The 55377-nt window shown below is 65.6% G+C and carries 53 protein-coding genes (1 of these 53 cut by a window edge); 27 read left to right on the top strand and 26 right to left on the bottom strand.

Annotation, left to right across the window (positions count from 1 at the left end; translation table 11 throughout):
- Window positions 1-185: 185 nt before the first annotated feature.
- Entirely contained in the window at window positions 186-689 is a 504-nt protein-coding gene (locus JN280_RS32650) for a methyltransferase family protein (RefSeq protein ID WP_202308384.1), read from the bottom strand.
- A gap of 207 nt (window positions 690-896) precedes the next feature.
- Between JN280_RS32650 and JN280_RS32645 the strand changes: the two genes are divergently transcribed.
- Window positions 897-1145 carry a hypothetical protein gene (locus tag JN280_RS32645; protein ID WP_202308382.1) on the top strand — a complete coding sequence of 83 codons (249 nt, stop codon included), beginning with the start codon at window positions 897-899 and terminating at the stop codon, window positions 1143-1145.
- Between the two features lie 67 nt (window positions 1146-1212).
- Here JN280_RS32645 and JN280_RS32640 read toward each other — a convergent pair whose 3' ends face one another.
- Together JN280_RS32640 and xseA are read right to left on the bottom strand one after the other, a co-directional pair.
- Window positions 1213-1353, bottom strand: coding sequence for a DUF1127 domain-containing protein (locus JN280_RS32640; RefSeq protein WP_202308380.1), 141 nt, complete (start codon window positions 1351-1353; stop codon window positions 1213-1215).
- 148 nt (window positions 1354-1501) lie between these two features.
- Entirely contained in the window at window positions 1502-3070 is a 1569-nt protein-coding gene (gene xseA, locus JN280_RS32635) for an exodeoxyribonuclease VII large subunit (RefSeq protein ID WP_202308377.1), read from the bottom strand.
- Window positions 3071-3189: 119 nt separating this feature from the next.
- Between xseA and JN280_RS32630 the strand changes: the two genes are divergently transcribed.
- The gene (locus JN280_RS32630; protein ID WP_202308375.1) at window positions 3190-4140 is read left to right on the top strand and encodes a DMT family transporter; all 951 of its coding nucleotides are present in this window, start codon (window positions 3190-3192) and stop codon (window positions 4138-4140) included.
- 27 nt (window positions 4141-4167) lie between these two features.
- Window positions 4168-5208, top strand: a complete 1041-nt coding sequence (locus JN280_RS32625) for a zinc-dependent alcohol dehydrogenase family protein (RefSeq protein ID WP_202308373.1) — start codon at window positions 4168-4170, stop codon at window positions 5206-5208.
- Window positions 5209-5271: 63 nt separating this feature from the next.
- On the opposite strand, the gene JN280_RS32620 is transcribed toward JN280_RS32625, so the two are convergent.
- The gene (locus JN280_RS32620) at window positions 5272-6228 is read right to left on the bottom strand and encodes a LysR substrate-binding domain-containing protein (protein WP_202308371.1); all 957 of its coding nucleotides are present in this window, start codon (window positions 6226-6228) and stop codon (window positions 5272-5274) included.
- Between the two features lie 182 nt (window positions 6229-6410).
- On the opposite strand from JN280_RS32620, the gene JN280_RS32615 reads away from it, so the two are divergent.
- The gene (locus JN280_RS32615; protein ID WP_202308369.1) at window positions 6411-6692 is read left to right on the top strand and encodes a DUF1127 domain-containing protein; all 282 of its coding nucleotides are present in this window, start codon (window positions 6411-6413) and stop codon (window positions 6690-6692) included.
- 856 nt (window positions 6693-7548) lie between these two features.
- Here the strand turns inward: JN280_RS32615 and JN280_RS32610 are convergent.
- The 4 genes from JN280_RS32610 to JN280_RS32595 all read right to left on the bottom strand — a co-directional run bounded on the left by JN280_RS32610 (window position 7549) and on the right by JN280_RS32595 (window position 11537).
- The gene (locus tag JN280_RS32610) at window positions 7549-8460 is read right to left on the bottom strand and encodes a DUF937 domain-containing protein (RefSeq protein WP_202308367.1); all 912 of its coding nucleotides are present in this window, start codon (window positions 8458-8460) and stop codon (window positions 7549-7551) included.
- Between the two features lie 114 nt (window positions 8461-8574).
- The gene (locus JN280_RS32605) at window positions 8575-9948 is read right to left on the bottom strand and encodes a glutamate--cysteine ligase (protein ID WP_202308365.1); all 1374 of its coding nucleotides are present in this window, start codon (window positions 9946-9948) and stop codon (window positions 8575-8577) included.
- Window positions 9949-10039: 91 nt separating this feature from the next.
- Window positions 10040-10783 carry a 16S rRNA (uracil(1498)-N(3))-methyltransferase gene (locus JN280_RS32600; RefSeq protein WP_202308363.1) on the bottom strand — a complete coding sequence of 248 codons (744 nt, stop codon included), beginning with the start codon at window positions 10781-10783 and terminating at the stop codon, window positions 10040-10042.
- Between the two features lie 106 nt (window positions 10784-10889).
- Window positions 10890-11537, bottom strand: a complete 648-nt coding sequence (locus tag JN280_RS32595) for a hypothetical protein (protein ID WP_202308361.1) — start codon at window positions 11535-11537, stop codon at window positions 10890-10892.
- Window positions 11538-11621: 84 nt separating this feature from the next.
- Between JN280_RS32595 and JN280_RS32590 the strand changes: the two genes are divergently transcribed.
- The gene (locus tag JN280_RS32590; RefSeq protein WP_202308359.1) at window positions 11622-12326 is read left to right on the top strand and encodes a type 1 glutamine amidotransferase; all 705 of its coding nucleotides are present in this window, start codon (window positions 11622-11624) and stop codon (window positions 12324-12326) included.
- Between the two features lie 225 nt (window positions 12327-12551).
- Window positions 12552-12695, top strand: a complete 144-nt coding sequence (locus JN280_RS32585) for a hypothetical protein (protein WP_202308357.1) — start codon at window positions 12552-12554, stop codon at window positions 12693-12695.
- Window positions 12696-12751: 56 nt separating this feature from the next.
- On the opposite strand, the gene JN280_RS32580 is transcribed toward JN280_RS32585, so the two are convergent.
- The 4 genes from JN280_RS32580 to JN280_RS32565 form a co-directional block, all read right to left on the bottom strand.
- Complete coding sequence (locus JN280_RS32580) at window positions 12752-13489, bottom strand: metallophosphoesterase (protein WP_244742412.1); 738 nt, start codon at window positions 13487-13489, stop codon at window positions 12752-12754.
- Window positions 13490-13624: 135 nt separating this feature from the next.
- Complete coding sequence (locus JN280_RS32575; protein ID WP_202308355.1) at window positions 13625-14758, bottom strand: alpha-hydroxy acid oxidase; 1134 nt, start codon at window positions 14756-14758, stop codon at window positions 13625-13627.
- A gap of 38 nt (window positions 14759-14796) precedes the next feature.
- Window positions 14797-15630, bottom strand: a complete 834-nt coding sequence (locus JN280_RS32570) for a (Fe-S)-binding protein (RefSeq protein ID WP_244742409.1) — start codon at window positions 15628-15630, stop codon at window positions 14797-14799.
- 31 nt (window positions 15631-15661) lie between these two features.
- Window positions 15662-16435, bottom strand: a complete 774-nt coding sequence (locus JN280_RS32565) for an FCD domain-containing protein (RefSeq protein WP_202308353.1) — start codon at window positions 16433-16435, stop codon at window positions 15662-15664.
- 267 nt (window positions 16436-16702) lie between these two features.
- Here JN280_RS32565 and JN280_RS32560 point away from each other — a divergent pair, with 267 nt between their 5' ends.
- From JN280_RS32560 to glcF, 5 genes are all read left to right on the top strand, one after another.
- Window positions 16703-18199: an FAD-linked oxidase C-terminal domain-containing protein gene (locus JN280_RS32560; RefSeq protein WP_202308351.1), complete on the top strand. Its 1497-nt coding sequence runs from the start codon at window positions 16703-16705 to the stop codon at window positions 18197-18199.
- A 97-nt stretch (window positions 18200-18296) separates the two neighbouring features.
- Complete coding sequence (locus JN280_RS32555) at window positions 18297-18728, top strand: endonuclease domain-containing protein (RefSeq protein ID WP_202308349.1); 432 nt, start codon at window positions 18297-18299, stop codon at window positions 18726-18728.
- A gap of 199 nt (window positions 18729-18927) precedes the next feature.
- Window positions 18928-20157 (top strand): FAD-binding protein, encoded by a 1230-nt coding sequence (locus JN280_RS32550; RefSeq protein WP_202308347.1) that lies wholly within the window; start codon window positions 18928-18930, stop codon window positions 20155-20157.
- A gap of 16 nt (window positions 20158-20173) precedes the next feature.
- Window positions 20174-20545, top strand: a complete 372-nt coding sequence (locus tag JN280_RS32545; protein WP_202308345.1) for a DUF4870 family protein — start codon at window positions 20174-20176, stop codon at window positions 20543-20545.
- A gap of 3 nt (window positions 20546-20548) precedes the next feature.
- Window positions 20549-21874 (top strand): glycolate oxidase subunit GlcF, encoded by a 1326-nt coding sequence (gene glcF, locus JN280_RS32540; RefSeq protein ID WP_202308343.1) that lies wholly within the window; start codon window positions 20549-20551, stop codon window positions 21872-21874.
- A 262-nt stretch (window positions 21875-22136) separates the two neighbouring features.
- On the opposite strand, the gene JN280_RS32535 is transcribed toward glcF, so the two are convergent.
- From JN280_RS32535 to JN280_RS32525, 3 genes are all read right to left on the bottom strand, one after another.
- Window positions 22137-22517 (bottom strand): helix-turn-helix domain-containing protein, encoded by a 381-nt coding sequence (locus tag JN280_RS32535; RefSeq protein WP_202308341.1) that lies wholly within the window; start codon window positions 22515-22517, stop codon window positions 22137-22139.
- A complete protein-coding gene (locus tag JN280_RS32530) occupies window positions 22507-22830 on the bottom strand; it encodes a type II toxin-antitoxin system HigB family toxin (RefSeq protein ID WP_202308339.1) in 324 nt (107 codons plus the stop codon). The genes JN280_RS32535 and JN280_RS32530 overlap by 11 nt, the downstream gene beginning before the upstream one ends.
- A gap of 291 nt (window positions 22831-23121) precedes the next feature.
- Window positions 23122-23892, bottom strand: coding sequence for a L,D-transpeptidase (locus JN280_RS32525; RefSeq protein WP_202308337.1), 771 nt, complete (start codon window positions 23890-23892; stop codon window positions 23122-23124).
- 196 nt (window positions 23893-24088) lie between these two features.
- Between JN280_RS32525 and JN280_RS32520 the strand changes: the two genes are divergently transcribed.
- The 3 genes from JN280_RS32520 (at window position 24089) to JN280_RS32510 (ending at window position 26888) form a co-directional block, all read left to right on the top strand.
- Entirely contained in the window at window positions 24089-24736 is a 648-nt protein-coding gene (locus tag JN280_RS32520; protein WP_202308335.1) for a DNA-3-methyladenine glycosylase I, read from the top strand.
- 128 nt (window positions 24737-24864) lie between these two features.
- Window positions 24865-26256 (top strand): class II fumarate hydratase, encoded by a 1392-nt coding sequence (gene fumC, locus JN280_RS32515; RefSeq protein ID WP_202308333.1) that lies wholly within the window; start codon window positions 24865-24867, stop codon window positions 26254-26256.
- 185 nt (window positions 26257-26441) lie between these two features.
- Window positions 26442-26888 carry a DoxX family protein gene (locus JN280_RS32510; protein ID WP_274609108.1) on the top strand — a complete coding sequence of 149 codons (447 nt, stop codon included), beginning with the start codon at window positions 26442-26444 and terminating at the stop codon, window positions 26886-26888.
- A gap of 125 nt (window positions 26889-27013) precedes the next feature.
- Here JN280_RS32510 and hisG read toward each other — a convergent pair whose 3' ends face one another.
- The 4 genes from hisG to JN280_RS32490 all read right to left on the bottom strand — a co-directional run bounded on the left by hisG (window position 27014) and on the right by JN280_RS32490 (window position 31485).
- A complete protein-coding gene (hisG, locus tag JN280_RS32505; protein ID WP_202308329.1) occupies window positions 27014-27718 on the bottom strand; it encodes an ATP phosphoribosyltransferase in 705 nt (234 codons plus the stop codon).
- The gene (locus tag JN280_RS32500) at window positions 27715-28836 is read right to left on the bottom strand and encodes an ATP phosphoribosyltransferase regulatory subunit (RefSeq protein ID WP_202308327.1); all 1122 of its coding nucleotides are present in this window, start codon (window positions 28834-28836) and stop codon (window positions 27715-27717) included. Before JN280_RS32500 ends, hisG begins: the two co-directional genes overlap by 4 nt.
- A gap of 208 nt (window positions 28837-29044) precedes the next feature.
- Window positions 29045-30541, bottom strand: a complete 1497-nt coding sequence (hisS, locus tag JN280_RS32495) for a histidine--tRNA ligase (protein WP_202308326.1) — start codon at window positions 30539-30541, stop codon at window positions 29045-29047.
- Between the two features lie 167 nt (window positions 30542-30708).
- Window positions 30709-31485 (bottom strand): NIPSNAP family protein, encoded by a 777-nt coding sequence (locus JN280_RS32490; protein ID WP_202308325.1) that lies wholly within the window; start codon window positions 31483-31485, stop codon window positions 30709-30711.
- Between the two features lie 95 nt (window positions 31486-31580).
- Between JN280_RS32490 and JN280_RS32485 the strand changes: the two genes are divergently transcribed.
- Window positions 31581-32171, top strand: a complete 591-nt coding sequence (locus JN280_RS32485; RefSeq protein WP_244742406.1) for a TetR/AcrR family transcriptional regulator — start codon at window positions 31581-31583, stop codon at window positions 32169-32171.
- Window positions 32172-32193: 22 nt separating this feature from the next.
- On the opposite strand, the gene JN280_RS32480 is transcribed toward JN280_RS32485, so the two are convergent.
- The 4 genes from JN280_RS32480 to groES form a co-directional block, all read right to left on the bottom strand.
- Complete coding sequence (locus JN280_RS32480) at window positions 32194-32715, bottom strand: class I SAM-dependent methyltransferase (RefSeq protein WP_202308324.1); 522 nt, start codon at window positions 32713-32715, stop codon at window positions 32194-32196.
- A 295-nt stretch (window positions 32716-33010) separates the two neighbouring features.
- Window positions 33011-33991 carry an SGNH/GDSL hydrolase family protein gene (locus JN280_RS32475; protein WP_202308323.1) on the bottom strand — a complete coding sequence of 327 codons (981 nt, stop codon included), beginning with the start codon at window positions 33989-33991 and terminating at the stop codon, window positions 33011-33013.
- A 295-nt stretch (window positions 33992-34286) separates the two neighbouring features.
- Window positions 34287-35930: a chaperonin GroEL gene (gene groL / locus JN280_RS32470; RefSeq protein ID WP_202308322.1), complete on the bottom strand. Its 1644-nt coding sequence runs from the start codon at window positions 35928-35930 to the stop codon at window positions 34287-34289.
- A 62-nt stretch (window positions 35931-35992) separates the two neighbouring features.
- Window positions 35993-36289, bottom strand: coding sequence for a co-chaperone GroES (groES, locus tag JN280_RS32465; protein WP_106772100.1), 297 nt, complete (start codon window positions 36287-36289; stop codon window positions 35993-35995).
- A 252-nt stretch (window positions 36290-36541) separates the two neighbouring features.
- Here groES and JN280_RS32460 point away from each other — a divergent pair, with 252 nt between their 5' ends.
- From JN280_RS32460 to JN280_RS32450, 3 genes are read left to right on the top strand one after another with little or no spacing between them, the layout of a single operon-like run.
- Window positions 36542-37033, top strand: a complete 492-nt coding sequence (locus JN280_RS32460; protein WP_202308321.1) for a MarR family winged helix-turn-helix transcriptional regulator — start codon at window positions 36542-36544, stop codon at window positions 37031-37033.
- On the top strand, window positions 37030-38181 hold the full coding sequence (locus JN280_RS32455) for an HlyD family secretion protein (RefSeq protein ID WP_202308320.1): 1152 nt from the start codon (window positions 37030-37032) through the stop codon (window positions 38179-38181). Before JN280_RS32460 ends, JN280_RS32455 begins: the two co-directional genes overlap by 4 nt.
- A 46-nt stretch (window positions 38182-38227) precedes the next feature.
- Window positions 38228-39766, top strand: coding sequence for a DHA2 family efflux MFS transporter permease subunit (locus JN280_RS32450; RefSeq protein ID WP_202308319.1), 1539 nt, complete (start codon window positions 38228-38230; stop codon window positions 39764-39766).
- Between the two features lie 101 nt (window positions 39767-39867).
- On the opposite strand, the gene JN280_RS32445 is transcribed toward JN280_RS32450, so the two are convergent.
- A complete protein-coding gene (locus JN280_RS32445) occupies window positions 39868-40500 on the bottom strand; it encodes a LysE family translocator (RefSeq protein WP_202308317.1) in 633 nt (210 codons plus the stop codon).
- Between the two features lie 146 nt (window positions 40501-40646).
- Window positions 40647-42602 carry a TadE/TadG family type IV pilus assembly protein gene (locus JN280_RS32440; RefSeq protein WP_202308315.1) on the bottom strand — a complete coding sequence of 652 codons (1956 nt, stop codon included), beginning with the start codon at window positions 42600-42602 and terminating at the stop codon, window positions 40647-40649.
- A gap of 340 nt (window positions 42603-42942) precedes the next feature.
- On the opposite strand from JN280_RS32440, the gene JN280_RS32435 reads away from it, so the two are divergent.
- From JN280_RS32435 to JN280_RS32415, 5 genes are all read left to right on the top strand, one after another.
- Window positions 42943-43803 carry a TIGR01459 family HAD-type hydrolase gene (locus JN280_RS32435; protein WP_202308313.1) on the top strand — a complete coding sequence of 287 codons (861 nt, stop codon included), beginning with the start codon at window positions 42943-42945 and terminating at the stop codon, window positions 43801-43803.
- 14 nt (window positions 43804-43817) lie between these two features.
- Entirely contained in the window at window positions 43818-44801 is a 984-nt protein-coding gene (locus tag JN280_RS32430; protein WP_202308311.1) for a bifunctional riboflavin kinase/FAD synthetase, read from the top strand.
- Window positions 44802-44865: 64 nt separating this feature from the next.
- Window positions 44866-45774: a MipA/OmpV family protein gene (locus JN280_RS32425; RefSeq protein ID WP_244742402.1), complete on the top strand. Its 909-nt coding sequence runs from the start codon at window positions 44866-44868 to the stop codon at window positions 45772-45774.
- A 330-nt stretch (window positions 45775-46104) separates the two neighbouring features.
- The gene (gene ileS / locus JN280_RS32420) at window positions 46105-49065 is read left to right on the top strand and encodes an isoleucine--tRNA ligase (protein ID WP_202308309.1); all 2961 of its coding nucleotides are present in this window, start codon (window positions 46105-46107) and stop codon (window positions 49063-49065) included.
- A gap of 217 nt (window positions 49066-49282) precedes the next feature.
- Window positions 49283-50002 carry a hypothetical protein gene (locus JN280_RS32415; protein WP_244742399.1) on the top strand — a complete coding sequence of 240 codons (720 nt, stop codon included), beginning with the start codon at window positions 49283-49285 and terminating at the stop codon, window positions 50000-50002.
- A gap of 66 nt (window positions 50003-50068) precedes the next feature.
- Here JN280_RS32415 and JN280_RS32410 read toward each other — a convergent pair whose 3' ends face one another.
- Window positions 50069-50521 (bottom strand): nucleoside deaminase, encoded by a 453-nt coding sequence (locus JN280_RS32410; protein ID WP_202308307.1) that lies wholly within the window; start codon window positions 50519-50521, stop codon window positions 50069-50071.
- Window positions 50522-50597: 76 nt separating this feature from the next.
- Here JN280_RS32410 and JN280_RS32405 point away from each other — a divergent pair, with 76 nt between their 5' ends.
- The 4 genes from JN280_RS32405 to JN280_RS32390 form a co-directional block, all read left to right on the top strand.
- The gene (locus JN280_RS32405; protein WP_202308306.1) at window positions 50598-52604 is read left to right on the top strand and encodes a pseudouridine synthase; all 2007 of its coding nucleotides are present in this window, start codon (window positions 50598-50600) and stop codon (window positions 52602-52604) included.
- Entirely contained in the window at window positions 52585-53139 is a 555-nt protein-coding gene (gene rsmD, locus JN280_RS32400; protein ID WP_202308305.1) for a 16S rRNA (guanine(966)-N(2))-methyltransferase RsmD, read from the top strand. Before JN280_RS32405 ends, rsmD begins: the two co-directional genes overlap by 20 nt.
- Window positions 53140-53277: 138 nt before the next feature.
- Window positions 53278-54663, top strand: a complete 1386-nt coding sequence (locus tag JN280_RS32395) for a M16 family metallopeptidase (RefSeq protein WP_202308304.1) — start codon at window positions 53278-53280, stop codon at window positions 54661-54663.
- A gap of 26 nt (window positions 54664-54689) precedes the next feature.
- A protein-coding gene (locus JN280_RS32390) for a M16 family metallopeptidase (protein WP_244742396.1) crosses the window boundary here: on the top strand, window positions 54690-55377 show its 5' portion. The gene runs 650 nt beyond the window's last position; the window shows 688 of its 1338 coding nt (coding positions 1-688); its start codon is at window positions 54690-54692; its stop codon lies beyond the right edge, outside the window.

The following is a 55377-nucleotide window of genomic DNA, read 5'->3' as shown; positions in this document are numbered from 1 at the left end:
GGTTCTGTCGCAACCTTTCGGCAACGAGGCTTCCAAAAACCGCTTGGCGTCTCAAAATAGATCTCATCGCCGTCAGGCTCTGGCTGAATGGAGGGTCGTGGCGCTGCGGCTCGCCTGAAATACCCACAGGCCATCCGCGTGCCATCAATTCAAACAATGTGACAACAACCCGCCGCGAATTTCCGTCACCGCGGCGACCACGGACGCAGCCTCGGCATCCAGCGCGGCACATTGGTCCGGAACACGTCATAATCGGTGCCGAAGCTGCGGCTGAGCGTCGGTGCCTCGTAGAAGACCACGAAGAGGTGGCAGGCCAGCCAGAAGACGAAGCCATAGGCGAGAAGTCTCACATCCGCGAACAGCAGCGCCTGGCCGAGAATGACGGCAAGCACCGCCACATACATCGGGTTGCGGACATGGCGATAAAAGCCGGTCACCACCAGATGCCGCGTCGGTGCGACCGGCGCCGGCGTGCCCAGTCCCTGGAGCGCAAAGCGCGCGAAGGAATCGATCAGCACCGGCAGGCCGGCAAGTACGAGGGCAATGCCCGCGAGACGGATCGGCGCCATGCCGGGGAAGGCCGGTCGGAATTGCCAGCCGTTCAACAGCCACGGAATGATGCCGCCCACCATCAGCGGCACCCCGACGAAGAAGACCGCCGAGCCGATGACGGCCGTCTGCCTGCGCATGGATGAACCTCCTTCAAATGGGCTGCCACGTCCTTCCCGCCTCCTCCGTAAGGTGGGCAGGCTATATCCATGTTCCTGCTTGTCTTCCTCCGTGATTAGAGGATCGCCCCAAAATGTGATAGGAAACCCTCTTCATCATGACATGGCAATGGGGCTCTGTCGGTCGAAAGACCTTGTGTGCTCCCGCCCATATAATGGGAGGTTGGCATGGCTATTTCTCCAGGCATTGTGAAATGCGGGGTCTTTCGCCCCCACGAACTGGCATTCCTTCAGGAGGTCTTCGACGGATGCCTGCCGAAATCACTCGGCGGCGAAGCCGACGCGGTCGCGCGCCGGCTGATCAGTGCGTATCAGAGTGGGATGCGCGACAGGGATCTGCTGCGGTTGACAGCGATCGGCAACCGGTCCGGCGCATCGCGCCCGCAGGCGACCGAGGTTGGCGCGGACGCCGCGTGAGTGTTGGCCCCAACAAAAAACCCGCCGGTTTCGCGGCGGGTTCTTCGTCGGCGTTTGAAATGATCGATCAGCGGCCCTGACGCGCCACCCGGTCGATCTCGGCGCGGTTGATGCCGAGATCGGCGAGTTCACGGTTCGACAAGCGGTTCAGTTCGTTGATCGTCTCGCGCACGCGGCGCCAGTTCTGATAGTTGCGAATAAGGTTCATCTGACCCTCCATTTCGTGAATTTCCTGTTGCCGGTGAGATAGTGAGGGTCGCGGCGCGGTTGAAGCGACGACATTGCATGGCGGCAATGCGCGTGGTGCAATGCAGCATTCATTCTTCTTTAAGGCTGTGTCCGGGCGCCCCCGCTGTTCAGAACAGCGAGCCTTGCTGGCCGCCGGACCTGTCCTTGGGGGCCGGTTTCGGCCGCGGTTTTGGCGTATCGGCCGAGCCGGTCGCGACGGCGCCGGCCACGCCGTCGGCGAACTGGATCGAGAGCGGGGCACCGGCCCCCAGCGCTGCTGCGCGTTTGACCGTCTGGCCGTCCGCGTCGCGCACCACGGCGAAGCCGCGTTCGAGGATCGACTGGTAGGAGACCGTCGAGAGCATCCTTTCCGCCTGGCTGAAACGGGTGCGGCGGGCAGCGAGCAGGCCGTCGACGGCCCGGCGCAGCCGCACGGCGATCCGCTGTTCCTCGCGACGAAGCTCGGCCGCATGCCGGGCAATCGGCTCGACCGTCATGCGGGCATTGAGTGTCGCGAGATGTCGCCGGCGTTCGCGCAGGCCCGCCTGGGCACCTTTCGGCAGCCGGCCGGCCGCGTGATCCAGATGGCGGCGGGCCTCGGCCAGCCTGCGCGCCAGCAGCGAGGGCGCGATCCGCGCCGCGTCGAGCCGCGCGCGCTTGCGTTCGGTGCTGACGACGAGCGCGCGGCCGAGCCGGGCGGTGGCTTCGTCGAAACGGCGGCGCGGCAGCGCCAGCAACTGGTCCGGCGAAGGGAGCGCGCGACCGGCGGCGCGCAGCGCCTGGCGTTTGCGCTCGACGCCGCGCGACGTAGCGCCCGAAAGCCTGGCGGCGAGGCTGGCCAGCGTCGCCTGCAGTTCGGCCTTGACCGGCACGGCGAATTCGGCCGCGCCCGTCGGCGTCGGAGCACGCATGTCGGCGACGAAATCGACCAGCGTCCAGTCGGTCTCGTGGCCGACGGCCGAGATCACCGGGATCTTCGAGGCGGCGACGGCGCGTGCCAGCCCCTCGTCGTTGAAGCCCCAGAGATCCTCGAGGCTGCCGCCTCCGCGCGCCACGATCAGCACGTCGGGACGCGGGATCGGCCCGTCGGCAGCGAGCGCGTTGAAACCTTCGACCGCCGCCGTCACCTCCGCGCCGGCCGTCTCGCCCTGCACCCGCACGGGCCAGACCAGCACATGCAAGGGGAAACGATCGCGGATGCGGTGCAATATGTCGCGGATGACCGCCCCGGTCGGCGAGGTGACGACGCCGATAATGCCCGGCATGTAGGGCAGGCGGCGCTTCCGGTCCTGGTCGAACAGGCCCTCGGCGGCGAGCCGGCGTTTGCGTTCCTCCAGGAGCGCCATCAGCGCGCCGGCGCCGGCGGGCTCCAGATTGTCGATGACAATCTGGTATTTGGACGAGCCGGGATAGGTGGTCAGCCTGCCGGTGGCGATGACCTCCATGCCTTCCTCGGGCCGGAATTTCAGCCTGGACATGGTTGTCTTCCACACCACTGCCTCGATGCGGGCACGGTCGTCCTTCAGCGAGAAATAGGCGTGGCCGGAAGAATGCGGCCCGCGATAGCCGGAAATCTCGCCGCGCACGCGCACATTGCCGAAGGCATCCTCGACCACCCGCTTCAGCGCGCCGGATATCTCGCTCACCGTATATTCGGCGGCGTTGGTCTTCGAATCGTTGGCAAGGAAGTCGCTCATGAACCGGATTGGCGCGCCTTGTCCGCCCGAGGTCAAGTGGCGCGTCGATCGCTTCGCCTGATGCAGGGATCAGAAGAATTGGCTGGACGCTGCCTCGGCGGCGGATCTAGGGAGCACACATGAACGTCCAGTCCCAGCCGCGCCAGGTTGCGGCGCCCCCTCTTGCTTCGTCGCGCACCGACAAGCCGTTTGAGCCGATCGACTACGGACTCTACGCCCTGACCGTCGTCGGCTGGAGTGCTTCCTGGTTCGCGATCTCGCTGCAGGTCGGCACCGTCTCCAACGAGGTCAATCTCGTCTGGCGCTTCGCCATCGCGACGGTGCTGATGTTCTGCTGGGTGCTCCTGTCGCGCCGTCCCTTGCGCTTTCCCATTGCCGACCATCTGCGCTTCGCCGCGCTTGGCGTGCTGATCTTTTCGTCCAACTTCCTGCTGTTCTACTACGGTGCCCTCCATCTGGTGAGCGGCCTTCTTTCCGTCGTCTTCTCCCTGGCATCGGTCGTCAACATGATGCTCGGCGCGATCGTGATGCGCGAGCGCCCGTCGGCGCGGATCCTGGCCGGCGGGCTGATCGGCTTTTCCGGCATCGCCTTGATGTTCTGGCCGGAAATGGCCGCACACGGATTGTCCGGCGGTACGGTGACCGGCCTTCTCCTATGCGTGGCCGGCACGCTGTCCTTCTGCCTGGGCAACCTGGTTTCGGCGTCGGCGCAGCGGCGCGGCCTGCCGCTCATCTCCATGAATGCCTGGGGCATGCTCTACGGCACGCTGTGGTCCGCCTTCCTGGCGCTGCTTTTCGGCCGCCCCTTCATCATCGTGCCGACGGTCGCCTATCTCGGTTCGCTCCTGTTCCTCGCGGTGGTTGCGACCGTGGTCGCCTTCGCCGCCTATCTGACGCTGCTTGGACGGATCGGCGGGGCGCGGGCGGGCTACGCGACGGTGATGTTCCCGGTCTTCGCGCTGCTGATCTCGACCGTCTTCGAGGGCTATCAATGGACGCCTTGGGCGGCCGTCGGGCTGGGCCTCGTCGCCCTCGGCAACGTCCTGGTGATTCGAAGCGGCAAGCGCTAAAACGCCGCGATTGCGGGAGAAACGTCGATGAAAGCCGTCCTGTTCGAAGCATTCCGCCAGGCTCCCGAGATCCGCACGGTGCCCGATCCCGAGCCGGATGCTGCGGGCGTCGTCGTCAAGGTCGAGGCGACCGGCCTCTGCCGCAGCGACTGGCACGGCTGGATGGGGCACGACGCCGACGTCGTGCTGCCGCATGTGCCGGGGCACGAACTGGCCGGAACCGTGATGTCGGTCGGCAAGGACGTCCGGCGCTGGCGGGTCGGTGACCGGGTCACCGTTCCCTTCGGCGCCGGCTGCGGCCATTGCCACGAGTGCATGTCGGGCAATCACCAGGTCTGCGAGAACCAGTTCCAGCCGGGCTTCACCGCCTGGGGGTCCTTCGCCGAATTTGTCGCCCTCGATTTCGCCGACGTCAATCTGGTCCGGCTTCCGGACGGGCTCGACTTCGTCACCGCGGCCAGCCTTGGCTGCCGTTTCGTTACGTCCTTCCGGGCGATCGTCGACCAGGCCAAGGTGTTGCCCGGCGAATGGGTGGCTGTCCATGGCTGCGGTGGGGTCGGGCTGTCCGCGATCATGATCGCGACCGCGATGGGCGCCAATGTGGTCGCCGTCGACCTGACCGAGGACAAACTCGCCTTCGCCCGGGAGATCGGCGCGGTGGCGACCGTGAATGCGGCGGCCACCGAGGACGTCGTCGGCGCGGTGCGGGATGTCACCCGGGGCGGCGCCCATGTCTCGATCGACGCGCTGGGCCATCCCAGGACCTGTTTCAACTCGATCGCCAATCTGCGTCGCCGTGGACGCCATGTGCAGGTGGGCCTGATGCTCGACGATCATGCCCGGCCGGCGATCCCCATGGACAAGGTGATTGCCCATGAGCTGGCGATCCTGGGCAGCCACGGCATGCAGGCCTTCCGCTACCAGGCCATGATGGACATGCTGGAGACGGGCAAACTCGCGCCGCAGAAGCTGATCGGCAAGCGCATCCACCTCGACGAGGCGCCCGCCGCGCTGACGCGCATGGACAGCTTCGAGGGACGAGGCATCACCGTCGTCGACAGATTCTGACGCTGCGTGCAATCGCCCGGCCGGGCGACGGAGACCTCGCTCAGCGCCGGATCGGTATTCGCGTCACCAGCCCGCCATCACATGGTTCGGCCGCAGGCGCTTGCTGCGAATGCCGCCAAGTGCGGCGAAATCGAAGGTGCCGGTCTCCTCGGCGAGCGGGACGGAGATGTTGTCGAGGCTTTCGGCGATGTGCCGGGCAAGCGCATCGACGATGTCGGCCTTGCTCGAATGGCCGCGCAATATGCCGATCTTGATGTCGGGCAAGGGACCGAAGCCATCGGCCTCGGAGAGCACCCGCATGCCGGGACGCAACGCGCATTCCGGCAACACCGACACGGCGAGGCCGGAAAGCACCGCTGCGATGATGACCGTCGCGGACCAGCTGGTGAACAGGATGCGGTGGTCGCGGTTCATCTGATGGAGCACGTCGCTGGCCGCGCGTCGCCACTGGCAGGTCGGCCGGCCGAAAGCCATCGGCAGGATCTCCTCCTCATGGACGGAATGATTGGCGGAAGTGACCCAGAGCAAGGGTTCATTGCGTACGATCTCGACCGGCCGGACATCCTCGCATTGCGTGACGAGCGCGATGTCGAGATGTCCGCGCCGGATGAGCTCGGCCAGGTTGATGGTCGGCTCGCAGACCACCGACAGCTCGACGCGCGGATTGGAGCGCGCGAAGCGGCCCATGATCTCCGGCAGGAAACGGTCCGCGTAGTCGTCGGGCGTGCCGATGCGCACCTGGCCCTCGAGGCTCGAATCGTCAAAGGCAGCGAGCGTTTCCCGGTTGAGCCGAAGCATGCGGCGTGCATAGGCGAGCAGCCTGTCGCCCTCCTCCGTCAGCCGGTTGGTGCGGCCATCCTTCTCGAACAGAGGCTTGCCGATCCGCTCTTCCAGCCGGCGCATCTGCATGGAGACGGCCGACTGGGTGCGGTGCACTTCTTCCGCTGCCCGGGTGAAGCTTCCGGTGTCCGCAATGGTGACGAAGGTCTGCAACTGGTCGAGATCGAGCGGTGAGGCCATGGCCGAAAACTCATCATCAAAGTTGATGCGTAAGATTAAAAACATTCGTTGGACTAATCAATAGGGTGTCGGCATAGTGCGATCGTTCACATGAGGCTTTCGAACCCGAGCCGGAAGGGCGTGTCCTCCCACGCGCCGTTTCGGGCTTACGGGGTTTGCCTGGATCGCAAGGAGACATCGCAATGACCACGCTCGACCACTCGACCTCGCTGCGCGCCGCCCCGCGTCATGGCTGGGCGGTGCGTGTGCTCAATGCGGCATCGGGCTTTTATCGCTCGTGGAAAAATCGCCGCGAATTCCTGCGGCTGGGCGAGATGTCCGATGCCGAACTGGCCGATATCGGCCTCCGGCGCACCGACCTCCATGTCGCCGTGGGCTCGCCCTTCGGCATGGATCCGACGGCGCGGCTGAACGACATCGTCCATGCCCGCAACGAGGAAACCGCCGCGCGCGGGGTCTGCTGAAGTCCCGAATGGCGTATCGCGTCAAACCCTCTTTACGCGATACGCTGCCGGGCATCCGACAAGCGGGCATCGGTATCGGGATGAATCCGATGCCACGACGAATGAAAGGAGCGGCAGCACGGATTCCATCGGTGCGTCCGCCGCTCAAAAAGCTTCCCTAAGCAGGCTATCCCACTCCCGCCGGCTCCCCCGGCCAGCCTGCATTTGCCCGGCCTTTTCCAGGCCGGGCTTTTTTCAAGCGCGGTTCGGCCGACCGGACCGCACCGGCCCGGGCAGGCGACTGGCCGTTTTCCCCAAAGCGACATCCCGCGCGCGGTTCCCACTTCCACGAAATCTCTTCCGCTCAAGGCTTGCCGGCAATCCACGATAATCCCGCTGTCCACAGGGCCTGCGGGATTGGTCTCGTCGGAACCATGGCGTAACGTAAGGGCAACTCGGGTGCCGACGGTCGGTCCGAATGGTCGATGGACCGGATCGGCGGCAAAAAGCCCGGGGCCCGTTCTGGGCAGGCGTCAGGCGGCTTTGGCCGCCGTGATCGGCCGGTCCAGGGACCGAACGGGGCCAGCGCCAGCGGTTGCAGACGTGAAGCGTTGGGCCGATGCCCGCCATGAAGGCCGGTCAAGTTCTTCGATGGCATGCCCGGGCGGAGCCTTCGCCGGTCTCGCAAGGGTGATCCCGACGAAACGGATCTCGAAAGAACCGCTCCGTCGTGGTCGTCAACAACAAGGCCGTTTCGGCGGCTTTGGAGTGACAGGGAGGCGCTGGGAGCAATCCCGGCGCTTTCTGTTTCTACGCAACGCGGCGCGTGTCCGGGGTCTTGGGGACCTCGTCCGCCCGAAGCGCAGGTCGCGCTTCGTCAGCGATAGCGGTCCATGCCCCTCACGAACTGGTCGAAGATCGACTCCACGCCCTTCTGATAATCGTCGCGCTGCTTCGTGCCCGTCTCGAACATGTCGCCGAACAGGTCGTCATAGGGGTTGCGCGGACGCTCGCCGGGATTGGCGCGCCGCTGTGGCTGCGGTTCGGGGGAAGGTTCCGGCTGAGTCGCCTGGCCGCCGCGCAGCATCTCCTCGAATATCCGCCCGAGCGGGTTGTCGCCATAACCGCCGGGCATCTGCTGCGGCTGCCGGGGCGCCTGTTGCCGTTGCTGGGGCGCCTGCTTTGCACCGCCGCCGAACATGTCCTGGAGGATCTTGCCGAACGGATTGTCCAAGGGGTCTGCCGGCTGCGGCGCTTGCCGCGGTTGAGGCGCCTGCGGCATGCCGAGACCGCCGCCCTGCTTCATCATCTGCTCGATGATCTCCTGGAGCGGGTTGCTCGCGCTGCCGAAGCCACCGGCCTGCATCTGGTTGGTCGATTGCTTGAACAGCCCGCCCATGATCATGGCGGCCACGGCCGGCAGCATCTGTTGCAGCACCTGCTGGCCGATGCCGGTTGCCTGGGCGGCCTGGGAGGCGACGGCCCGGCTCAGATCCTTGGAGCCGAAGATCTGGCCGAGAATGTCGTTGCCGTCGGCCGTGCCTTGTGGCGAGAAGGCGTCCGCGGCGTCGTCGAAATAGTGGGCATGTTGGCCGCTGGAGAGGCCCGACAGGAAGGCGCCGACGCCATAGGGGTCCGACGTGTTGCGCTTCAACCCCTGGCTGAAGGCCGGCAGCAGCGCCTCCACCGCGGCCTGGGCCTGCTCCTGGGAGAGATTGAACCGGCGGGCCAGCGCCTCTATGCCGCCGCCGTTCTGGGCGTTGGCGAGCATGTCGAACAGATTGGGCATGGGAACGTCCTCGTGATCCTCCCGCGCCGGACGGCGGTCCGGCGCCGTGGTCCATAGGCTAGAGCCTTTTCCCGGCCGAATGAAGTGGCTTCGCGTGCGGGCGCGCGCGCCCCGTCAATAGGCGTATTCGAGGAAGACCGGTTCGATCGAGTCGCCCCAACGCGTGTGATAGGCGTTTAGCATCTCCTCGGCGCTGGTCGTGCCGCGCGCCACGACCTCGTCGAGCGGCGACAGGAAATGCGTCTCGTCATATCCGTCGCGGTTCTTGCGGCCGCGATTCGTTAGGCCGGTGTGCGAGATGGCGAGGGCCTCCCGGGCGACGTCGCGCAACGTGCCGGAGCCGAAGGGCACTCCGAGCCCGCCGGCCGGCGCCGCGTCGCGCATGGCGCGAACGTCCTCATAGGTCCAACCGCGGGTCAGCGCCTCGGCGGCGTCGAGGGCTGCCTCGTCGTAAAGCAACCCGACCCAGAAGGCGGGCAGGGCGCAGATGCGGCGCCAGGGGCCGCCGTCGGCGCCGCGCATTTCGAGGAAGCGCTTCAGGCGCACATCCGGGAACAGGGTCGAGAGATGATTGGCCCAGTCGCCCATGGTCGGCAGGCCCTGCGGGACGCTGTTGCTGAGCGCGCCGTCCATGAACTGGCGGAAGGTGACATGGGTCACGTCGTGGTAGCGTCCGTCGCGGATGACGAAATACATCGGCACGTCGAGCGCCCATTCGACATAGTCGGCGAAGCCGAAATCGGGGGCGAAACAGAAAGGCAGCAGGCCCGAGCGCTGGTTGTCGGTGTCGCGCCAGATATCGCCGCGCCATGATTGCAGGCCGTTCGGGCGGCCTTCGGTGAAGGGCGAATTGGCGAACAGTGCTGTCGCAAGCGGCTGCAATTTCAGCGAAACCTGCATCTTGCGGCGCATGTCGGTCTCGCTGGAGAAATCGAGGTTCACCTGGATCGTGCAGGTGCGATACATCATGTCCAGGCCCTTGGTCCCCACCTTGGGCATGTAGTTGGTCATGATGTCGTAGCGCGACTTCGGCATTTTCGGCGTTTCAGCGAGCGTCCATTTCGGACTGCCGCCGAGGCCGAGGAAACGGATGCCCAGCGGCTCGGCGATCTCGCGCAACTGCGCCAGATGCGCATTGCCCTCACGGCAGGTCTGGTGGATCGTCTCCAGGGGCGCGCCGGAAAGCTCGAACTGGCCGCCTGGCTCGAGCGAGATCGCGCCCTGGCCGGTTGGCTCGACCAGGCCGATGATGCGGCCGGCATCCATGATCGGATCCCAGCCGAGCGTCCTTTGCATGCCTTCAAGCAGCGCCCGGATGCCGCGTTCACCGCCATAGGGAACGGGCGCATTGCCGTCGACATAGAAGGGGAATTTCTCGTGCTCGGTGCCGATCCGCCAGCGGTCGCGCGGCTTGTTGCCGGCGGCAAGATAGGCGACGAGCTCATCCAGGCCCTCGATGGGCTGGAAATCGGTCGTATCGCGTGCCATCGTCAGTTCTCCCGCCGCCCGGATGCCGGCGCTAGATGGACGATCGGAGCCGGGGCGATCAAGCGAAAAATCCTGACCCTGACATCAACTGTCATTGAACGTTCCAGTCGCCGATGGTGGCCTGGATCACGGCGAGCGCGGCGACGCCGGCGGTGTCGGCGCGCAGGATTCGTGGTCCCAGCGGGATGGGCGTCACGAAGGGCAGGGCCCTGAGCTGCTGGCGCTCCTCCTCCGAGAAGCCCCCCTCGGGGCCGATGAGCAGGCCGAGCTTGCGTTCGGCGATGGTCGACAGGATCGGCACCGGATTGTTGGTGTCGGAGCCTTCGTCGCAGAAGATCAGCCGCCGGCCCGGCTCCCACAGCCAGAGCAACCGGTCGAGCTTGATCGGCTCCTCGACACGGGGGATGGCCAGGATGCCGCATTGCTCGGCCGCCTCGATCACATTGGCCTGCAGCCGGTCGATACCTACGGTCGACATCTGGGTATGCTGGGTGATGACGGGCTGCAGCACGCCCGCCCCCATCTCGACCGCCTTCTGGACGAGATAGTCGAGGCGGCCCTGCTTCAGGGGCGCGAAGCAATAGAGCAGCTCGGGATGCGGCGGCTGGCCTCGCACCTGGGCGAGCGCCGCCAACGTTACCTTCTTGCGCGTCATCGCCGTCACTTCGGCCAGCCATTCGCCGTCGCGCCCGTTGAAGATCAGCAGTTGCGCGCCCTCGCGCAGCCGCAGCACATTGCCGAGATAGTGCCCCTGCTGCGGATCGGGCTCGATCTCGGCGCCCTGGGAAAAGTCCTGCGGAACGAAGAGCCGCTGCATTCTGTAGTTCGCACGCATGCCGGAGACATCTTACGGGACGAAGCCGTGGTCAAGTCCCGCAAAGGGATTGGCCTCGAAAGCCGCTGGCGCTTCGGGCAATCGCGACCATGATCGAGCGGGCAGGTCAGCGAAGCCGAATTGAATCGTGCCAGGCAGGACCATAGCCGGCCTTCAACGCGACGAGCGTCGTCGGCGGCGTCAGGAGCTGGAGCCGGCCGATCTGCGGGAACGTCAGCCGCTCGCCGTAACCCCGGAACGTCCACAGGCGCAGCGCGCCGCCATGCTTGGCAAAACAGTGCTCGCCGCTGCGGAGCACGGCCCCGTCGGGAAGGGCGGTGAAGGCGGCTTCGTCCTCGACGGCGACGAAGGGGCCGCCGGATATCAGCCGTTCCGCATGGAGCCTCGTGTCGAGTTCCGTCGCGCGCGGCGCAGACCTGCCGAAGACCTGGGCGCAGCAGGCGACGAAGGCCGCGGCCCGTTCGCGTCGGCAGTAGAAGCAGGGGCGGTGCCCGGCTGCCAGCGCCGTCACCTCGTCCAGGAAGAACAGCTCCGTCCAGCCGGCATTGCCGGAGGGCGCGTTGCGGCCCATCACCTCGCGCCTGCGACCGCGGAAGTCGCAGACGCAGATCAGCCAGGCGCGGGTTGACCAGCGCCTCTTCAGGAGCGTCCTGGTTGCGGGGTCGTGGATGACGCCGCGATTGCCGGTGAAGGTGCCGCGCCAGGGCACGGCATGGATTTGCCCCAACGGATCCACTCTGTTCTGCAGCGGCATTTTCGCGCCCTTTGCCTGTTTCGAACCCCATGCTATCGCTCGGCCGTCTGATGTCATTCCATTTCATAACCGGAGCAGCCGGCGATGCGGGTCCTCGTCGTCCAGAACTATGACAAGACCGGCCTCGGCCAGGTCGGCGCGGCGCTTGCCGAGGCCGACGCCGACCTTGACATCCGCGAGGTCCATCGCGGCGAACCCCTGCCGATCGACGCCTCGCGACACGCCGCTGCAGTGATCCTGGGCGGCGGCCAGAATGCGCTCGATGACGACGCCTATCCCTACATTCCCGCTCTGCTCGAACTGCTGCGCGATTTCGAGCGCCGCGACCGCGCCGTGCTCGGCATCTGCCTCGGCAGCCAGTTGCTGGCCCGTGCCTATGGCGGCAGGAACCAGATCGGCGGCGCCACCGAGTTTGGCTGGCACCAGGTCGGCCTGACCGCCGAAGCCAAGGACGATCCGGTGCTCGGCGGCCTGCCCGAAAGCTTCCCCATCTTCCAGTGGCACGACGACACCTTCTCGCTGCCGGATGGCGCGGTGAGGCTGGCTTCGAGCGCAACCGTCGCCAACCAGGCGTTCCGCATCGGGCGGGCGACCTACGCCACGCAATTCCATTTCGAGGCTGACCGCGCTTTGGTCGGCGAATGGAGCACGGGCTTCGCCGATGTTCTCGCCACGCGCCAGCCGGGCTGGGCCGCGCGCCATCAAAGCGAGGCGGCCAGGCACGGCCCGCAGGCCGATGCCGCGGGCCTCGCCATCGCGCGGGCCTGGGTGCGCCTCATCCGGGCGTAAGAAGGCAGTTTTCCCGTCAGCGGGTCGGCAAGGCGGCTCTCTTCATGGGCGTGACATATCCGCCACGCCGCCGATTTTCCTGTGTGGACGACCGCGATGGCGGCTGGCGACCGGACGGAGGCGCGGCTAGAAGGGCGCCGCTCCTGCGCAGCAGCCCACGGTTTCAGCCCTCGAAACCGTTTCGTAACCTCGATCATGTCAAATACTCAGGAAGCCTCAGCCGAGATGAACCCCGTGAGAGCCGCGCTCCTGTCCTTCCTGATGATTGCCGCCATCGCCGTGTGCGGCTTTGGCATCTATGCCGCCGACGCGTCGGGCGACCATGCGGTCGTCGTCGACGGCTACGGCATCACGGGGACGGTTCACTGAAATAAAGTCCCGCGCGCCTTTCGAACGCATAAGGGTTGCCCCGAGAATCTCGGCCGTCAACCTTTGACCGCGAACAGGCGCTTCTGTGCGCCGTCGATCGCGAGCGCGGTCAGCCGGCCCGACTGGAAGGCGGCCGAGTCGACATTGATCCTGTTGGCAAGGACCTCGGGCGCCAGGACGGGCGTGTGGCCGTGCACCACCACCTTCTCGAACAGCCCGGAATGGTTGAGGAAGACATCGCGGATCCAGATCAGGTCCTGCGGGTCCTGACGGTCCAGCGAAGTGCCGGGGCGAACGCCGGCGTGGCAGAAGAAGAAGTCGCCGAAGGTGGCCGAGAAGCCGAGTCCGCGCAGGAAGGCCACATGCGCCGGCGGCACGGCTTCGGCGAGGGCCGCGCAGCTTTCACGGAAGCGGTCGGCATCGGCAAGATCGATCTCCACGCCGTAGGAATGGGCCGTCTCCAATCCGCCGTACCGCGCGAACAGACCATACGGGTCGGGCTCGGCGAGGAATTCGAGGAAGCCGACATCGTGATTGCCGGCGAGCGCAAGCACCCGGTCGTCAGCCTGCATCGCGCCGATCAGGAAGTCGATCACGCCCCTGGAATCGGGCCCCCGGTCGACGTAGTCCCCGAGATGGATGATGCGCCAGTCGGCCGGCTTGTCGCGTATGATCTCCGCATGGATCAGCCTATGCATCTCGGCCAGATGGTCGCGGCAGCCATGCACGTCGCCGATCGCATAGAGGCGGATGCCGTCGGGCCCCCTGGCCTCCTCGAAATGGATGCCGCTCAATCTCCAGCCTGCCGATCTTTGTTCAGTCGGTTAGCTCCCACAGCGTGTTGCAAGGATTCACGCAACACGCTGTCGGTCTTTGATTTGACGCATGTCTTTGTCCCGAAACCGGTGCCCACTTTCAGGAGACATGCTTTAATACAGCAAATCGGGACCCGCGTCCTCGATGTTGCGCTTGCCGCACAAGGCCATGGTGATGTCGAGCTCCTTGCGGATGATCTCCAGCGCCATCGTCACGCCCTGCTTGCCGAAGGCGCCGAGCCCATAGAGGAAAGGGCGGCCGATATAGGTTCCTTTGGCGCCCAGGCAAAGCGCCTTGAGCACGTCCTGCCCGGACCGGATGCCGCCGTCGAGGTGAAGCTCGATCTTGTCGCCCACCGCGTCGGCAATGCCGGGCAGGGCGGTGATCGAGGAAGGCGCGCCGTCGAGCTGCCGGCCGCCGTGGTTGGAGACGATGATGGCGTCGGCGCCGGTGTCGACTGCCCGCAACGCGTCCTCCTTGTCGAGAATGCCCTTCAGGATCAACTTGCCGCCCCAGCGCTCCTTGATCCAGGCGACGTCCTTCCATGAGAGCCTGGGATCGAACTGCTCATTGGTCCAGGAGGAAAGCGAGGAGAGGTCGCCGACGCCCTTGGCGTGGCCGACGATATTGCCGAAGGTACGGCGCTTGGTGCCGAGCATGCCGAGGCACCAGCGCGGCCGGGTCGCCATCTGGTAGATGTGCTTGGGGGTGAAGCGCGGCGGTGCCGACAGCCCGTTGCGGACGTCCTTGTGGCGCTGGCCGAGGATCTGCAGGTCGAGCGTCAGCACCAAGGCGGAGCAGCTTGCCGCTTTCGCGCGGTCGATGAGGTTCAGCACGAAATCCCGGTCGCGCATGACGTAGAGCTGGAACCAGATCGGCTTGCTCGTGGCCGCGGCGACGTCCTCAAGCGAGCAGATGCTCATGGTCGACAAGGTGAAGGGAACGCCGAATTCCTCCGCCGCCTGCGCCGCCAGGATTTCACCGTCGGCATGCTGCATGCCGGTCAGCCCCGTCGGCGCCAGCGCCACCGGCATCGCCACCTTCTGGCCGATCATCGTCGTCTCGAGCGAACGGTCCGTCATGTCGACCAGAACGCGCTGTCGAAGCTTGATCTTGGCGAAATCCGCCTCGTTCGCCCGATAGGTGCTCTCCGTCCAGGCGCCGGAGTTCGCGTAGTCGAAGAACATCTTCGGTACCCGACGGCGGGCCAGTTCCTTGAGGTCGTTGATTTCGACGATGGTGGTCATGGTCTAACCCGGTTGGTTGGAGGGCGTCTCTTTCGGTGTCAGGCGGCGCTTTCGGTCGGTGCGTCCCGCGCGGGGCCGGCGCGGCGTCCGCCGATCGGCGGGTCGTCGTTCATGCCCGCCAGCACCTCGGCGACATGGCGGACCTCGATCGCCGAACCCTCGCGCTTGAGCTTGCCGGCGATCTTCATCAGGCAGCCGAGGTCGCCGGCGATGAGCAGATCGGCGCCGGAGGCGCTGATCGCCCTGGCCTTCTGGTCGGCCTTGGCCTTGGCGAGATCGGGATATTTCGCGCAGACGGCGCCGCCGAAGCCGCAGCAGGCGTCGGCATCGCGCATCTCGACGAGCTTAAGGCCCTTGACCGATGCCAGCAGCGCGCGCGGCTGGTCCTTGACGCCCAACTCGCCGAAGCCGGAACAGGCATCGTGATAGGTCGCGGTCGCATCCCGCGCGGCGGCTACCGCCTTCACGCCTGATATGTCGACCAGGAAGCTGGTCAGTTCGTGCACCTTGGCCGCGAAGTCGTTTGCGCGCGTTTCCCAGGCCGGATCGCCCCGGAACAGGGTCGGATAATGGTTCCGCAGCATGCCGGCGCAGGCGCCGGAGGGAGCCACCACATGGTCGAAGTCCTCGAAGGCGGCGATAGCCGTTTCGGCCGCGCTGCGTGCATCCGCCGTGTCGCCCGAGGCGAAGGCCGGCTGGCCGCAGCAGGCTTGCGCCATCGGAACCTCGACCCTGCAGCCGGCCTCTTCGATCAGCCGGGCGGCGGCGAGACCGACGCTCGGGCGGAACAGGTCGACCAGGCAGGTGACGAACAGCCCGACCCTTGGCTTCTCCTGCGCCGTCACGGCAATTTGCGTTCCGGTCTGCGGCACGTTCCTTCTGTCCCTCCAGTCCAGCCGGGGCTCAGCCCGACGACCTCTGCTTCAGCCGCAGCCGCGATACGCGCTGCCAGTCGCCGGTGCGTTCCGCTTCCGCCATGGCGTTGCGCACGAAATCGATATGCTCGACCGCCGCCGTTCGGGCGAGCGCCGGCTGCCTCGCCGCGATCGCCTCGTGAATCGCGCGGTGTTGCTCGAAAATCCTCTCGCGAACACCAGGCAGGTGATAGATCATGGCGCGATTGCGCAGGATCCCGTCCGACAGCAGCCGATAGCAGGAGCGGAGCGTGTGGAGAAGGATGATATTGTGCGCGCATTCGCCGACGGCACTGTGGAATTCGACGTCGATCGCCGATTCCGCGCCGGCGTCGCCGCTTTGATGGGCAAGGGCCATGCGCGTCATGATCTCGCCAAGCAGCGCCCGGTCGTCCTCGGTCGCACGCCGGGCCGCATATTCGGCGGCAATGCCCTCGATGTCGCGGCGGTATTCGAGATAGTCCGCCACCGCCTTGGGGTGCGATGCGATGAGTTCCATCACCGAGGGCGCGAAGATCTGGCCGATGACGTCGGCGACATAGGTGCCGCCGCCATGACGCGCCGCGATCAGCCCGCGCGCTTCCAGCGCCTTCAGCGCGTCGCGCAGGATCGGGCGCGACACGTGGAACTGTCTTGAAAGCTCACGTTCGCCGGGCAGGCGGTCGCCGACCCGCAGCACGCCTTCCAGGATGAGGCTCTCGATCTGCTCGACGACCTCGTCGGCGGTGCGCGAGTGCTCGATCCTGGAGAAAATATCGCCCAATTCGTTGTTCGCTTTCTGACCCGAAAAATAGAGTACCGCTGCCGCTGCCGACTGGTCAATAAATTTGTCCAGTTGCCGGACCGAAGCCGGCGGTCCGGAACCGGTGTTCGGCCGTCCCCACGACTGTAATCCCGCGTCGTCTGTACCGCATCCGACGAACACCGGGCCTGATCCGGGAGCGGGGGGCCGTGAGCCTGCGGTGAAATTAGGCGTTGTCCGCCGAGTGGTAAAAGAATATTACCAGTATCCGAAAGGAGAAAGCTCAGCATGTCCGGTCTTGCCATGCCCCAGCCCGATGCCGGCACGCTGGCGCGGCGCGACGAGATCGTCGCCGACATGAGGATCATTGTGCCTGGCGAAGGCGTGGTCGACGCCGTCAACGCCATGCGGGCCTTCGAGACCGACGGGCTCACCGCCTATCGCCAGCTGCCGCTCTGCGTCGTGCTGCCCGAGACCGTGGCGCAGGTGTCGAGCATCCTCGGATACTGCAACGAGCGCAACATCCGCGTCGTGCCGCGCGGCTCCGGCACCTCGCTCTCCGGCGGCGCGCTGCCGCTCGAGGACGCCGTGCTGCTGGTCATGAGCCGCTTCAACCGTATCCTGGAGATCGATTATCCGAACCGGGCCGTGGTCGCCCAGCCCGGAGTCACCAATCTCGGCGTCACCACCGCCGTCGAGCAGGAGGGCTTCTATTACGCCCCCGATCCATCCTCCCAGATCGCCTGCTCGATCGGCGGCAACGTCGCGGAGAATTCCGGTGGCGTTCATTGCCTGAAATACGGTCTCACCGCCAACAATGTGCTGGGGATCGAAATGGTGCTGATGGACGGCGAGGTGGTGCGGCTCGGCGGCAAGCATCTCGATGCCGAAGGGTACGACCTGCTCGGCGTGATGACCGGCTCCGAGGGTCTTTTGGGTGTCGTCACCGAAGTCACGGTGCGCATCCTCAAGAAGCCCGAGACGGCGCGGGCCCTGCTCATCGCCTTCCCGTCCTCCGAGCAGGCCGGCCAGTGCGTGGCCGACATCATCGGCGCCGGCATCATTCCGGGCGGCATGGAAATGATGGACCGTCCGGCGATCCATGCGGCGGAGGACTTCGTCCATGCCGGCTACCCGCTCGAATGCGAAGCCCTGCTGATCGTCGAGCTCGACGGCCCCGGCGTGGAGGTCGATCATCTCATCACCGCGGTCGAGGCGATCGCGCTCAGGAACGGCTCCACCACCTGCCGCATCTCGCAGTCGGAAGAGGAGCGGCTCACCTTCTGGGCGGGCCGCAAGGCGGCTTTCCCGGCGGTCGGGCGCATCTCGCCGGACTATTACTGCATGGACGGCACCATCCCGCGCAAGGAACTGCCGCGGGTCCTGCACGGCATGCGGGAGCTGTCGGAGAAATACGGGCTGGGCGTCGCCAACGTCTTCCATGCCGGCGACGGCAATCTCCATCCGCTGATCCTCTACGACGCCAATATTCCGGGCGAACTGGAGAAAGCCGAGCGTTTCGGCGCCGACATATTGCGGCTCTGCGTGGCCGTCGGCGGCGTGCTCACCGGCGAGCACGGGGTCGGCGTGGAGAAGCGCGACCTGATGCCGGAAATGTTCTCCGACATCGATCTCGATCAGCAGATGCGCGTCAAATGCGCCTTCGACCCCAACCATCTGCTCAACCCCGGAAAGGTCTTCCCGCAACTGCGCCGCTGCGCCGAACTCGGCCGCATGCATGTCCATAGCGGCCAGATGGCCTTCCCCGACATTCCGAGGTTTTGAGATGGGGGCGGCATTTCGGGGTCAAGGCTCCCCTGTGCATTGGGGTCTTGCAGTCAAGCCCGAGGATAGCGTCAGCGGGCCGGTGAGAGGGGCATTCATGTCGACGAATCGCAGTCGCCGATCGCCGGCGACCACCGGCCGGGCGCGTGCGTTGCGGCATGGCGACAACATGGCTGAGGCCGTGCTTTGGAACGAATTGAAGGGGCGCAAGCTCGGCGGCTTCAAGTTCGTTCGGCAGTATCCGGTAGGCCCATACTTCGCCGACTTCATGTGTCGCGAGAAACGGCTGGTGATCGAGGTCGATGGAAGCCAGCACGCGGAGAGTTCGTATGACCGGACTCGCGATGAATTCATGCGATTACAAGGCATATCTGTGATCCGGTTCTGGAACACAGATGTGCTGAAAGGTATCACCAGCGTTTGCGAGACCATCCTTGCGGCCCTGGAAGGGCGATATGACAGCGACGTCAGCGCGCCCGATTTGCGATATGTGTCCACACGACGAAACAGCCAGGATGAGAAGCGTTGAGCCATAGCATCCCCTCACCGCCTCCCCCTCGACAAGCTCGGGGGAGGCACCTCTCCCCCTGCCCGGGGGAGAGGAAAGGCGCCAAGCTTGCGGCCGCGGTTCCTCGCCCCCACGCAGTGGGGGAGAGGTGCCTCCCCCGAGCTTGTCGAGGGGGAGGCGGTGAGGGGGACTTTTTCCTTTCGTACCGTTCCGTTGCCCGATGACCACCTTCACCCCCTCCACCGTGGACGAGGTGCTTTCCGTCGTCCAATGGGCGCTGGCCGAGGAGGCGCCGGTCGAGATCCTCGGCCACGGCTCCAAGCGCGGTATCGGCCGGCCGGTGCAGGCCGAACATGCGGTCGACATGTCGCGGCTGTCGGGCGTCACGCTCTACGAGCCCGAGGAACTGGTCCTGTCGGCGCGCGCAGGCACGCCGGTCGGCGAGATCGAGGCCCTGCTTTCGGCGCACGGGCAGGAGTTCGCCTTCGAGCCGATGGACTATGGCCCGCTGTTCGGCAGAGCGCCCGGCGGGGGAACGATCGGCGGGGTGCTCGCCGCCAATCTTTCCGGGCCGCGGCGGCTGAAAGCCGGAGCGGCGCGCGACCATGTGCTCGGCGTTCATGCCGTGTCAGGGCGCGGCGAAGCCTTCAAGTCGGGCGGGCGCGTCGTGAAGAACGTCACCGGCTACGACCTTTCCAAGGCGATGGCCGGGGCGTGGGGCACGCTCGCCGTCGTCACCGATGTCACCTTCAAGGTGCTGCCGGCGGCCGAGACCGAGACGACGCTCGTCATCCGCGGCCTGATCGACGACGACGCGATCCCAGCCATGGCGCTCGCGATGGGGTCGAGCGCCGAAGTGTCGAGTGCTGCCCATCTGCCGCAGGGCGTGGCGGGCCGTGTACTCGGCGGTGCGCTGGGCGGCGACCCCGCGACCTTGCTGCGCATCGAGGGCTTCGGGCCATCGGTCGCCTATCGCCGGGAGAGCCTCACCGACCTCCTTCGCAATGCGGGGCCGATCGAACGCGTCGAGGCGGAACGCTCGCGTCGCCTATGGCGCGACGTCAGGGACTGCATTCCCTTTGCCGATGCCACCGAACGGCCGGTCTGGCGGGTGTCGGTCGCGCCGTCGGAAGCCGCGAAGCTGGTGCTGGCGCTGCGCATGGAAGCCGGCGCCGACGCTTTCTACGACTGGCAAGGCGGTCTGGTCTGGCTGCGCATGGAGGCCGATCCGGAGGCCGAAATCCTGCGCCGGCTGATCCGGCGGTTCGGCGGCGGCCATGCGACGCTGGTGCGCGCCGCGCCGTCCTGGCGTGCATCGGTTCCCGTGTTCGAGCCGCAGGCGCCCGCGCTGGCGGCTCTTTCGGCGCGGCTGAAGGAACAGTTCGATCCCAAAGGCATTCTCAATCCGTGCAGGATCACGGCAACCACCGCCGACGACAGGACAAGCTGACAAAGGGGGAACGACGATGAGCGATCCGCAACCATCCGCACGCCAGACCGATCGCTGGCTGGAGCCCGGTCCGACCAATGTCCAGGTCGTCTATGTCCTTTACCTTCTCGGCCTGGTGATCGGCATCAGCGGGATCGTCGGCATCGTCCTTGCCTATGTCAATCGCGGAAAGGCGGGCGGCTGGGTCGAGACGCACTACACATGGGCCATCCGCACCTTCTGGATCGGTCTGCTCTACGGCTTCATCTCGCTGCTGCTCATGCTCGTGGCGATCGGCTTCCTGCTCGCCTTCGCCACCGCCGTCTGGTTCATCGTGCGCTGCATCGTCGGCCTCCAGGCCGCCGGGCGGGGTGAGCCGATCAGGAATCCTGAAAGCTGGTTGATCTAGCCCGTGCAGACCTCGTTTACCGCCGCGCAACTCAGCGACCCGCATGTCGCCGAATCGGAAAAGATCCTGCGCAAATGCGTGCATTGCGGCTTCTGCACCGCGACCTGCCCGACCTATGTGACGCTCGGCAACGAGCTCGACGGTCCCCGGGGCCGCATCTACCTGATCAAGGACATGCTCGAGAACGGCCGCCCGGCCGACGAGGAGATCGTCACCCACATCGACCGCTGCCTGTCCTGTCTCGCCTGCATGACCACATGCCCGTCCGGCGTGAACTACATGCATCTGGTCGACCACGCCCGCGCCCATATCGAGAAGACCTATCGGCGTCCGCTTCTCCAACGGGTGACGCGCGCCGCGCTTGCCATGGTCCTGCCCTATCCCGGGCGTTTCCGCGCCGCCCTCGGTCTGGCGCGGCTCGGCCGACCTTTGGCGGGACTGTTCGACCGAGTGGCGGCGCTGCAGCCGGTCGGCGCCATGCTGAAGCTCGCGCCATCGGCGGTCCCGGCGAAATCGGCCTTCTCCTCGCCGGCCGTCCACCCGCCGAAGGCGGAAAAGCGCGGGCGTGTCGCGATCCTGACCGGCTGCGCCCAATCGGTGCTCGATCCCGGTATCAACGAAGCCACCATCGGGCTCTTGACTCGGCTCGGCATCGAAGTGGTCGTGCCGGAAGGCGAGGGCTGCTGCGGCGCGCTGGTCCATCACATGGGGCGCGAGGAGGCCGCGCTCGCCTCGGCCCGTAGGAATGTCGATGCCTGGACACGCGAGATCGAGCGCAATGGGCTCGACGCCGTCATCATCACCGCCTCGGGCTGCGGCACGACCATCAAGGACTACGGCTTCATGCTGCGGCTCGACCCGGCCTATGCGGACAAGGCCGCACGGGTCTCGGCGCTCGCCAAGGACATCACCGAATATCTCGCCGCGATCGACCTGCCCACGCCGGTCGCGCAACCGGGCCTGATCGTCACCTATCACTCGGCCTGCTCCATGCAGCACGGCCAGAAGATCACGCGCCAGCCCAAGGAACTGCTGCAGAAGGCGGGCTTCACGGTGAAGGAGCCGCGCGAGGGGCATCTGTGCTGCGGCTCCGCCGGCACCTACAACATCATGCAGCCGGAGATTTCAGCCAGGCTGCGCGACCGCAAGGTGCGGAACATCGCCGCCACCGGCGCCGATCTCGTCGCGACAGGCAATATCGGCTGCATCACCCAGATCGCCGACCGTGCGGGCATGCCCATCGTCCACACCGTTCAGTTGCTGGACTGGGCCTATGGCGGGCCGAAGCCGGAGGCGATCGGGGAAGTGCGAATAGCGAGTAGCCAATAGCGAATAGGGAAAAACAGAGGTTGCGAGCCCCGCAACCAATTCCAGCGTATCTCAATTGCAATCCCCCGTCTAACCAGCGGGGGTTTTGGGGGGCGATTAAGTCCGGTACTGCCTTCGCTGTGCTCTCTGATTAAGCACCGTGTTCCTTCCACTTCTCTCGCTTCGCTTGCTCACGGCAGACGCGGAATCGGTCCTTGATCGACGCGTCGCGCTGGTTGTCGGACGGCACAACGCGGGTCATCACTCGGTCTCCTGGCGCCGCTCAGGCCGCTTCTTCGTGGCGGGTTGGGCGGATCAGCACCTCGGCCGAGATGCCGAGCTTGTCGTGCAGACTACGGATCATCTCGATCGAAAGGCCCCGCTTCCGGTTGAGTATCTCGGAGGTGCGGTTGCGCGTGCCGAAGATCGGCTCCAGATCCTTGCGCGTGAGGCCCTGCTGCTCCATCCGAAACTTGATCGCCTCAATCGGATCGGGCGGGTCGATCGGATAGTGCTTCGCTTCATAGACCTCCATAAGTGTGGCCAGAACGTCGAGCCGGTCGCCGTCCGGCGTGCCGCTCTTCGCGCCCCACAGCCGCTCGACCTCGGCAAGGGCCGCCTCATAATCCGCCTCGGTGCGGATCGGCTTCAGATCACTTGTCATGCTTCACCTCCGTCACGTCGATCCTGTCGTAGGCCTTGTGTGTGCCGATCCACTTGATCCAGACGATGCCTTTCTCGAAGTCGGCCGCCACCACGAGGCGATAGTCGTTGCCCTTGATGTTGAAGACGATCCGCTCGGCGCTGATGATGCTGGCCGTCGCATAGAGCCGCTTCACATCGGCGGAACTCGCCCAGTTCGCCTTGCTGACTTCATCGAACCAGGCATCGAGCGCGGCCTTCACGGCTCGCTGATCCTTCTGCCCCGCAAGGCTATCGACGAATTCCCGCAAGGTACGGCGGGCGACGATCCTCATACTGAAGCCTTCTATCGCGATCCCGTATTGGGATCAAGATTGATATGGGACGTCCCGACGGAGAAAACCTCTATCTGGAATTCCAGACCACGAATGACGACACCACACCCTATGGCGCCTCGGCGGTCCTCACGCCGGGCGAGAAGCGCGGGCAGGTTCATCCAGAGTTGCGCGGTGACCTGATGCGCATTGTGGACATCGCCGGAACCGATCCCGAACGGAGCAGAACAAACCTTATGCTCCCGGTGGCTACGAGCCGGCGCAACCCGGGAGAGCCTTCTCGCTACTCGCTCACATCACGACGACGGTCGTTCCGACCCCCACCCTTTCATAGAGATCGACCACATCCTCGTTGCGCATGCGGATGCAGCCCGACGAGACCGCGCCACCGATCGTCCAGGGCTGGTTCGTGCCGTGGATGCGATAGAGCGTCGAGCCGAGATAGAGGGCGCGCGCGCCGAGCGGGTTTTCCGGCCCGCCTGCCACATGGGCCGGCAGGTGGCGGCCCTTGGCGCGCTCGCGCGCGATCATTTGCGCGGGCGGGCGCCAATCGGGCCAGACCCGCTTGCTGGTGATCTTGTGGGTGCCGGCCCACTCGAAACCGGGTTTGCCGGTACCGACGCCGTAGCGGCGGGCCTTGCCCCCTTCCTGCACGAGATAGAGGAAGTTGTCGCGCGTATCGATGACGATGGTCCCCGGCTTGCGTCCGCCGTCATAGTCGACCATCTGCGGCAGGTATTTCGGATCGACCTGCGGCGCGCGCACCGCGCGCGGCTTCGCCGCCGGGACGCTGGCCGTCCGGAACGGAGAGACCTTCTGTCGGGTGCGCTTCACCTGTTGCGGCGCAGGCGTGCCGAACAGGCTCGGCCCACTCGCCTGGCTGCGCTGCCGCTTGGCCGCCATCGGCGAGCGGTTGTCGCGCAACTGCATCACCCATGGTGCCGAAAGATCGGGCGATATCATCACAGGCGGCCTTTCGGCATAGCGGTCACGGGACGCGGCCGGAAATGCCGACAGGGCGAGAATGGCCGCCGCGCCGGCAGCCAGAACGGATTTCAACATGGACTGGACCTCAAGCAAACGTGCCCCCGAGGAAGGAAATCCCCTCGTTCGCGCCGATGGTGGCGGGAGGTGGCAACTGAAACGTGAATCGGAATGTCTAAAGAGCCAAACGCGTCGTAAAGCTTTTGGTGTGGTTACCGCCGGGTTCAGCAACCTGGTAAAGGCCGCGTGAAGCCTTTCAAAATCGCGTTAACGAATGGAATCCGAGATGCAGGAAAAGACCGGCTTGATCGTGGGAGACGACGGCGCGTTGCGCTGCTTCTGGCGCGGCAGCGACGAACTCTACGGCAGCTATCACGACCAGGAATGGGGCAGGCCGGTGGATGACGACCGGCGCCTCTTCGAGAAGATCTGCCTCGAGGGCTTTCAGTCCGGCCTTTCCTGGCTGACCATCCTGAGGAAGCGCGAGAATTTCCGCGCGGCTTTCGCCGGCTTCGACTTCCACGAGGTAGCCCGCTTCACGGACAAGGATGTCGAACGCCTGCTCGACGACAAGGGCATCGTGCGCCATCGCGGCAAGATCGAATCGGTCATCAACAACGCGAAGCGAGCGATCGAGCTGGTCGACGAGGCCGGTTCTCTCGCGGCCTGGTTCTGGAAGTTCGAGCCCGGCCCTGGCGAGCGTCCCGCGCGGGTCGATTATCCCACGCTGGTCGCCAACCCCACGACCCCCACCTCGACGCTGATCTCCAAGGAGCTGAAGAAGCGCGGCTGGACCTTCGTCGGCCCGACCACCGTCTATGCCTTCATGCAGGCCATGGGGCTCGTGAACGACCATATCGAGGGCTGCATTTGTCGCGCGTCCGTCGAGGAAGCGCGGCAGCGGTTTCGTCGCCCTCGATAGACTTCCGTCGCCCGCGTCGAAATCCGGGCCGGCCCTAATCGATTTTTCATTTGACCCGGCGGCGAAGCCGGTATTTGCAGCAAGGCGGAAAAAGAGCCGGCCTGCCGGCGCCCAACGGAAAGAGAGATATGACCACGACCCGTACGGAAACCGACACTTTCGGCCCGATCGACGTTCCGTCCGATCGCTATTGGGGCGCCCAGGCGCAGCGTTCGCTCGGCAATTTCAAGATCGGCTGGGAGAAGCAGCCTCTGTCGATCGTTCGGGCACTCGGTATCGTCAAGCGCGCCGCGGCAGAGGCCAATATGGCGCTCGGCCGGCTCGATCCGAAGGTCGGCGACGCGATCGTGGCGGCCTCTCAGGAGGTCATCGACGGCAAGCTGGACGAGCATTTCCCGCTCGTCGTCTGGCAGACCGGCTCGGGCACCCAGTCCAACATGAACGCCAACGAGGTGATCTCCAATCGCGCCATCGAGATAACAGGCGGGGAGAAAGGCTCCAAGAAGCCGGTCCATCCCAACGACCACGTCAATATGAGCCAGTCGTCGAACGACACCTATCCGACGGCCATGCACATCGCCTGCGCCGAGCGGATCATCCATCACCTGCTGCCGGCGCTGAAGCATCTCCATGCCGCACTCGACGCCAAGGCGAAGGCCTTCGACCACATCGTCAAGATCGGCCGCACCCATACGCAGGACGCGACCCCGCTCACGCTGGGCCAGGAATTCTCGGGTTATGCCGCGCAGGTCGCCTCGTCGATCAATCGCATAGAGCTCACTTTGCCGGGCCTGCAGGAGCTCGCCCAGGGCGGCACGGCTGTCGGCACCGGCCTCAACGCGCCGATCGGCTTCGCCGAGAAGGTCGCCGAGCGCATCGCCGACATCACCGGCATCGCCTTCACCTCGGCGTCGAACAAGTTCGAGGCGCTGGCCGCGCATGATTCCATGGTGTTCTCGCATGGCGCGATCAACGCTGCGGCCGCCGCGCTGTTCAAGATCGCCAATGACATCCGCCTGCTGGGCTCCGGCCCGCGTTCGGGTCTCGGCGAACTGTCGCTGCCCGAGAACGAGCCGGGCTCCTCGATCATGCCCGGCAAGGTCAACCCGACCCAGTGCGAGGCGCTGACGCAGGTCTGCGTGCAGGTCTTCGGCAACAATGCCGCCCTTTCCTTCGCCGGCAGCCAGGGCCATTTCGAGCTCAATGTCTACAACCCTGTCATGGCCTACAATTTCCTGCAGTCCGTCCAGCTCATGGCCGATGCGGCTGTCTCCTTCACGGACAATTGCGTCGTCGGCATAGAGGCCCGCGAGGACAACATCAAGGCCGCCCTCGAGCGCTCGCTGATGCTGGTGACCGCACTTGCGCCGACCATCGGCTACGACAACGCCGCCAAGATCGCCAAGACGGCGCACAAGAACGGCACCACGCTGCGCGAGGAGGCGCTCGCGACCGGGCTGGTGACCGAGGCCGACTACGACCGGCTGGTACGTCCCGAGGACATGACCCATCCCGGCTGACCCGGATTTGCGCGGGCGCCGCCAAAAATAGCCGTCGCCCTTCGACCCGGGGGAATTTCCGAACTGGGCGACGATCTTCAGGTCCGCTCATCCCGGTGAACTTGGAGTAGGTGAACGATCTTCAGCGATCGTTCACCTACGTTGAACGAAGCGTTCGGAAATTGCCGGCTCGCCGCTGGAATGGAATTCGGGTAGTTCAGACCTACGATCCTTCCACCGGAGAGAGTCTTATGTCGAACAACCTCATCCTTCTTGTCGGTCGCTTACTTCTTTCGATCATGTTCATCCTCTCGGGCCTGCAGAAGTTCGGCGGCATCGAGGGCACGGCGGGCTACATAAGCTCGGTCGGCCTGCCGGCGGGAACGGCGTTGGCCTGGCTGGCGGCAATCTTCGAGACGCTTATCGGCATCGCCATCCTCGTCGGCTTCCAGACCAGGGCAGCCGCTCTGCTTCTTGCCGCCTTCTGCGTGTTCACCGGCCTCGTCTTCCACTACGCCCCGGCCGATCAGATGCAGATGATAATGTTCATGAAGAACGTGACCATCGCGGGCGGCCTGCTGGCGCTCTTCGTCGCCGGTCCCGGCGCCTTGTCGGTCGACGCCCGTCGTGGTGGTGCAGCCGCCTACGCCTGACAGATTGTTCGGCTCCCACAAAAGGGCCCGGGTCGCGAGATCCGGGCCTTTTGCGTGTTGAATGCTCGGCCTTGGAGCGGGGAGCCTGTCGGGGAAGAGAGTTCGGGTCTGCGGGGGCGAAGCGCTCAGGCGTCTACCGCTGCCGCAACCTTCGCGATAATGTCCGCCAAAAGGGCCTCTTCGGGCGTGTCCCGGGCCTTCCTGGATGACACCAGGCAGGCCTGCGATTCCAGGATGACGCCGTCGGACAGGATCTTGAGATGATTGGCGCGCAAGGTCGAGCCGGTGGTCGTGATGTCGACGATGATGTCGGCCGAGCCCGCGGCCGGCGCTCCCTCGGTGGCGCCGAGGCTCTCGACGATGCGGTAGACCTGGATACCGTGCTTCTGCGAGAAGAACTGCTGCGTCAGCCGCCAGTATTTCGTCGCGATCCGCAGGCGCCGGCCGTGACGCTGCCGGAAGATCGCCGCGACGTCGTCGAGGTCGGCCATGGTGTCGACGTCGAACCACATATCGGGCACCGCCACCACCACGTCGGCCCGGCCAAAGCCGAGCCGGGCCGAGATCGCGGCGCGGTCTTCCCAATTCGCGACGGTCTCGCGCAGCAAGTCCTCGCCGGTCACGCCGAGGTCGACCGAGCCGCTTCCCAGTTCGCCGGCGATTTCGGACGCCGACAGGAAGGCGATGTCGATGTCGTCGCGCCCTTCGATGCGGGCACGGTATTTGCGCTCGTCGTCGGGCAGAACGACGGAAAGCCCCGCCGCGGCCAGCACTTCGAGCGCCTGTTCCTTGAGCCGTCCCTTGGACGGCAGCGCCAGCGTCAGGCTCATAGTCCGTCCTCGCGCAAAGCTCCGATGCGGTCGAGCCAAGCCGAGAAGCCGACGCCGGGAATGGCCTCCTTGGCGCCCAGGAGCGTGAGCAGCCGGTCGTAGCGGCCGCCGCCGACCAGCGGCCGGTCCGTGCCGCCGGCCGAAATCTCGAAGACGAGGCCGGTGTAATAGTCGAGGGGCCGGCCGAAGGCCGCATCATAAATGATCGTGTCGGCGGAAAGGCCGTGAGCGGCGATCGCCTCGGCGCGGGCTGCGAAATTGTCGAGTGCTGCCCCCAGGGACAGCCGGGCTGCGGAGGCGAAACCGGCGAGCGCGCCCGCGGCCCGGTCGAGAGGCGCCTTGATGGCAAGGAAATCCTTCAGCGCGTCGAAAGCTTCGCTCGACAGGCGCACGCTTCTCAACTCGGCCTTTTCGATGAGACGGCGCGCGATTTCGGCCGGCGTGCGACCCGCCGAGGACGACAGGCCTGCGGCCTCCATGCCGGCCGCGACATGGGCTGCCAGCCTCTCGGGGTCGCCTTCGGCGACGAGAGCGGCGACCGAAGCGGGCAGTTCGCCGTTGCGGGTCGGATTGGCGAGGTCGGCGAGCGCGGCCTCCAGCAACGCCGTCGAGCCGAAAGCCCGCGCCAGCCGCATGCGCCAGCCGCGTGGCAGACCGAGCGCGGCGAGCACCGCCTCGAACACCGTCTGGTCGCCGAGCACGATCTGCAAGGCATGGTCCGGCAAAGCGAGCGCCAGCAGGGCATGGGCGTCGGCCAGCGACCGCGCGTCGGAGCGCGGCGTGTCGGTGTCGCCGAGATCCTCGATGCCGGCCTGGAAGAATTCGTTGCCGCCTTCGCGGCGCTGGCGGAACACCTCGCCCAGATAGGAATAGCGGCGGGGGGTGCCCGCCTGGCTGGCGATATGGTCGAGACAGACGGGAATGGTGAATTCCGGGCGCAGGCACAAGGTCGCGCCGGTTTCGCTTTCCGTGAGGAAGATCCTGCGGCGCAAATCCTCGCCCGCCATGTCGAGGAAGGGATCGGCCGGCTGGATGACCGGCACGTCGACGGCTACCGCGCCGCGCTCGGCGAACAGTTTTTGGATATCGGGCGCGAAGGCGGGATAGCGTGGGGTCATGAGAGGTACGCCGCTCTCTCCCCCCTTGAGGGGGAGATGGCTGCGCAGCAGCCAGAGGGGGTGCACGCAGCAGTGCTCGGCGCCAAATAGAGGTCGCGCCTAGCGGAGGCGACCCCGCCCGGCCGCGGAGCCTGTCCTCGGGCTTGCCGGAGGCAAGACCCGTGGGCGGCCACCCTCCCCTCAAGGGGGAGGGGAAGCGAATCGCATGTCATGCGCGACCCCGCTCTTCCGCCTGCGCGGCGAGGATCGTCTTCACCGCGGCCACCATCTCGCCTTCCGCCACGCTGATCTGAGCCGGGCGACCCTCGCGCCACGCCTTGTTGTCGGTGACCTCTTCGGCGAGCCGTGCGCCTTCGACGAGGTCCTTGATCTGCACCGTGCCGGTGGCGCGCTCGTCGCCGCCCTGGATGACGACGCATGGAGCTCCGCGACGGTCGGCATATTTCATCTGCGCCTTCATGCCGGCGCCGCCGAGATAGAGCTCGGCACGGATCTTCGCGCCGCGAAGTTCCGCCACCATCTTCTGGTATCGGCCAAGGCTCTCGGTATCCCGGTCCATGACCAGCACGACGACAGGTGCGACCACGTCGGAGATGTCGAGCTTGCCGAGGTTCTTCAGCGCCGTCATCAGGCGCGACACGCCGATGGAGAAGCCGGTCGCCGGCACCGGCTCGCCGCGGAAGCGCGAGACCAGCCCGTCATAGCGCCCGCCGCCGCCGACCGAGCCGAAACGCACGATCTGTCCCTCGTCATTGGGTATCTCTGCGAGCAGCTCGGCCTCATAGACGGGGCCGGTGTAATATTCGAGGCCGCGCACCACGGACGGGTCGATCTTGATGCGGTCCGGCCCGTAGCCGGCCGCGCGCACCAGAGCTTCGATCTCGTCGAGCTCGGCGAAGCCGGCCCTGGCCGTGGCGCTGGCTTCCGCGATCGCGGCGATATCGCCGCCTGCGGATCCGGCCTGCCTTTCGACGACCGACATGACCTGCGCAGTCTGGACATCGTCCAGCCCGGCGCCCTTGGTGAAATCGCCGCTTTCGTCGAGCCTGCCCTTCCCCAGCAGGAGCCGCACGCCCTCCGGCCCGAACTTGTCGAGCTTGTCGATGGCCCTCAGCACCGTCAGTCGTCGCCCGGCATTGTCGTCCCCGCCGAGGCCGATCGCCTCCATCACGCCGTCGAGAACCTTGCGGTTGTTGACGCGGATCACATAGTCGCCGCGCTTGATGCCGAGCGCCTCCAACACGTCGGCCATCATCATCGCCATTTCGGCGTCGGCGGCCACGCCGGGGGTACCGACCGTGTCGGCGTCGAACTGCATGAACTGGCGGAAGCGACCGGGTCCCGGCTTCTCGTTGCGGAACACCCAGCCGGAACGGTAGCTGCGATAAGGCTTGGGAAGGCGCTCGAAGTTCTCCGCCACGAAGCGGGCCATCGGTGCGGTCAGGTCGTAGCGCAGCGACAGCCACTGCTCGTCGTCGTCCTGGAACGAGAAGACGCCTTCGTTCGGGCGGTCCTGATCAGGCAGGAACTTGCCCAGCGCGTCAGTATATTCGATCAGCGGCTGGTCGACGGGCTCGAAGCCGTAGAGTTCGTAGACCTCGCGGATGCTGGCCATCATCCGTTCGACGGCGCGGATATCCTCGGCAAACCGATCGACGAAACCGCGCGGCAGCCGCGCCTTCATTTTTTCCGATCTGTCGGCCATGGTTTACTCGCCAGCGTCCTGTCCTTGAAATGCCGTCGGATACGGGGAACCCCCCTTTTTCCTTCGCGGGGTGTCCTAACCGATGCGACCGGGAGCGGCAAGGGCGCGGCTCGGGGCGGACGGGTCGAAACGCCAAAGGCCGCCCCGGACGCGGCGGAGCGGCCGGGTCAGGCCGTCGGCCTCCCCAGCAGCGAGCGTGCGGTGGGCAATAGCCGGAAATCCTCCGGCCTACGGCTGCGGTATGGAGCGAGCCGTGTCTCGATTGCGCGCCAGCCGGCATCGTCGCCCGTCGCGTCACGATGGCGATCGAGCGCGTCGGTGCCGGCGAACTCCTGAAATGTCGCCAGCACGTTTTCGCCTTCCCGCACAGGAAGACGCGGAAAAGTGTTCTCGGCATGGTTCGAGACGAAGATCCCGGCCAGCGGCGCGCCGAGCCGGGCGAGAAGCGGAGCCGCCTCGTCCCTAAATGCCGTGGCAAAATCCTCGGTTGCTTCCTGTCTGATATGGTGGACCCTGACCAGCACCGCCGGGCTTCCTTCGTCAGGCGTCGGGGCCGAATCCTCGCGCGGGCCTCGCGCCCGGCCCGTGAGGTCGAAGCCGGCGCCGGCCCAGGCCGGCTGCAGGAGCAGCACATTGTCGGAGTCGAGCATGGTGGCGTTGGCCTCGTCCTTGTGCGCGGCCCAGACTGGGCCGCCATAGAAATCGGCCAGGGCCTGCCGTCTCGTTTCCATGCTCTCGAAGCCGCGCAGCCAGACGAACCGATCCGGTCGATCAGGGTCGCGGAACTGCCCGACGACGTTCATTCCGGTCTCCTCCTGCGTCTCGACGAATTCGCGGTCGAAGAGCCTGATCAGCTTCTCCCGTCCGCCGGGGCGGAGCGTGTATTCACGAAGCTCGACCACCGGCGCGCACCGGCCGACTCCGCTCATTTCAGGATGACTCATCTGTTCCTCCAAAACAAACCGGTTGACCTGTTTAAAACAGACCGGTTGCCCGGTTTTGTCAATCTGATATTTGTGGGCTCCAACAGGATACTGCCATGCCGAAGACGCCGAGAATGCGCACCAACGACCCCGAAGCCATGCGCCGCAAGGTTCTTGACGTCGCGGAGGAGGCCTTCCAGGCGAAGGGCTACCATGCCACCAGTCTGGGGGATCTGATGCAGGGCGCCGGCGTCACCGGCGGCGCCTTGCACCACCATTTTCCGACCAAGAAGGCGATCGGTCTCGCCGTCATCCGCGAACGTGTCGCCGGGGCTGTGGAGGACACCTGGATACGGCCGATCGAAGCAGCGCCGTCGGCGCGCCAGGGCGTGAAGGATGTGTTCACGTCAGTGGCTGATCAACTGGACCGTCAAGGATTTGTCCGCGGGTGCCCGCTCAACAATCTGGCGCATGAACTGTCGCTCGCCGACCCGGAGTTCCGCGCCGCGCTGGCCGACGTCCTTGCACGCTGGCGCGGTGCGCTCGCCGACAAGATCCGCTCGGACCAGCAAGCGGGCCGCGAGGAAGACACCGATCCGGAACGCTTTGCCGTCCTGGTCGTCGCCACTTATTCCGGAGCGATGGCGATGGCCAAGACCATGCAGGACGCAGGCCCGCTCAGGATGTGCGGCGTGGCCGCGCATTAATCCGAAGTAAGGGTGGAGTGCCTCACGCCGGGTTTGCGACGATGCAGACCCCTTGCGCGGAGCCGAGCACGATGAAGGTCTTGTGCGCGACCCGGAAGCCGTTGGCTTCGAGGTTCGCGGCGAGCTTTTCCGCGATGGGCTCGGCCTGGGCGGGCGAGGGCGGTTCGAAGAACAGAAAGAGCTTGCCCTCGGCGTCGATGAGCCGCCGCAGGGCCGCCAGTTCGCGGGCCGGCTTCAGCCAGAACACATTGACGTTGACCGCAAGGATTCGGTCGAAGGTCTTGCCGCTGAAATCCGCCGAGGCCAGTTCCGCCTGCCGGATCGCGATCTTGCCGGAGGCGATGTGGCCGGCGTTGCGCGCACGCGCTGCGGCGACCATCTTGTCGGAGCGGTCGATCGCAGTGATCGTTCCCGTCGTCAGCCTCTCAGCAAGCAGGGAGAGAAGCACGCCATGGCCGCATCCGACTTCGAGGATATGGTCGGCGGGCCCAGGCGCCAGCGTCGCGGCCGCCCATTCGAGCCTTTCGGGAGTCTTGTCGGCCATATGTAGATGCTTCCCCTCCTCAACCACGTCGCCCGAAGGGCGTACCGGCAGGCTAGGCGATCGTTCCGGCGCGAGGAAGTCGCAACCTCATGACGCTTCCGCGGGCGGCCCGGAGCGCGCGAAGAGGTGACTCGTCGTCATCGTAGACCTTTCGGCCGTTCAAAACCTGTCCTCCGACAGGTCGAAATGGACCCGCAGACGCTATCGCGTATCGGCTTGCAGCCACTGCGGCGAAAGTGTTCCGGTGATCCGAGCCGATCGGCACAAAAGTCGTCCCGGCCGAAGCTCTTGCCACTCAGACAGCGGGCGAATTCGCACCGATCGCTCCGGCAAAAGCGGTCGCCACTTTCCTGGCGCCCCTCGTGCTGGGGTGGATTTCGTCCGAGTGCCAGTCGCCGGCAGCCGTCACCTTCGTCCTCAGATCGACATAGACGATATTGGCGCGTGCCGCGGCGAAACTCTGGAGCGCGGCGTTGAACCTCCCCACCATGTGGGCGACGATCGCCCTGGCGAGCGGCCCGACGGTGGCGGGATCGAAGCCCAGCGCCTCCAGCCGCCGTCCGAGATATCTGCCGTTCGGCTTGGGAATGGCGTTGGCGTATGCGTGAACGTAGAGCACGGTCCGCGAGCCTCGCGCCTGCCGCACGTCGTCGGCGAGTTCCTGATAGCCGGAAATGATCTCCTTGACCTTGCTCGTGAAGGAGGGTTTTACGTAGCCGGGCGCATGCGCCGGATCGGTGTCTCCCGGAGTCCGCGTCTTCACATATTTGCCGATCGAGCCCAGCACGTCGTTGCCGCCGCCCGAGAACAGGAAATGCCGGAAATTTCCGGATTCGAGCTTCTGCACATATTGCTTCTGCTTGAGCATGTTCTCCAGCGTGTCGCCCCACATCGCCACGCTTGAGACGTTGAAGGTTTCCCGCAGGATGTCGACCGCGTCCCTGGGCATGAAGATATCGGGCAGATTGAACCAGGAATCGCCCTCCACGAGTATCTTGACCGGGGCCGCGGGCGCCTCCTGCGAAGGGGCTGGCTTCTCCCGCCGGGTGCTCGTTGCCTGATTGAAGATTTCGGCTACTTCCCGATCGGGCAGTTCCTTGCCGTCGGTGTCCACTCGAGCATAGTCGAGCTGGATTGCCGGGGCGAAGGCTTTGCTCCTGTATTCGTCCAGCCTGAAGTAGGATCGCAGATCCTTGTCCGTGAGCGTGCCCTTGGCGGCGCGTTTCTTGAGCTGGTCAAGTGTGATGCGCTTTCCGGAAGATTTTGCGGCGGCCATGCGTCCCTCCTGTGGTCGATCGATCGAAGATCGTAAGGGAAGTATACAGCATTCACTGGGTTCTTGAAGTGTAGGCGGGAGGACTTCAGCTTGCCCGGGTTGATCGATCTTGATAATTCTTCCTGGGTCGAAGGAAAGAAGCCTTCTGTTGCGCAGTCGCCAAAGAAAAAGGGCGCCGAGAGGCGCCCTTTCCGAATTTCTGTGACAGAATGGACTTCTTAGAAGTCCATGCCGCCACTCAAGCCCGCTTGGCGGGCTTGAGCATAGTCGATTCATGGGCGTGCTGATGGACTTCTTAGAAGTCCATGCCGCCCATGCCGCCCATGCCGCCGCCGGGCATCGCCGGAGCCGGCGAGTCCTTCTTCGGGGCTTCGGCGATCATGGCCTCGGTGGTTACCAGCAGGCCGGCGACCGAAGCGGCGTCCTGCAGCGCGGTGCGCACGACCTTGACCGGGTCGACGATGCCGAGCGCGATCAGGTCGCCATACTCGCCCGTCTGGGCGTTGTAGCCGAAGGTCGCGGTCTTGTTCTCGAGGATCTTGCCGGCGACGATCGAAGCCTCGGCGCCCGCATTGGCCGCGATCTGACGGCACGGAGCCTGCAGGGCGCGACGCACGATGTTGATGCCGGCGTCCTGGTCGGCATTGACGCCCGAAGACTTCAGGCCGGCCGAAGCGCGCAGCAGGGCCACGCCGCCGCCCGGAACGATGCCTTCCTCGACGGCCGCGCGGGTCGCGTTGAGGGCGTCGTCGACGCGGTCCTTCTTCTCCTTGACCTCGACCTCGGTCGCTCCGCCGACGCGGATGACGGCAACGCCGCCGGCCAGCTTGGCGAGACGCTCCTGGAGCTTCTCACGATCGTAGTCGGAGGTGGTCTCCTCGATCTGCTGCTTGATCTGGGCGACGCGGCCCTGGATCTCGGCCTTCTTGCCGGCGCCGTCGACGATGGTGGTGTTCTCCTTGGAGATCGACACCTTCTTGGCGCGGCCGAGCATGTTGAGGCCGACATTCTCGAGCTTGATGCCGAGGTCTTCGGAGATGACCTGGCCGCCGGTGAGGATCGCGATGTCCTCGAGCATGGCCTTGCGGCGATCGCCGAAGCCCGGAGCCTTGACGGCGGCGATCTTCAGGCCGCCACGCAGCTTGTTGACGACGAGCGTGGCGAGCGCCTCACCCTCGACGTCTTCCGAGATGATGAGGAGCGGCTTGGAGGTCTGCACGACGGCCTCGAGGACCGGCAGCATGGCCTGGAGATTGGAGAGCTTCTTCTCGTGGAGAAGGATGTAGGCGTCTTCCAGCTCGGCGACCATCTTGTCCGGGTTGGTGACGAAATACGGGCTGAGGTAGCCGCGGTCGAACTGCATGCCTTCGACGACTTCGAGTTCGGTCTCGGCGGTCTTGGCTTCCTCGACCGTGATGACGCCCTCGTTGCCGACCTTCTGCATGGCCTCGGCGATCATCTTGCCGATCGCGTCTTCGCCGTTGGCCGAGATCGTGCCGACCTGGGCAACCTCTTCCGAGGTCTTGATCTTCTTGGCCTTCTTGATGAGGTCGGCGACCACGTCGGCGACGGCAAGGTCGATGCCGCGCTTCAGGTCCATCGGATTCATGCCGGCGGCCACCGCCTTGGCGCCTTCCTGGACGATCGCCTGGGCGAGAACCGTCGCGGTCGTGGTGCCGTCGCCGGCGATGTCATTGGTCTTCGAAGCGACTTCGCGGACCATCTGGGCGCCCATGTTCTCGAACTTGTCCTCGAGTTCGATCTCCTTGGCGACGGTGACGCCGTCCTTGGTGATGCGCGGCGCGCCGAACGACTTGTCGATGACCACGTTGCGGCCCTTGGGGCCGAGCGTGACCTTCACCGCGTCGGCGAGGATGTTCACGCCGCGCAGCATGCGCTCGCGGGCGTCGCGGGAGAATTTTACGTCTTTTGCAGCCATGTTTAAGCTCCTGGGCAATTGGCCCGAAATTCAGATTGATGGTGCGGATGTCTTGGGCGTGATCAGCCGATGATGCCCATGATGTCGGATTCCTTCATGATCAGAAGGTCTTCGCCATTGAGCTTCACTTCGGTGCCCGACCACTTGCCGAACAGGACGCGGTCGCCGGCCTTGACATCGAGCGGAACCAGCTTGCCGCTCTCGTCGCGGGCGCCCGAGCCGACGGCGATGATCTCGCCTTCCTGCGGCTTCTCCTTGGCGGTGTCGGGGATGATGATGCCGCCTTTGGTCTTCTCCTCGGATTCGACCCGGCGAACGACCACGCGGTCATGAAGCGGGCGGAACTTCGACTTTGCCATCTTGTTAGATCCTCGATCGGATGTTGAGAGAAATCCTCCGTCCGGTGGCCCGGACTATCGTTAGCACTCACCCGAGAGGAGTGCCAACGTGGCGGTGAGATAGTGGCTGGGTTTTTTGGAGTCAAGCATGTAGAGCCAAAACTTGCGAAGGAAAGCGCGGCGGAGGGAACCGTTTTGCGCAAAGCGTCGATCGAGCGGTTGTGACGAAGCCGGCCACTTGAATAATAAGCACGCTCATTATATATCACGCTCATGACAACGGAAGGCATCGAAAGGCTCGGTTTCCTCCTCCACGACGCTGCGCGTCTGCTGCGCAAGCGCTTCGAGGCGAGGGCCAGCGGCTATGGGTTGTCCGCGGCCCAGTGGCGGCTGCTCGTGCGCTTGGTGAAGGAGGAGGGTGTCGCGCAGGCGCGGCTCGCCGAACTGCTCGAAATCGAGCCGATCAGCGTTTCCCGTCTGCTCGACCGCATGGAAGAAGGTGGCTGGATCGAACGCCGCCAGGACGCCAACGATCGCCGCGTGCGCATGATCTTCCCGACTGCCAGGAGCCGCGCGGCGTTCGCCGAGGTCAAGAGCATGGCGGGCGAAGTTTACGAGGATGCCCTGGCGGGGCTTTCGCCTCAGGCCCGGAAGGCGACGATCGACGGTCTTGTCGCGATCGTCGACAATCTCTCCGACGGCGAGACGCCGCCGTCGGCGGAGCCGGGCCCGGCGAAGGATGTGGCGAAGGAAAAAAAGGCATGAGTGCGGTGGAGAAGGTGAACGAGGCCGGTCCCGCGGCGAGATCGGAAGCGCCGGCAACGCCGGCGCCGGTGACGTCGCTGCAGCTCGTGCAGCCGGCGCCGAGGCGCAAGCTCGGTCGCGCGCTGCTTATGGCCCTGCTGCCTGTCGCGCTCGTGGTGGGCGGCGGTTATGTCTGGGTTACCGGCGGACGCTACCAGGAAACCGAGAACGCCAATCTGCGGCAGGCCAGGGTGTCGATCGCCTCGGAAGCGACGGGTCGGATCGTCGAGGTCGACGTCGCCGACAATGCGATGGTGAAGGCCGGCGACGTGCTCTTCGTCGTCGATCCGGAGCCTTATCGCATTGCGCTCTCCGAGGCCAACGCGGCCCTCGCCGCAGCACGTCTTCAGGTCGAGCAACTGCGCGCGGCCTATAGCCAAGCAGTCGCCCAGGAGCGTGTGGCGTCGGGCGAACTCGACTATGCCAAGGCGCAGTTCGACCGCATCACCGATCTCGCCGACAAGGGCATCAGCGCGAAGGCCACGCTCGATGCCGCGCAACGCGACGTCGATAAGGCGCGTGAGGAACACGCCGCCGCCCGGCAGGGCATCGCCAGCGCGCGCGCCGCGATCGGCGGCGACCCTGACATCGCGACGGACAAGCATCCGGCCGTGCTTTCGGCTCTCGCCGCGCGCGACAAGGCCGCCTATGCGCTGAGCCAGACCACGGTGCGGGCACCCGCCGACGGCATGGTCTCGCAGGCCTCGTCCTTCAAGCTCGGCCAGTTCGTTGCATCAGGCACGCCGCTGTTCAGCCTGGTCGAGACCGGCGACACCTGGGTCGAGGCGAATTTCAAGGAGACGCAACTCACCAACATGAAGCCCGGGCAGAAGGCCGAGATCGTGCTCGACACCTATCCCGGCCACGCCTTCGAGGCGACGGTGGAAGCGATCGGCGCGGGCACCGGAGCCGAATTCTCGCTGCTGCCTGCCCAGAATGCCACCGGCAACTGGGTCAAGGTCACGCAGCGCATCCCGGTGCGGCTCAAGCTCGACACAGCGGGAGCCGATCTCGCGCTGCGCACGGGCATGAGCGCTACGGTATCTGTCGACACCGGCGTCAGCCGCGGCTTCGGCAGCCTGCTCGGCTCGGCCAACGCGGCGGAATAGGTTTTCCCCGGCCGGAGATCCCTTTCCGGCCGACAGGGATGCTGCCATGAGCCAGTCCTCGACCCGAAGCGCCGAAGACGTCCCCCATCGCGGGCTGATCACCATTTCGATCATGCTGGCGACGGTGATGCAGGTGCTCGACACCACCATCGCCAATGTCGCGCTGCCCTCGATGGTTGGCGACCTCGGTGCGTCCCAGGACACGATCAACTGGGTGCTGACCTCCTATATCGTGGCGGCCGCCATCATGACGCCGGTCACGGGCTGGCTGTCCGACCGGATCGGCCGCAAGGAGCTTTTCCTCGTTTCGGTGGTCGGCTTCACGATCACGTCGATGCTCTGCGGCATGTCATGGAGCCTGGAGAGCATGGTGCTTTTCCGCCTGCTCCAAGGCGTGTTCGGGGCGGCGATCGTGCCGCTCTCGCAGACCTTCCTGCTCGACATCAACCCCAAGGAGCGCCACGGCCAGGCCATGGCCATGTGGGGTGCGGGCATCATGGTCGGCCCGATCATCGGTCCGACGCTGGGCGGCTGGCTGACCGAGAGCTTCAACTGGCGCTGGGTCTTCTTCATCAATCTGCCGGTCGGCATCATCGCGCTGCTCGGCTCGGCCGCCTATCTGCCCTCCGTCGCCCGGCGCCTGCGCGGCTTCGACTTCTTCGGCTTCGCCATGCTGTCGCTCGGTGTCGGCGCGCTACAGCTCATGCTCGACAGGGGCGCCGAGGTCGACTGGTTCTCCTCGCCCGAAATCTGGATCGAGCTCGGCCTTTCGCTCACCGGCTTCTGGGTCTTCGTGATCCATCTGGCGACCGGCGAGAACACCTTCATCGACCGCAAGATCTTCGCCGACCGCAACTTCGTGACCGGCCTGGTGTTCATCTTCGTCATCGGTGTCATCCTGCTGGCCAGCCTCGCCCTGCTGCCGCCGATGCTGTCGAACATCTTCGGTTATCCGACGATCACCACCGGCCTCGTCATGGCCCCGCGCGGCGTCGGCACGATGATCTCGATGATCCTGGTCGGTCGCCTCGTGCGGCTCGTCGACGCCCGCTATCTGGTGGTGACCGGGCTCGTGCTGACGGCTTACTCGCTTTACGTGATGACCGGCTTCTCGCCGCAGATGGACAGCTATCTCATCATCGAGAGCGGCGTCGTCCAAGGGCTTGGCCTGGGACTGGTCTTCGTGCCGCTGTCGACGGTCGCCTTCGCCACGCTGGACGCGCGTTTCCGCACCGACGCGACGGCGCTCTTCAGCCTCGTGCGCAACATCGGTTCGTCGATCGGCATTTCGATCGTCATCGTCGTCCTGACGCGCAACACGCAGATCAATCATGCCGAGCTGGCCCAAGCCATCACGCCCTTCAACCCGAACCTGTGGGCATCGTCGCCCTCTGCCGCGGGCGGTGACCCCGCCGCACTCACCCAGCTCAACGGCCTCGTCACCCAGCAGGCTCTGATGATCTCCTATGTCGACGACTTCAAGCTGATGATGATCGTCACGCTCTGCGCCATGCCGCTGGTGTTCCTGCTGCGCAAGCCCCGGGCGCCGGCGCAGGGCGGCGCACCGGCGGCACATATGGACTGAGCGGCGACCGACGGTCGTCCCACTGTCGCGGTCTTCAACATGGCTCTGTCAGCAGATCTGTGCCCCGGGCCGGCATGACGCTGGAGGTCAATCGCGAACCCCTACCGCCGGGCCTCTGTGGCCATCCTGACAGCCAGCCCGGCCAGCACCATGCCCACCAGCCAGCGCTGGACGATCGCCCAGAACGGCCGGCCGGTGAGGAACGCCGCGATCGAGCCGGCCATCACCGCGATGATGGCGTTGACGGTCACGCTGACCGCGATCTGCATCGCGCCGAGCATCAGGAGCTGGCCGAGCACACTGCCATTGTCGGGCGTCACGAATTGCGGCAGCAGCGAAAGATACATCACCGCGATCTTGGGGTTCAGCAGATTGGTCAGCAAACCCATCGTAAACAGCCGGCACGGACTGTCCTTGGGCAGGTCCTTGACCTGGAAGGGCGAACGGCCGCCTGGCCGTACCGCCTGCCAGGCCAGCCACAGGAGGTAGAGCGCCCCGCCGAAGCGCAGCGCGTCATAGGCGTAGGGCACGGCCAGCAGCAGCGCGGTGATGCCGAAGACCGCGCAGACCAGATAGAAGACGAAACCGAGCGCCACTCCGCCGAGCGAGACAAGCCCGGCCATGCGGCCTTGCGAGATCGACCGCGAGATCAGGTAGATCATGTTCGGCCCCGGCGTGAGCACCATGCCGAGCGCGATCAGGGCAAAGGCGACGAGATTGGTCGGTTCCGGCATTGGAGGTCCCCGCAAGAGGCGCGACTATGCCGATGCCGGAAGTGCCGGGCAAGATCGCTATCGGCGCGAAATGCCTCCGCGCTGGAAAAAGCTTCGACCAAACGGGTATTCCAGAAAAATCCAGTGTCCAAGGAGGCGCCGGCCGATCAACTCACGATCCGCAGGTTCGACAGTTCGTCGGCGATCTCCTTGAACTTTTCCGCGAGATCGCTCCCGGTGGCGTTGTAATAGAGCTTCTTCGGCTTGCCGTCGTCACCCTTGCGGAAGCGCGATTCCGACGCGCAGGCCTCCAGCGCTTCGATCGCCTTCTTCTCGCTGGACTTCGACAGGCTGAGGTCGAGCGACACCGTCATGATGATCACGCCCGCCGCCTTGGCGTTGGTGCAGACCGTCTGCATCTGCTCGTCGAGGGCGCGCGTATAGTTGGAGGAGTCGTAGCTCGTCTTGCCGACGTTGCTGCTCGTATCCATGAACAGGCGGGTTATGCTGGCGGCTTCGTATTTTTGGCCAGTGTAGCCATAGGCCGCGTAGGTCGAGCGCAACTCGGCGGGGTCGGTGCTCCCGAGGTCGCCATAGGTGTTGGCGCCGTCGGTCAGCACGATCACGACCTTGTCGTTGCCCTTCTCGGTTTCCTTGCGGCCTTCTGTGAAGGGCGCGCCGCTGGAAACGACGCGCCAGCCCCAGGCCGTGCCCTCCGGCACATTGGTGTTGCCGCTGGGCACCATGGCGTCGATCGCATCGACAATCGTCTTCTCGCCCTCCGCCACGGTGATGTCCTGGAGCGGGGTGATCGGATTGGTCGTGCAGGAGAAGTTGGGGCCATAGCCGGAGCCGGCGGAAGCAGTGCCGTAGGGCTTCACACGAAAATATTTGCGCGGGTCCTTCAGGCGCGACTTGGCGTCGGAGTTGTCGTCCCAGTCGCTCCACCAGTTGTTGTTGTAGCCGAAGCTCGACTTGTCGAAGAGATTAGGCATGCCGTCACGATCTGTGTCGAACCACAGATGCTTCGGTTCGTCCGGCGCGAACATCGGCACGAAAAGCGTTGCGGGGTTGGACGTTGTCGGTGTCGCGTCATTGTTGTTGTAGGGCGACGGCCGCGCCTCGACGCAGCCCTGCCAACTCGCATAAGGACCGTATTCGTAGATGTATTCGGGTTCGTTCTTATACCTCTCGCACGAGTTGCCGTCCGAACTGGGCTTGGCGCAAACGCGGCGACTCGTATTGGGAATAGCCTCGCGATCGGTTTCGGCCGTAATGTCGGCATAGAGGCTGAAACGGGTCAGAGGCCGGTCCTGAGAAGCCCCCCAATCCACGCCCCGCTTGTACCAGACGCCGCCCGAGAACTCCGCGTACTTCTTTGGATTTTTTGCATAATCCATCCAAGTCCAGTCGAAATTCTCATGGTGGATCGGCGAGATGCCCGTCGTGTCCATCCACGGCTCGTTGTCGCTGGAAGGGGAGATGTTGACCGATGCCGCGAAAGGCACGAGCCCGAACTGCACCGGCTTGTCGACCTGCTTCATCATTACCGCCTGCTTGGAAAGCGTCGTGATAAGCTGCTTGGCTGCAGCCTTCAGCAGGGTGATGCGTTGCTGCCCCGTGCCGCTGCCGGTGTAGTTCATGGAGCCGGAATTATCGAGGACCAGTGCGACCTCGAGCGTGTTCTTGAGCCGGACCTCCGACTGCGCGTTCATCGCCAGCGTCGTCGTGCCGTCCGCGTCGGTCTTGCCGATCAGCGCCGCGAAGGCGGGAAAGAAATAGGGCCGGTATTTCAGCTTTGCGCTGAGTTTCAGCGTGCCGCCGCCGGTATTGTTCTGCGGCAGCACGATCGAAAGCGTCGCATCCTCCGGGCTGACCGAACCGAGATTGGTTTCGAAGAAATCCTTGGCATAGGCCTTGACCTCGGTCTCCGTCGCGCCCGACAGGATCCGGTGCGCCGTCGCAATGCCGGCCGCATCAAGTGCGTTGAGCGTGTCGTGCCGCTGGCGGCTCATCTGGCCGTAGTCGACGGCCAGCGCCAGGCCGCCCATGATCGGCACTGTCGCGATGGCGGTCATCATCGCATAGTTGCCGCGTATGTCCCGCAGGAACCGACGGATCATTGCCTTACCCCAAGACAGCCCGATACCGCCGGAAGTCATCGCAGAAATACTTGAATTCCGAGTTTTGAAGATAGCTCGAAAACGAGGGTGCTTCTTCAGCCTTTGTTCACCATGGCGGATCCTCGGTCGGACGGCTCCGTCGGATCCATGAGACTTCCGCCACCGGAAAGCTGGTGACAGGCCGGGCGCGTTCGGCTAATCCCTGCGGGCCTGCGTCCCGCCGGCCGGGGCGCCGAAGCGCCACGTCCCGTGCGAGCCTGGGCTATTGGACATTCGCGTGGTGCCTTCCGAATGGCGGAGACCTGCCGGAGGAACGACGCGGCAAGACTTGGAAGACAGCATGGCAGCCACGCCGCCCGCGATAGGATCCCTCGACGAACTGACCGGCCGCTACGCGGCCATCTTCTGCGACGTCTGGGGCGTCCTGCACAATGGCGTTCAGCCCTCCATGGAGGCTGCGGCGGCCCTCGCGGCGGCGCGCAGGAAGGGGCTGGCCGTGGTGCTGATCACCAATTCGCCGCGCCCCAGCCCCAGCGTGGTCGCCCAACTCGCTGCGATCGGCGTGCCCGCCGATGCCTGGGATGGCATCGTCACCTCGGGGGACGTCACGCGCGACCTGATCGCGGAGGCGCCACGGCGGATCTTCCATATCGGCGCCGAGCGTGACCTGCCGATCTTCGATGGGCTGGACGTCGAGCTGGTCGAGGACTTCGAGGCTTCGGTTGTCGTCTGCACCGGCCTCGTCGACGACGACACCGAGACGCCCGACGATTATGCGGAGCTGCTGCGCCGCCTGCGCGCCCGCGATCTCCCGTTCATCTGCGCCAATCCCGATATCGTCGTCGAGAAGGGTGAGAGGCTGCTGTGGTGCGCCGGTGCGCTGGCGCGGGACTATGGCCAGCTCGGCGGCCGCACGTCGATCGCCGGCAAGCCGCACAGCCCGATCTATGACGTCGCGCTCAAATCCGCGTCCGACGTGCTGGGGCGGCCGGTCGGCCGCGATGAGGTGCTGGCTATCGGCGACGGCGTTCTGACCGATGTGAAGGGGGCGGTCGCCAACGGCCTCGACGTGCTCTTCGTCACGGCCGGCATCCATGTCCGCGACTATGGCGATCCCGATTCGCCCGACGCCGCCCTGCTGGCGGCCTTCCTCGAAAAGCACGGCCACGAGCCGGTCGCCTATATACCGAGACTGAGATAGAAGGAACGACAGCGGTGCCCCGTTTCCGACGCATCGGCGATCCGTCCGCGCTGCCCGGCGAATTGCGGGGCGGTGTGGTGGCAATCGGCAATTTCGACGGCGTGCATCGCGGCCATCAGGCGGTTCTCGACCGTGCGCTCACCGAAGCCAGGCGCCGCGACGTTCCGGCCCTGGTGCTGACCTTCGAGCCGCACCCGCGCACCGTGTTCCGGCCGGATGTGCCGCTGTTCATCCTCACCCCCCCGCCGGTCAAGGCACGGCTCATCGCCGAACTCGGCTTCGACGCGGTCGTGGAACAGGGCTTCACCCGCAGCTTCGCCTCCAACTCGGCCGAAGATTTCGTCACCGGCGTGCTCGACCGCGGGCTGGGCATCAGTCACGCCGTCACCGGTTTCGACTTCCATTTCGGCAAGGACCGGCAGGGCGGTCCGGCCTTCCTGATGGCGTCGGGTGAAAAGCACGGCTTCGGGGTGACCCTGGTCGACGCCTTCCGCGACGAAGGGACGGAAGTGATCTCGTCGAGCCGTATCCGCCAGCTTCTTGCCGATGGCGAAGTCGCGGAAGCTGCCGGATTGCTGGGCTACCGCTATACCGTCGAGGCGGAAGTAACCGGCGGCAGGAAGCTCGGCCGTACGCTGGGATTTCCCACGGCCAATATGAAGCTCACTCCGAGCGTGGCGCTCAAGCACGGCATCTACGCCGTGCGTTTCCGCCGGGCCAATGGGGCGCTCCATGACGGCGTCGCAAGCTTCGGGCGGCGCCCGACGGTGGACGATGATGGCGCGCCGCTCCTGGAGACCTTCGTCTTCGACTTCGAGGGCGATCTTTATGGCGAGGTCTGTTCCGTCTCCTTCTTCGGCTATCTGCGCGGCGAGGAGAAGTTCCATGGGCTCGACGCCCTCGTCGCGCAGATGAAGCGCGACGAGGCCGAGGCCCGGGCCCTGTTGTCAGGCGTGCGGCCGCTGTCGGCGCTCGACCTGACTGTCGCCTTTCCCTGACCGTCGACCGGACCGCGCGCATTTAATCCAAATTTTACCGAGCTGCCGCAGAACGGGGCGATTGATGCATCTTCTGGTTGTCACCGGATCGATGCGGTCAAAGGTCAAGGGGGCAGCCGTCGCCGACGCGCAACTCTTCGGCCTGCAACGGAGCGCGGGGCTGTTCATCGTGTCGAAGCGTCTATTGGGTCGTGCGTTGCCCGGCCTTTGTCTCGTGCTGTCGGTTTCGTGCGCCCATGCGGGCGAGAACTGGTTCTCCGGCGACTGGTATTTGACCGTCGGCGCGTCGGGATTCATCGCACCCGAATATGAGGGCGCCAGGAAATATCTGCTCGGGGTGTCGCCGCTCGTGTCGCTCGGACGTGCCGGCACCGAAACACGATTCTCGTCCCGCAACGACAATATCTCCATCGCCTTCATCGATACCGGTGCCGTGCGTGCCGGTGCCACCGGCAAGATCGTCTTTGAGCGCAGCACGGATGAATCTGACGACCTCGCCGGCCTGCAGCCGGTGGAATGGGGTGCCGAGGTTGGCGGCTTCGCGGAAGTCTATCCGACGCATTGGCTGCGTGTGCGCGGTGAAGTGCGACGCGGCATCCGCGCCCATGACGCCATCGTCGGCGACATCCAGGTTGACGCCTTCGCCGACGTCACGCCGACAGTGCGCGTTTCCGGCGGCCCGCGCCTCTCCGTCGCGACCAGCGACTATTTCGAGACCTATTACGGCGTCGATGCGGCCGGTGCCGCCGCGACTGGCCTCAGCGCCTACGACCCCGGCGCTGGCCTGGAGTCGGTCGGCGTCGGCGGCGCGGTCACCTGGAAGACCACCGACAAGATCACGACCAGCCTGTTCGGCGAATATGCGCGGCTGCAAGGGCCGGCCGCTGCGTCGAGCCTGGTGAAGGAGCGCGGTTCGCCGAACCAGTTCCTTCTTGGCCTTTCGGCGACCTATCGATTCGATTTCTCGCTGTAGTCGCCGCGCAGTTGCACGTGCTGATACGGGGACGAGAGCAGGTGGCCTGCGCCCGGCCGTCGGCGCCGTGCTGGAGTTCGCAGCGATAGGCCACACGATCTCGCACAACAGTAGGGTTCCGGCCTTTCCTTCGCGGCCTCCTTCCGTTAAATAGCGCGGCCATGACGAGCTTCGCGCCCTTCGCGATACGAATTACGTGCCCGGTGTTCCGGGCGGCCTGACGGTCGCCGGAGCCGCCGGGATTTTTGCGCGCCCTCTCGCGCTTTCTTCAAATCATGATAGTTGGACGCCTGAGGCTTTTTCGCCGCCGGCAATGCATATGGCAGAACGATGACCGACACCGCCGAGAAGATCGACTATTCGAAGACGCTCTATCTGCCGCAGACGGAGTTTCCGATGCGGGCCGGGCTGCCCGAGAAGGAGCCGCTGCTGGTCAAGCGCTGGCAGGAGATGGATCTCTACCGCAGGCTGCGCGAGGACGCCGCTGGGCGCAGCAAATATGTGCTGCATGACGGCCCGCCCTATGCCAACGGCAACATCCATATCGGCCACGCGCTGAACAAGGTGCTGAAGGACATCATCACCCGCTCCTTCCAGATGCGGGGCTACGATTCCAACTACGTTCCGGGCTGGGACTGCCACGGCCTGCCGATCGAGTGGAAGATCGAGGAGCAATACCGCGCCCGGGGGAAGAACAAGGACGAGGTTCCCGTCAACGAGTTCCGCAGGGAATGCCGCGACTTCGCCGCCCACTGGATCAAGGTGCAGACCGGGGAGTTCCAGCGGCTCGGCGTGGTCGGCGATTTCGACAACCCCTATACGACCATGGCTTATCACGCCGAGGCGCGGATCGCAGGCGAACTGCTGAAATTCGCCATGTCGGGCCAGCTCTATCGCGGCTCCAAGCCGGTGATGTGGAGCGTGGTGGAGCGCACTGCGCTGGCCGAGGCCGAGGTCGAGTATCAGGACTACGAGTCCGATACGATCTGGGTGAAGTTCCCGGTCGCGGCGAGTGGCGGCAGAGCTGGGCAGGACGGTGTCGACGGTGCCTTCGTCGTCATCTGGACGACCACGCCCTGGACGATCCCCGGCAACCGGGCGGTCAACTATTCGCCGCGCATCAGCTACGGCCTCTATGAGGCGACCGCCGCCGAGAACGATTTCGGACCGCGGCCGGGCGAACGGCTGATCTTCGCAGATGCGCTGGCCGAGGAGGCATTCGCCAAGGCAAAGCTCCAGTACCGTCGCTTGCGCACCGTGCCGGCCGAGGAACTCGCCGGGATCACACTCGCACACCCGCTCGAGGGTTTCGGAGGCGGCTACGAGTTCCCGGTGCCGATGCTCGCCGGCGACCATGTCACCGACGATGCCGGTACCGGCTTCGTGCATACGGCGCCCGGCCACGGCCGCGAGGACTTCGACGCCTGGATGGAAGCGGCCGCCGCGCTCGTCAAGCGCGGCATCAACACGCGGCTGCCCTTCACGGTCGACGATGCCGGCTTTTTCACCAAGGATGCGCCGGGCTTCGGGCCCGACCGCGAAGGCGGGGCGGCGCGCGTCATCGACGACAACGGCAAGAAGGGCAATGCCAACCAATGCGTCATCGATGCGCTGATCGTGCATTCGATGCTGTTCGCACGCGGTCGCCTGAAGCACTCCTACCCGCATTCCTGGCGGTCGAAGAAGCCGGTGATCTTCCGCAACACGCCGCAATGGTTCGTCTATATGGACAAGGAACTGCACGGTTTCGGCCTCGAGCCCGGCGCCCCGAGGCCGTCTCCCGACACCTTGCGCAACAGGGCGCTTGCGGCGATCGACGCCACCCGTTTCGTTCCGGCGGGCGGCCAGACGCGGCTTCGCGCCATGATCGAGGAGCGGCCGGACTGGGTGCTTTCGCGTCAGCGCGCCTGGGGCGTGCCCATCGCCATCTTCGCCGACGAGAACGGCGAGGTGCTGAAGGACGCCGAGGTCAACGTCCGCATCATGGAGGCCTTCGAGACCGAGGGCGCCGACGCCTGGTTCGCCGAGGGCGCCCGCGAGCGCTTCCTGGGCAGCCGCGCCAACGAGCCGTGGACGCAGGTAATGGACATCCTCGACGTCTGGTTCGATTCGGGTTCCACCCACGTCTTCACGCTGGAGGACCGTCCGGACCTCAAATGGCCCGCCGACGTCTATCTCGAGGGTTCCGACCAGCATCGCGGATGGTTCCACTCCTCGCTGCTCGAAGCCTCCGGCACGCGTGGTCGCGCGCCTTACGACACGGTCGTCACCCATGGCTTCACCATGGACGAGGAAGGCCGCAAGATGTCGAAGTCGCTCGGCAACACCGTCGTGCCCCAGGACGTGATCAAGCAGTCCGGCGCCGATATACTGCGGCTGTGGGTTGCGACGACGGACTATTGGGAAGACCAGCGGCTCGGGAAGAACGTGCTGCAGACCAACATCGACGCCTATCGCAAGCTGCGCAACACGATCCGCTGGATGCTCGGCACGCTCGCCCATGATACGGGCGAAAGCGTGCCGCTCGGCGAGATGCCGGAGCTGGAGCGGCTGATGCTGCACCGCCTCGCCGAGCTCGACGAACTCGTGCGCGCCGGCTACGACGCCTTCGATTTCAAGCGGATCGCCAGGGCGCTGCTCGACTTCATGGTGGTCGACCTGTCTGCCTTCTATTTCGACATCCGCAAGGACGCGCTCTATTGCGACGCGCCGTCCAGCGTCAGGCGCAAGGCGGCTGTCGAGGTGGTGCGCCATCTGTTTGACAGTCTGGTCACCTGGCTGGCGCCGATGCTGCCTTTCACGACGGAGGAGGCCTGGCTCGAGCGTTACCCCGAGGCGCGCTCGGTGCATCTCGAACAGTTCCGTGTGGTCCCGGCCGAATGGAAGGACGAGGCCTTGGCCGAGAAGTGGCGCAAGGTCCGCCAGGTCCGCCGCGTCGTCACCGGCGCGCTCGAGATCGAGCGGGCGAAGAAGACGATCGGCTCCTCGCTGGAAGCGGCGCCCGTCGTGCATATCACCGATGCGGAACTCTTGCAGGCGCTGGACGGTCTCGATCTCGCCGAGATCAGCATCACAAGCGACATTTCGGTGTCGGACAAGCCGGTTTCGGGTGACGCCTTCACGCTCGACGAGGTGAAGGGCGTGGCCGTGGTGCCGGGCCTCGCATCGGGCCGCAAATGCGCGAGGTCCTGGCGCTTCACCGACGATGTCGGCGCCGATCCGGCATTCCCGGATGTCTCGGCGCGCGACGCCGCGGCGCTCCGTGAACTCCGGGCGCTGGGGCGGATCTGACCGGAAATCGACCGGCCTGACCGGTCGTTGCCCTTCTCGGCGGCTTGGGGTAAAAGCCGCCGAGACCTCGTCATGCCACGTTGTCGCCGGATTTTTGGGCGAAGAGCAGTGGTTAATTATTTTGCGATAGCATCCGTTTTTCCAGCGAGAGGCGGTTTCTGGTGGGACTTACCGCATGAGGCAGTGGCACGCGCGCTTGTCGGTTTCGGCGCCGTTGATGGTTTCGGCTCTTGCATTGACCGGCTGCATGGGCTCGCCGACCTATGGCACGGGCACACCCGCCCACGAGCAGCTCCTGTCCGACGTCACCGGCGTGCTTTCGATCGCACCGAACAAGGACAAGCCGAAGATCGACTACAAGCCGCGGCCGGCACTCGTCAGGCCCGCGCCTGGAGAAAAGGAATCGCTGCCGGCACCTCAGCAGAGTATCACCGCAGGCAGCGAAGCCTGGCCGGAATCGCCCGAGCAGCGTCGCGAGCGTGTCTTCGCCGAGGCGACCGCCGCGGCCGAGGAGGGACGCTCTTCCCCGATCCAGAGCGACGTCGCGTCGACGAAGGGGGGCGTCACGTCGAAAGCCCGCTATGGCGAGCGCGGCAATTTCGAGGTTGAACCCGATCCGGTTGGTGCCGGTGGGCGGACAGGCCGGTCGAACCAGGGCGTCGTCTCGCGGGCGAAATACGAGCGCGGCAATTTCAACAATGAGGGCGATGTCGCAGACGGCAAGGAGCGCGAGGAATTCAACAAGCGCCTCGCCGAAAGCAGGCAGGGCAGCCCCACAACGCGCAGATATCTCAGCGAGCCGCCGCTGACCTATCGCCAGCCGGCAGATACCGCCCCCGTGAACGATGTCGGCGAAGACGAGTGGAAGAAGGATCGGCGGCAGAAGCGTGAATCCAAGAAGGGATCGAGCTGGACCGACTGGATTCCAGGTCTCTGACCAAAACATAGCGTGAAGCAGGCCATCGGTTCGGTTCCGATCGGGCGAAACCTGCCGCTTGCATGCCTAGCCGTTGCGCCTGTCCCGGAAAAATTCCTTCAGCAGCGTCGATGCCCGGACCTCGCCGATGCCGGAATAAACCTCCGGCGCGTGGTGGCAGGTCGGCGACGAGAAGAAGCGCACCCCGTTGACGACGCCGCCGCCTTTCTCGTCGGCGGCGCCGAAATAGAGCCGGCGCAGGCGGGCGAAGGAGATCGCCGCCGCGCACATGGCGCAGGGTTCCAGCGTCACGTAGAGGTCGGCGCCGTTGAGCCGCTCGGCCGAAAGCGCTGCGGCGGCCTCACGGATCGCCAGCATCTCTGCATGGGCGGTCGGATCGTTGAGTTCGCGTGTGCGGTTTCCGGCCCTTGCCACGACTTCGCCGTCGGAGACGAGGACCGCGCCCACCGGCACTTCGCCACGTCGTGCTGCAGCTTCCGCCTCGGCGAAAGCCAGAGCTATGAAATCCGGTCGTGTCATGGAATTCTCTTCGTGACATTTCCCTCGCGCGGCCTGAACGTTACTGCTACACCCCGCCCGGAAAGGCAAAGGCCGAATGGACGACGATCGGAAAAAAACTCCCCGCAAAGGCGGCTCGAAAGCAGGCGGCCCGCGTGGTGGCCCGGCGAAGGGCGGCCGGCCTTTCCGCGACGGCGCCAAGAAGCCCTTCGTCAAGCGCGAGGGGAAAGACGGCGCGCCGCGCGGCGCCAAGCGTGCATTCTCGCGCGACGAGCGCTCGGGCGAAGGCACCGAGCGCGGCGGCAAGCCTTTCAGGAGCGGCCCGCGCCCCGATCGCAAGCCCTTCGAAGGACGCGGCGATGGCGAGCGGCGGCCGTTCCGTGATCGTGCGGCTTCGGGCGAAGGCGCCGAGCGCGGCGGCAAGCCTTTCAGGAGCGGCCCGCGTCCCGATCGCAAGCCCTTCGAAGGACGCGGCGATGGCGAGCGGCGGCCGTTCCGTGATCGTGCGGCTTCGGGCGAAGGCGCCGTGCGCGGCGACAAGCCTTTCAAGCGCGGCCCGCGCCCCGAACGCAAGCCCTTCGAAGGACGCGGTGACGGTGAACGCCGGCCCTTCCGCGACCGCGCGTCATCCGGCGAAGGTGCGGAGCGCGGCGACAAGCCTTTCAGGAGCGGACCGCGTCCCGAGCGAAAAACCTCTGAGGGCCGTGGCAATCAGCGCCCGGGCCGTCGCGAGCGTGAGGAGCGGGGCGCGACCGGCGAGGCGCGGCCGCAACGCGCCGAGAGACCTTTCCGAGCTGGTCCCCGACCCGAGGGCAGGCCATTCGAAAAGCGATCCTCCGGCGATAGCGTCCGTTTCCGCAAGACCGAGACGACGGAGCCTGGGGAGCGCATCGCCAAGCGTCTCGCCCGCGCGGGCATTGCCTCGCGTCGCGACGCCGAGGAACTGATCGCGGCTGGCCGCGTCAAGGTCAACGGCAAGGTGCTTTCGTCGCCGGCTTTCAACGTCATGCCCGACGACACGATCGAACTCGACGGCACGACAATTCCGCCGATCGAGCGGACCCGGCTTTTCCTTTTCCATAAGCCGGCCGGTCTCGTGACCACCAACCGCGATCCCGAAGGCCGCCGGACGGTGTTCGACGTGCTGCCCGCCGACCTGCCGCGGCTGATGACGATCGGGCGGCTCGACATCAACACCGAAGGCCTGCTGCTGCTCACCAATGACGGTGGGCTGGCGCGGGTGCTCGAGTTGCCGGCGACCGGGTGGCTGCGACGCTACCGCGTGCGCGTCCATGGCAAGGTCGACGAGAAGGCGCTGGCCGAATTGAAGGACGGCATCGCCGTCGACGGTGTGTTTTATGGTGCAGTGGAAGCCTCGCTCGACCGCGAGCAGGGCACCAATGCCTGGCTGACCATCGGCCTGCGCGAAGGCAAGAATCGCGAGGTCAAGAACATCCTCGGCGCGCTCGGCCTCGACGTCACGCGGCTGATCCGCATTTCCTACGGACCGTTCCAGCTCGGCGAACTGCCGGAAGGCGCCGTGCAGGAATTGAAGGGCAAGATGCTGCGCGACCAGCTCGGCGAGCGGCTGATCGAGGAGTCCGGAGCCAATTTCGATGCGCCGATCGCCAAGCCCTTCTCCAACAAGCCTGTGCTGTCCGAGCGTCGCGAAGAACGACCCGAACGCCTCCGCGCCGCGCGCGACCCCATGGCGGCGCCGATCGGCGAGGGCGGGCTGATCAAGGCGCGCAAGCGCCGCGAAAACAGCCGCGACGATGCCTTGTCCAGACTGTCGACCCGCCCGGAACGCGGCGGCTTCGGCGGCGGCAAAGCCGAGCCCGGCAGGGAGCGGGGACCGAAGAAGTCCGGCGAGCGCGAGCAGCGGCCGATCGATCCTCCCGGCGCCCGCAGGGCCAATGTCTGGATGGCGCCCGGCGCCCGGCCGCAGGGAAAAACGGCAGCGACCGAGAAGCCTAGGGGCAAGGGCGCTGGCGATCCGAAGGGTTCCGCCTCTTCTCCGCGTCGGGGCGAGGGGGCAGACAAGGGCGGGCCGGGCGGCAAGGGACCACGGCGGGGGAAGAACGATGCGGATCGTCGGCGGTGAGTTTCGCGGCCGGCCGCTCGTCACGCCACGCGACAACGCCATCCGCCCGACCACCGACCGCACCCGCGAGGCGGTCTTCAACATGCTCGTCCACCGTTTCGCGGATCGCCTGGAGGGCGCAAGGGTGCTCGACCTCTTCGCCGGCACCGGCGCGCTCGGCCTGGAGGCGCTGTCGCGTGGCGCCGGCCACTGCCTGTTCGTCGAGGAAAGCGCGGAAGGACGCGGCCTGATCCGCACCAATGTCGAGGCGCTCGGCCTGCAGGGCCGGACCAAGATCTTTCGCCGCGACGCCACTCGCCTCGGCGAAGCCGGCACGATCCAGCCATTCGGCCTCATCTTCGCCGATCCGCCCTATGGCAAGGGTTTCGGCGAGCGCGCCCTCCAGGCCGCGCGCCAGGGCGGCTGGTTGCTCGCGGGCGCGCTCTGCGTCGTCGAAGAGGCCGCCGCCGCGGCTTTCGATCCCGGTCCCGGCTTCAGCATCGCCGACGAACGCAGCTACGGCGAGACGGTCATCCGCTTCATCGAAGCGGCCTGAGTTTTTTCCCGATCCGCCCGGTTTCGGCCTTGATTGGCCCCTCACATGACGCCGAATTAACTTTCGGCATCGCGGCAGCACTTCTATAAGCGCGGCCAGGCCAACCTCTGGACAAGAAGCCAACCTCAGGACAGAAGAATGACAGTTTTTGGCAATCCGTCAGGTCTGGCGTGGCGGAAGCTCGCGACGGGCGCGCTCCTCCTCGCCGGCATCGCCTTTGTTCCAGCCGCCCAGGCCGAGACCGAGCGCCAGCCGGAGATCGCCGACTTCACGCTCGCCAACGGCATGGAGGTCGTGGTCATCCCCGATCATCGCGCCCCGATCGTCACCCAGATGGTATGGTACAAGATCGGCAGCGCCGACGAGCCGCCGGGCAAGTCGGGCATCGCCCATTTCTTCGAGCATCTGATGTTCAAGGGCACGAAAAACCACAAGCCGGGCGAGTTTGGCGCCAGGGTCGCCGAGATTGGCGGCAACGAGAATGCCTTCACCTCCTACGACTACACCGCCTATTTCCAGACGGTCGCGCCCGAAGCGCTGGGCACCATGATGTCTTACGAGGCCGACCGCATGCGCGGGCTCATCCTGACAGACGAAGTCATCGGACCGGAACGCGACGTCATCCTCGAAGAGCGTCGCTCGCGCATCGAGAACAATCCCGAGGCTCTGCTGGGCGAGGAAATCGACGCCACCCTCTATCAGAACCATCCCTACCGCATTCCAGTCATCGGCTGGATGCATGAGATGGAGCAGTTGAACCGCATCGACGCGACGGCCTTCTACGACAAATATTACGCGCCCAACAATGCGGTGCTGGTGGTTGCCGGCGACGTCGATGTCGAGACGGTCAGGAAACTCGCCGAAGAGACCTATGGCAAGGTCGAGCGTGGTCCGGCCCTGCCGCCGCGGGTGCGGCCGCAGGAACCCGAGCAGAATACCAGGCGGACGGTGACGCTCGGCGATGAGCGCGTTTCCGTGCCGAGCTTCCAGAAGGCGTGGGTGGTGCCGTCCTATTCCTCGTCGGAGGACGGCGAGGCCGAGGCCCTCGACCTGTTGTCCGAGATCCTCGGCGGCGGCACGCGCAGCCGCCTCTATCAGGAACTGGTGGTGAAACGCGGCATCGCCTCGTCGGCCGGAGCCTCCTATTCGGGCACCTCCCTCGACGCCACGGGCTTCACGGTCTACGGCGCGCCGCGCGGTACCGCTACCTTGGAGGAGGTCGAAGCCGCGATCGACGCCGAGATCGCCAGGATCGCCCGCGAAGGGGTCGGCGACACCGAGCTGGAAAAGGCCAAGACGCGCTATCTGCGGTCGATGATCTTCGCGCGCGACAGCGCGGCCGGCATGGCCCATATCTATGGCGCGACTCTTGCGACGGGCGGAACGGTCAAGGACATAGACGCATGGCCGGACCGCGTGCGTGCCGTGACAGCCGACCAGGTGAAGGCCGTGGCGGCGAAATATCTCGATCCTGATCGTTCGGTCGCCGGCTACCTGCTGCCGAAGGACAAGGCGCAGAACTGAGCGGAACGACGACCATGAAACATGCCATGCCACAGCGCCTTTTCGTTACCTCCCTGGCAACGTTCCTTCTGGCCATCATCTTCCTCACCTTGCCCGCGGTGATCGCGGCTCGCGCCGCCGTGACCATCCAGGAGGTCAAGTCGCCGGGCGGCATCACCGCCTGGCTGGTCGAAGACTATACCGTGCCTGTTATCAGCATCCGCTTCGCCTTCGAGGGCGGGCGCACGCAGGAGCCCAAGGGCAAGGAGGGCCTTGCCAACCTGATGTCGGGGCTGTTCGACGAGGGCGCGGGCGATCTCGACAGCGAGGCGTTCCAGACGAGACTCGACGATGCCGGCGCCGAGATGCGCTTCAATGCCGGACGCGACGGTTTCTACGGTTCGATGCGCATGCTCGCCGACGAGCGCGACGAAGCTTTCGACCTGCTGCGTCTCGCCGTGACCAAGCCACGCTTCGACACCGAGCCCGTCGACCGCATCCGGGCGCAGATCGTTTCCGGCATCCTGGGCAATGCGAGGGATCCCGAGACGGCGGCGCAGATCGCCTGGTCCGAGGCCGTCTATGGCGAGCATCCCTACAGCCGGCGGGAAGAAGGGTCCGAGACGTCGCTCGCCTCTATCACCCCGGACGACTTGAGAATGTTTCACCGCAAGCTCTTCGCACGCGGCAACCTCAAGATCGGTGTGGTCGGCGCGATCGACGCCGAGACCCTCG

The sequence above is a fragment of the Mesorhizobium sp. L-8-10 genome, assembly GCF_016756635.1.
Classification (GTDB): domain Bacteria; phylum Pseudomonadota; class Alphaproteobacteria; order Rhizobiales; family Rhizobiaceae.
Note: the sequence above shows the minus strand (reverse complement) of the source record. Positions and strands in the feature narration are given on the sequence as shown.

Excerpts from the sequence above, each read along its gene's own strand:
- JN280_RS32440 (WP_202308315.1), bottom strand. The coding sequence starts at position 42,602 with ATGATCCGTCGGTTCCTGCGGGACATACGCGGCAACTATGCGATGATG.
- JN280_RS32625 (WP_202308373.1), top strand. The coding sequence starts at position 4,168 with ATGAAAGCCGTCCTGTTCGAAGCATTCCGCCAGGCTCCCGAGATCCGC.
- JN280_RS32490 (WP_202308325.1), bottom strand. The coding sequence starts at position 31,485 with ATGAGTCATCCTGAAATGAGCGGAGTCGGCCGGTGCGCGCCGGTGGTC.
- JN280_RS32425 (WP_244742402.1), top strand. The coding sequence starts at position 44,866 with ATGCATCTTCTGGTTGTCACCGGATCGATGCGGTCAAAGGTCAAGGGG.
- fumC (WP_202308333.1), top strand. The coding sequence starts at position 24,865 with ATGACCACGACCCGTACGGAAACCGACACTTTCGGCCCGATCGACGTT.
- JN280_RS32475 (WP_202308323.1), bottom strand. The coding sequence starts at position 33,991 with ATGGCCGCCGCAAAATCTTCCGGAAAGCGCATCACACTTGACCAGCTC.
- JN280_RS32550 (WP_202308347.1), top strand. The coding sequence starts at position 18,928 with ATGACCACCTTCACCCCCTCCACCGTGGACGAGGTGCTTTCCGTCGTC.
- JN280_RS32450 (WP_202308319.1), top strand. The coding sequence starts at position 38,228 with ATGAGCCAGTCCTCGACCCGAAGCGCCGAAGACGTCCCCCATCGCGGG.
- hisG (WP_202308329.1), bottom strand. The coding sequence starts at position 27,718 with ATGAGCCTGACGCTGGCGCTGCCGTCCAAGGGACGGCTCAAGGAACAG.
- JN280_RS32575 (WP_202308355.1), bottom strand. The coding sequence starts at position 14,758 with ATGACCACCATCGTCGAAATCAACGACCTCAAGGAACTGGCCCGCCGT.
- JN280_RS32640 (WP_202308380.1), bottom strand. The coding sequence starts at position 1,353 with ATGAACCTTATTCGCAACTATCAGAACTGGCGCCGCGTGCGCGAGACG.
- JN280_RS32650 (WP_202308384.1), bottom strand. The coding sequence starts at position 689 with ATGCGCAGGCAGACGGCCGTCATCGGCTCGGCGGTCTTCTTCGTCGGG.
- JN280_RS32605 (WP_202308365.1), bottom strand. The coding sequence starts at position 9,948 with ATGGCACGCGATACGACCGATTTCCAGCCCATCGAGGGCCTGGATGAG.
- JN280_RS32410 (WP_202308307.1), bottom strand. The coding sequence starts at position 50,521 with ATGACACGACCGGATTTCATAGCTCTGGCTTTCGCCGAGGCGGAAGCT.
- JN280_RS32645 (WP_202308382.1), top strand. The coding sequence starts at position 897 with ATGGCTATTTCTCCAGGCATTGTGAAATGCGGGGTCTTTCGCCCCCAC.
- groES (WP_106772100.1), bottom strand. The coding sequence starts at position 36,289 with ATGGCAAAGTCGAAGTTCCGCCCGCTTCATGACCGCGTGGTCGTTCGC.
- JN280_RS32630 (WP_202308375.1), top strand. The coding sequence starts at position 3,190 with ATGAACGTCCAGTCCCAGCCGCGCCAGGTTGCGGCGCCCCCTCTTGCT.
- JN280_RS32525 (WP_202308337.1), bottom strand. The coding sequence starts at position 23,892 with ATGTTGAAATCCGTTCTGGCTGCCGGCGCGGCGGCCATTCTCGCCCTG.
- JN280_RS32560 (WP_202308351.1), top strand. The coding sequence starts at position 16,703 with ATGTCCGGTCTTGCCATGCCCCAGCCCGATGCCGGCACGCTGGCGCGG.
- JN280_RS32545 (WP_202308345.1), top strand. The coding sequence starts at position 20,174 with ATGAGCGATCCGCAACCATCCGCACGCCAGACCGATCGCTGGCTGGAG.
- groL (WP_202308322.1), bottom strand. The coding sequence starts at position 35,930 with ATGGCTGCAAAAGACGTAAAATTCTCCCGCGACGCCCGCGAGCGCATG.
- JN280_RS32615 (WP_202308369.1), top strand. The coding sequence starts at position 6,411 with ATGACCACGCTCGACCACTCGACCTCGCTGCGCGCCGCCCCGCGTCAT.
- JN280_RS32485 (WP_244742406.1), top strand. The coding sequence starts at position 31,581 with ATGCCGAAGACGCCGAGAATGCGCACCAACGACCCCGAAGCCATGCGC.
- JN280_RS32445 (WP_202308317.1), bottom strand. The coding sequence starts at position 40,500 with ATGCCGGAACCGACCAATCTCGTCGCCTTTGCCCTGATCGCGCTCGGC.
- JN280_RS32600 (WP_202308363.1), bottom strand. The coding sequence starts at position 10,783 with ATGCGTGCGAACTACAGAATGCAGCGGCTCTTCGTTCCGCAGGACTTT.
- JN280_RS32610 (WP_202308367.1), bottom strand. The coding sequence starts at position 8,460 with ATGCCCAATCTGTTCGACATGCTCGCCAACGCCCAGAACGGCGGCGGC.
- JN280_RS32620 (WP_202308371.1), bottom strand. The coding sequence starts at position 6,228 with ATGGCCTCACCGCTCGATCTCGACCAGTTGCAGACCTTCGTCACCATT.
- JN280_RS32555 (WP_202308349.1), top strand. The coding sequence starts at position 18,297 with ATGTCGACGAATCGCAGTCGCCGATCGCCGGCGACCACCGGCCGGGCG.
- JN280_RS32480 (WP_202308324.1), bottom strand. The coding sequence starts at position 32,715 with ATGGCCGACAAGACTCCCGAAAGGCTCGAATGGGCGGCCGCGACGCTG.
- JN280_RS32585 (WP_202308357.1), top strand. The coding sequence starts at position 12,552 with ATGAACCCCGTGAGAGCCGCGCTCCTGTCCTTCCTGATGATTGCCGCC.
- JN280_RS32460 (WP_202308321.1), top strand. The coding sequence starts at position 36,542 with ATGACAACGGAAGGCATCGAAAGGCTCGGTTTCCTCCTCCACGACGCT.
- JN280_RS32520 (WP_202308335.1), top strand. The coding sequence starts at position 24,089 with ATGGAATCCGAGATGCAGGAAAAGACCGGCTTGATCGTGGGAGACGAC.
- hisS (WP_202308326.1), bottom strand. The coding sequence starts at position 30,541 with ATGGCCGACAGATCGGAAAAAATGAAGGCGCGGCTGCCGCGCGGTTTC.
- JN280_RS32405 (WP_202308306.1), top strand. The coding sequence starts at position 50,598 with ATGGACGACGATCGGAAAAAAACTCCCCGCAAAGGCGGCTCGAAAGCA.
- rsmD (WP_202308305.1), top strand. The coding sequence starts at position 52,585 with ATGCGGATCGTCGGCGGTGAGTTTCGCGGCCGGCCGCTCGTCACGCCA.
- JN280_RS32535 (WP_202308341.1), bottom strand. The coding sequence starts at position 22,517 with ATGACAAGTGATCTGAAGCCGATCCGCACCGAGGCGGATTATGAGGCG.
- JN280_RS32500 (WP_202308327.1), bottom strand. The coding sequence starts at position 28,836 with ATGACCCCACGCTATCCCGCCTTCGCGCCCGATATCCAAAAACTGTTC.
- JN280_RS32530 (WP_202308339.1), bottom strand. The coding sequence starts at position 22,830 with ATGAGGATCGTCGCCCGCCGTACCTTGCGGGAATTCGTCGATAGCCTT.
- ileS (WP_202308309.1), top strand. The coding sequence starts at position 46,105 with ATGACCGACACCGCCGAGAAGATCGACTATTCGAAGACGCTCTATCTG.
- JN280_RS32415 (WP_244742399.1), top strand. The coding sequence starts at position 49,283 with ATGGTTTCGGCTCTTGCATTGACCGGCTGCATGGGCTCGCCGACCTAT.
- xseA (WP_202308377.1), bottom strand. The coding sequence starts at position 3,070 with ATGAGCGACTTCCTTGCCAACGATTCGAAGACCAACGCCGCCGAATAT.
- JN280_RS32435 (WP_202308313.1), top strand. The coding sequence starts at position 42,943 with ATGGCAGCCACGCCGCCCGCGATAGGATCCCTCGACGAACTGACCGGC.
- JN280_RS32395 (WP_202308304.1), top strand. The coding sequence starts at position 53,278 with ATGACAGTTTTTGGCAATCCGTCAGGTCTGGCGTGGCGGAAGCTCGCG.
- JN280_RS32590 (WP_202308359.1), top strand. The coding sequence starts at position 11,622 with ATGCGGGTCCTCGTCGTCCAGAACTATGACAAGACCGGCCTCGGCCAG.
- JN280_RS32595 (WP_202308361.1), bottom strand. The coding sequence starts at position 11,537 with ATGCCGCTGCAGAACAGAGTGGATCCGTTGGGGCAAATCCATGCCGTG.
- JN280_RS32455 (WP_202308320.1), top strand. The coding sequence starts at position 37,030 with ATGAGTGCGGTGGAGAAGGTGAACGAGGCCGGTCCCGCGGCGAGATCG.